The 57,671-nt window shown below is 46.4% G+C and carries 47 protein-coding genes (1 of these 47 running past the window's edge); 24 read left to right on the forward strand and 23 right to left on the reverse strand.

Going from position 1 to position 57,671, the window contains the following annotated elements:
* Positions 1–535 precede the first annotated feature (535 nt).
* The gene (locus QUA20_RS12720; RefSeq protein WP_333189184.1) at positions 536–1,315 is read left to right on the forward strand and encodes a fumarylacetoacetate hydrolase family protein; all 780 of its coding nucleotides are present in this window, start codon (positions 536–538) and stop codon (positions 1,313–1,315) included.
* 52 nt (positions 1,316–1,367) lie between these two features.
* Here QUA20_RS12720 and QUA20_RS12725 read toward each other — a convergent pair whose 3' ends face one another.
* Both QUA20_RS12725 and QUA20_RS12730 read right to left on the reverse strand, forming a co-directional pair.
* The gene (locus QUA20_RS12725; protein ID WP_333189185.1) at positions 1,368–1,841 is read right to left on the reverse strand and encodes a Tic20 family protein; all 474 of its coding nucleotides are present in this window, start codon (positions 1,839–1,841) and stop codon (positions 1,368–1,370) included.
* Positions 1,842–1,983: 142 nt separating this feature from the next.
* Positions 1,984–2,181, reverse strand: coding sequence for a hypothetical protein (locus QUA20_RS12730; protein WP_006631916.1), 198 nt, complete (start codon positions 2,179–2,181; stop codon positions 1,984–1,986).
* Between the two features lie 168 nt (positions 2,182–2,349).
* On the opposite strand from QUA20_RS12730, the gene glyA reads away from it, so the two are divergent.
* The 6 genes from glyA (at position 2,350) to QUA20_RS12760 (ending at position 8,862) form a co-directional block, all read left to right on the forward strand.
* The gene (glyA, locus tag QUA20_RS12735) at positions 2,350–3,633 is read left to right on the forward strand and encodes a serine hydroxymethyltransferase (RefSeq protein WP_333189186.1); all 1,284 of its coding nucleotides are present in this window, start codon (positions 2,350–2,352) and stop codon (positions 3,631–3,633) included.
* A 454-nt stretch (positions 3,634–4,087) separates the two neighbouring features.
* Positions 4,088–5,143 (forward strand): MraY family glycosyltransferase, encoded by a 1,056-nt coding sequence (locus QUA20_RS12740; protein ID WP_333189187.1) that lies wholly within the window; start codon positions 4,088–4,090, stop codon positions 5,141–5,143.
* Between the two features lie 126 nt (positions 5,144–5,269).
* Entirely contained in the window at positions 5,270–6,526 is a 1,257-nt protein-coding gene (locus QUA20_RS12745; RefSeq protein ID WP_333189188.1) for a competence/damage-inducible protein A, read from the forward strand.
* Positions 6,527–6,825: 299 nt separating this feature from the next.
* Complete coding sequence (locus tag QUA20_RS12750; protein WP_006631912.1) at positions 6,826–6,963, forward strand: hypothetical protein; 138 nt, start codon at positions 6,826–6,828, stop codon at positions 6,961–6,963.
* A gap of 119 nt (positions 6,964–7,082) precedes the next feature.
* Positions 7,083–7,523 (forward strand): type II 3-dehydroquinate dehydratase, encoded by a 441-nt coding sequence (gene aroQ / locus QUA20_RS12755; protein WP_333189251.1) that lies wholly within the window; start codon positions 7,083–7,085, stop codon positions 7,521–7,523.
* A gap of 190 nt (positions 7,524–7,713) precedes the next feature.
* A complete protein-coding gene (locus tag QUA20_RS12760; protein ID WP_333189189.1) occupies positions 7,714–8,862 on the forward strand; it encodes an ADP-ribosylglycohydrolase family protein in 1,149 nt (382 codons plus the stop codon).
* 102 nt (positions 8,863–8,964) lie between these two features.
* On the opposite strand, the gene QUA20_RS12765 is transcribed toward QUA20_RS12760, so the two are convergent.
* Positions 8,965–9,222, reverse strand: coding sequence for a hypothetical protein (locus QUA20_RS12765; RefSeq protein ID WP_333189190.1), 258 nt, complete (start codon positions 9,220–9,222; stop codon positions 8,965–8,967).
* 84 nt (positions 9,223–9,306) lie between these two features.
* Here QUA20_RS12765 and QUA20_RS12770 point away from each other — a divergent pair, with 84 nt between their 5' ends.
* On the forward strand, positions 9,307–11,862 hold the full coding sequence (locus tag QUA20_RS12770) for an HDIG domain-containing metalloprotein (protein ID WP_333189191.1): 2,556 nt from the start codon (positions 9,307–9,309) through the stop codon (positions 11,860–11,862).
* A 54-nt stretch (positions 11,863–11,916) separates the two neighbouring features.
* On the opposite strand, the gene QUA20_RS12775 is transcribed toward QUA20_RS12770, so the two are convergent.
* Positions 11,917–12,144 (reverse strand): hypothetical protein, encoded by a 228-nt coding sequence (locus QUA20_RS12775; RefSeq protein ID WP_333189192.1) that lies wholly within the window; start codon positions 12,142–12,144, stop codon positions 11,917–11,919.
* Positions 12,145–12,234: 90 nt separating this feature from the next.
* A complete protein-coding gene (locus QUA20_RS12780) occupies positions 12,235–13,101 on the reverse strand; it encodes a carbohydrate ABC transporter permease (RefSeq protein WP_333189193.1) in 867 nt (288 codons plus the stop codon).
* A 66-nt stretch (positions 13,102–13,167) separates the two neighbouring features.
* Here QUA20_RS12780 and rpsF point away from each other — a divergent pair, with 66 nt between their 5' ends.
* The 9 genes from rpsF (at position 13,168) to QUA20_RS12825 (ending at position 19,369) form a co-directional block, all read left to right on the forward strand.
* Entirely contained in the window at positions 13,168–13,503 is a 336-nt protein-coding gene (gene rpsF / locus QUA20_RS12785; protein ID WP_006631907.1) for a 30S ribosomal protein S6, read from the forward strand.
* A 433-nt stretch (positions 13,504–13,936) separates the two neighbouring features.
* Positions 13,937–15,469: a right-handed parallel beta-helix repeat-containing protein gene (locus QUA20_RS12790; protein ID WP_333189194.1), complete on the forward strand. Its 1,533-nt coding sequence runs from the start codon at positions 13,937–13,939 to the stop codon at positions 15,467–15,469.
* Between the two features lie 292 nt (positions 15,470–15,761).
* Positions 15,762–16,163: an IS630 transposase-related protein gene (locus tag QUA20_RS12795; protein WP_333189195.1), complete on the forward strand. Its 402-nt coding sequence runs from the start codon at positions 15,762–15,764 to the stop codon at positions 16,161–16,163.
* Positions 16,164–16,433: 270 nt separating this feature from the next.
* A complete protein-coding gene (locus QUA20_RS12800) occupies positions 16,434–16,661 on the forward strand; it encodes a transposase (protein WP_333189196.1) in 228 nt (75 codons plus the stop codon).
* Positions 16,662–16,861: 200 nt separating this feature from the next.
* Positions 16,862–16,990, forward strand: a complete 129-nt coding sequence (locus tag QUA20_RS12805; protein ID WP_333189197.1) for a hypothetical protein — start codon at positions 16,862–16,864, stop codon at positions 16,988–16,990.
* Positions 16,991–17,094: 104 nt separating this feature from the next.
* Positions 17,095–17,289 carry a hypothetical protein gene (locus QUA20_RS12810; RefSeq protein WP_172188081.1) on the forward strand — a complete coding sequence of 65 codons (195 nt, stop codon included), beginning with the start codon at positions 17,095–17,097 and terminating at the stop codon, positions 17,287–17,289.
* A gap of 61 nt (positions 17,290–17,350) precedes the next feature.
* Entirely contained in the window at positions 17,351–17,491 is a 141-nt protein-coding gene (locus QUA20_RS12815) for a hypothetical protein (protein ID WP_172188083.1), read from the forward strand.
* 326 nt (positions 17,492–17,817) lie between these two features.
* Positions 17,818–19,059 carry a bifunctional ornithine acetyltransferase/N-acetylglutamate synthase gene (argJ, locus tag QUA20_RS12820; RefSeq protein WP_333189198.1) on the forward strand — a complete coding sequence of 414 codons (1,242 nt, stop codon included), beginning with the start codon at positions 17,818–17,820 and terminating at the stop codon, positions 19,057–19,059.
* A 133-nt stretch (positions 19,060–19,192) separates the two neighbouring features.
* Positions 19,193–19,369: a hypothetical protein gene (locus QUA20_RS12825; protein ID WP_333189199.1), complete on the forward strand. Its 177-nt coding sequence runs from the start codon at positions 19,193–19,195 to the stop codon at positions 19,367–19,369.
* 120 nt (positions 19,370–19,489) lie between these two features.
* Here QUA20_RS12825 and QUA20_RS12830 read toward each other — a convergent pair whose 3' ends face one another.
* Positions 19,490–20,491: a zinc-dependent alcohol dehydrogenase family protein gene (locus QUA20_RS12830; protein ID WP_333189252.1), complete on the reverse strand. Its 1,002-nt coding sequence runs from the start codon at positions 20,489–20,491 to the stop codon at positions 19,490–19,492.
* Positions 20,492–20,583: 92 nt separating this feature from the next.
* On the opposite strand from QUA20_RS12830, the gene QUA20_RS12835 reads away from it, so the two are divergent.
* The gene (locus QUA20_RS12835; protein ID WP_333189200.1) at positions 20,584–21,840 is read left to right on the forward strand and encodes a transposase; all 1,257 of its coding nucleotides are present in this window, start codon (positions 20,584–20,586) and stop codon (positions 21,838–21,840) included.
* Positions 21,841–21,996: 156 nt separating this feature from the next.
* Complete coding sequence (locus tag QUA20_RS12840; protein ID WP_333189201.1) at positions 21,997–25,545, forward strand: EAL domain-containing protein; 3,549 nt, start codon at positions 21,997–21,999, stop codon at positions 25,543–25,545.
* Positions 25,546–25,669: 124 nt separating this feature from the next.
* Here the strand turns inward: QUA20_RS12840 and ilvN are convergent, their stop codons facing one another.
* The 4 genes from ilvN to QUA20_RS12860 all read right to left on the reverse strand — a co-directional run bounded on the left by ilvN (position 25,670) and on the right by QUA20_RS12860 (position 28,342).
* On the reverse strand, positions 25,670–26,188 hold the full coding sequence (gene ilvN / locus QUA20_RS12845; protein ID WP_333189202.1) for an acetolactate synthase small subunit: 519 nt from the start codon (positions 26,186–26,188) through the stop codon (positions 25,670–25,672).
* Positions 26,189–26,538: 350 nt separating this feature from the next.
* A complete protein-coding gene (locus QUA20_RS12850) occupies positions 26,539–27,351 on the reverse strand; it encodes a carbon-nitrogen hydrolase family protein (protein WP_333189204.1) in 813 nt (270 codons plus the stop codon).
* Positions 27,352–27,607: 256 nt separating this feature from the next.
* Positions 27,608–27,736: a photosystem I reaction center subunit IX gene (psaJ, locus tag QUA20_RS12855; protein ID WP_172188099.1), complete on the reverse strand. Its 129-nt coding sequence runs from the start codon at positions 27,734–27,736 to the stop codon at positions 27,608–27,610.
* A 117-nt stretch (positions 27,737–27,853) separates the two neighbouring features.
* Positions 27,854–28,342, reverse strand: a complete 489-nt coding sequence (locus QUA20_RS12860) for a Photosystem I reaction center subunit III (protein ID WP_333130856.1) — start codon at positions 28,340–28,342, stop codon at positions 27,854–27,856.
* A gap of 330 nt (positions 28,343–28,672) precedes the next feature.
* Between QUA20_RS12860 and tsaD the strand changes: the two genes are divergently transcribed.
* Positions 28,673–29,746: a tRNA (adenosine(37)-N6)-threonylcarbamoyltransferase complex transferase subunit TsaD gene (gene tsaD / locus QUA20_RS12865; protein ID WP_333189205.1), complete on the forward strand. Its 1,074-nt coding sequence runs from the start codon at positions 28,673–28,675 to the stop codon at positions 29,744–29,746.
* Between the two features lie 46 nt (positions 29,747–29,792).
* A complete protein-coding gene (locus tag QUA20_RS12870; protein ID WP_333189206.1) occupies positions 29,793–30,284 on the forward strand; it encodes an N-acetyltransferase family protein in 492 nt (163 codons plus the stop codon).
* Positions 30,285–30,385: 101 nt separating this feature from the next.
* Here the strand turns inward: QUA20_RS12870 and QUA20_RS12875 are convergent, their stop codons facing one another.
* From QUA20_RS12875 to QUA20_RS12920, 10 genes are all read right to left on the reverse strand, one after another.
* Positions 30,386–31,126, reverse strand: a complete 741-nt coding sequence (locus QUA20_RS12875) for an HAD family hydrolase (protein ID WP_333189207.1) — start codon at positions 31,124–31,126, stop codon at positions 30,386–30,388.
* Positions 31,127–31,548: 422 nt separating this feature from the next.
* Positions 31,549–35,757, reverse strand: a complete 4,209-nt coding sequence (locus tag QUA20_RS12880; protein WP_333189208.1) for a chemotaxis protein CheB — start codon at positions 35,755–35,757, stop codon at positions 31,549–31,551.
* A gap of 971 nt (positions 35,758–36,728) precedes the next feature.
* Positions 36,729–36,887 carry a hypothetical protein gene (locus QUA20_RS12885; protein ID WP_333189209.1) on the reverse strand — a complete coding sequence of 53 codons (159 nt, stop codon included), beginning with the start codon at positions 36,885–36,887 and terminating at the stop codon, positions 36,729–36,731.
* A 486-nt stretch (positions 36,888–37,373) separates the two neighbouring features.
* Positions 37,374–41,108, reverse strand: coding sequence for a chemotaxis protein CheB (locus tag QUA20_RS12890; RefSeq protein ID WP_333189210.1), 3,735 nt, complete (start codon positions 41,106–41,108; stop codon positions 37,374–37,376).
* A gap of 260 nt (positions 41,109–41,368) precedes the next feature.
* Complete coding sequence (locus QUA20_RS12895; RefSeq protein WP_333189211.1) at positions 41,369–42,778, reverse strand: adenylate/guanylate cyclase domain-containing protein; 1,410 nt, start codon at positions 42,776–42,778, stop codon at positions 41,369–41,371.
* 482 nt (positions 42,779–43,260) lie between these two features.
* Positions 43,261–44,412, reverse strand: coding sequence for a 30S ribosomal protein S1 (locus QUA20_RS12900; RefSeq protein ID WP_333189212.1), 1,152 nt, complete (start codon positions 44,410–44,412; stop codon positions 43,261–43,263).
* An 833-nt stretch (positions 44,413–45,245) separates the two neighbouring features.
* Positions 45,246–45,803, reverse strand: coding sequence for a transcriptional regulator NrdR (gene nrdR, locus QUA20_RS12905; protein ID WP_333189253.1), 558 nt, complete (start codon positions 45,801–45,803; stop codon positions 45,246–45,248).
* A 194-nt stretch (positions 45,804–45,997) separates the two neighbouring features.
* Positions 45,998–46,093: a photosystem II reaction center protein T gene (locus QUA20_RS12910; protein WP_083622085.1), complete on the reverse strand. Its 96-nt coding sequence runs from the start codon at positions 46,091–46,093 to the stop codon at positions 45,998–46,000.
* A 142-nt stretch (positions 46,094–46,235) separates the two neighbouring features.
* Positions 46,236–47,765 (reverse strand): photosystem II chlorophyll-binding protein CP47, encoded by a 1,530-nt coding sequence (psbB, locus tag QUA20_RS12915; protein ID WP_172188119.1) that lies wholly within the window; start codon positions 47,763–47,765, stop codon positions 46,236–46,238.
* A 198-nt stretch (positions 47,766–47,963) separates the two neighbouring features.
* Entirely contained in the window at positions 47,964–48,293 is a 330-nt protein-coding gene (locus QUA20_RS12920; protein ID WP_172188121.1) for a hypothetical protein, read from the reverse strand.
* Between the two features lie 580 nt (positions 48,294–48,873).
* Between QUA20_RS12920 and mnmG the strand changes: the two genes are divergently transcribed.
* Both mnmG and QUA20_RS12930 read left to right on the forward strand, forming a co-directional pair.
* Positions 48,874–50,790 carry a tRNA uridine-5-carboxymethylaminomethyl(34) synthesis enzyme MnmG gene (gene mnmG, locus QUA20_RS12925; protein ID WP_333189213.1) on the forward strand — a complete coding sequence of 639 codons (1,917 nt, stop codon included), beginning with the start codon at positions 48,874–48,876 and terminating at the stop codon, positions 50,788–50,790.
* Between the two features lie 105 nt (positions 50,791–50,895).
* Positions 50,896–51,069, forward strand: coding sequence for a hypothetical protein (locus tag QUA20_RS12930; RefSeq protein WP_333189214.1), 174 nt, complete (start codon positions 50,896–50,898; stop codon positions 51,067–51,069).
* Positions 51,070–51,393: 324 nt separating this feature from the next.
* Here QUA20_RS12930 and QUA20_RS12935 read toward each other — a convergent pair whose 3' ends face one another.
* Positions 51,394–51,942, reverse strand: coding sequence for a hypothetical protein (locus QUA20_RS12935; protein ID WP_333189215.1), 549 nt, complete (start codon positions 51,940–51,942; stop codon positions 51,394–51,396).
* Positions 51,943–52,208: 266 nt separating this feature from the next.
* On the opposite strand from QUA20_RS12935, the gene QUA20_RS12940 reads away from it, so the two are divergent.
* Positions 52,209–53,756 carry a hypothetical protein gene (locus QUA20_RS12940; RefSeq protein ID WP_333189216.1) on the forward strand — a complete coding sequence of 516 codons (1,548 nt, stop codon included), beginning with the start codon at positions 52,209–52,211 and terminating at the stop codon, positions 53,754–53,756.
* A 100-nt stretch (positions 53,757–53,856) separates the two neighbouring features.
* Here QUA20_RS12940 and QUA20_RS12945 read toward each other — a convergent pair whose 3' ends face one another.
* A complete protein-coding gene (locus QUA20_RS12945; RefSeq protein WP_333189217.1) occupies positions 53,857–55,821 on the reverse strand; it encodes a HAMP domain-containing sensor histidine kinase in 1,965 nt (654 codons plus the stop codon).
* Positions 55,822–56,395: 574 nt separating this feature from the next.
* Positions 56,396–57,671, reverse strand: the 3' portion of a protein-coding gene (locus QUA20_RS12950; RefSeq protein ID WP_333189218.1) for a HEAT repeat domain-containing protein. Its footprint extends 641 nt past the window's final position; only the last 1,276 of its 1,917 coding nucleotides appear in the window; its start codon lies beyond the right edge, outside the window; its stop codon occupies positions 56,396–56,398.

Genomic DNA, 57,671 nt, shown 5'->3' on the forward strand with positions numbered 1-57,671 from the left:
AAGCTTATATTATCAAGGGACTTGCGAGTTCATTCATCTTTCTAAATGCTGTTTTCTTACTTTTTCAGCAAGCCCTATTTAACTCAAAATAAGGCAGGAATAACTCATCTTTAACGCTGTTTGAATATATCGATCACTCCCGATCGCCAGAAAGCGATCGATTATTCAGCAAGCCCTACGTACTCGGAAAATTCTGTATAAATCTGTAAGAATAACTGCTAATTTACGTGCCAAAGAACAGGTAATTTACTATTATTTCACACAAACTTGATTTTGAGCGCGTAAATATTGCGTAGACCAATCGAGGGTAATTGCTCAACTCAGTCTTTGCACTGAATTCCCGGTAGAAACCTAATTGTTATGAAACGATGACATAATATCGTACAAGCCGCATCTTAGGGAAATAGGGCAAACGATCGCTCATTACCATGATTTGCCCGTCGAAACCCTGACGATTGTTGAGAGAACATCGTACTGCAAGTCCTATTCCGCTATCCTTTTAATCTAGAATCTAAAATCTAAAATCTAAAATACTATGGCCCAGCGCTACGTTCGAGTTAAAACAACACAAGGACACATCCATTACGGTTTACTGCAACTCAGCCACAGCGTTCAAGTATTTGATGCACCACCCTGGTTAAAAGGACAACCAACCGATTTGGAACTTTCACCAGATACTTACCAAATTCTCGCCCCGTGCTCTCCCTCAAAAATTGTAGCCGTAGGCAAAAATTATGTCGATCACGCCGCCGAGATGGGAACCCCAGTACCGGAAGAACCCCTGCTGTTTTTCAAGCCTCCGAGTGCTGTAATTCCTGCAGGTGCAGCGATTCGCTATCCGCAGCAGTCGGAAAGGGTAGACTACGAGGGAGAATTGGCCCTGGTAATTGGCGAACATTGTACTAACTGCACTCCCGAACAAGCACACAGCAAAATTTGGGGATATACTATCGCCAACGACGTAACAGCCAGAGATTTGCAAAAGCGGGACAACCAGTGGGCCAGGGCCAAAGGGTTCGATACTTTTTGTCCCTTGGGGCCTTGGATTGTCCGCGAACTGAGTCCTGCTGCACAATTGCAGACTTTTGTCAATGAGAGCGAGCGACCGGTACAGTCATCCCAGATCGATCGCATGGTATTTTCCCCAGACTTTCTCGTCTCCTACATCAGTCAAATAATGACTCTAATTCCCGGCGATGTGATACTGACTGGAACGCCGCAAGGAGTAGGGCCGCTACAAATAGGCGATCGAGTCCGCATCGAAATTGAAGGCATCGGCAGTCTTGAAAATACAGTAGTTATTAGTAATGGGTAATTGGTAATTATCACCAACAACTGTCAAGTGCCAACAGCCAACTGCCAATTGACTAACGTACCTGCATATAAACAGCATCCGAAAGCGGAGGAATCTCTGCATAGCGTCCCAAAAGCGACTGCACGACTGCATAGACAAATGCAGCAAAAGCGCCCAAAAACACCATGTTATACAGAGTTTCCGCAATAAATGCGACTTGGAGGCCTTTAGAAAAAATCGGTAAAACCAGACCGCACAGCATCAAAACAATGTCTAAAAGAATCGCCTGCATCGCATTAAAACGAATGAAGTGACTGATGTTTTCGTTTCTAACTACTCCTAAATACAGAGCAAAGAAGATAATCAAGCTAGCAAAGGGCAAACTATAAATTTGCATCAAAGGAGCTAGCGGTATCAACAACAGTTGCAGGACAGGAAACTGTGTAAACAGAAACCTGCCAAAGGCAAGCCCGTCAATCAACGGGAGCAAATAAGGCAAAGAAGCAAAAATCCGGTCTGGAACAGTTGTAGATCCGCGCCAAGTCATAATGAACTCTCCTGAGTTTATCGATTAACTATGAATTCCATTAAACTCAGGATAACGCAGCAGCAGGGTTTGTGTTCCGACTCTGCCGGAACTTGCTTTTCACTCAGCAGGGAGCAGCCTCAACTACCAACGGCAGGCTTTCTTATTTAATATTGGCAATGACGAAGCCCATTTGACACTCGTACCGATCGGGCAAATTTTCCGTAGGTTTAGCAACTGGATGGCCGCAGCGAAGCTCTCCACCGCTCCAGCGCGGTTGCCCAGTGCGATCGGCCAGCAAACAACTTTGGCAAACACACTGAGGGGCAAGCATCTGATTTTCCATTAAAATGACTAACATTTGATACCTCCGGCAGGTTTCACACCAGTAATTTCATTGTATGTCAGGAGTTGGGGACAAACGGCTTAACCTGAACACAACGTAATATTTATATCAATGGGGCGAAATCCGTAGTACGGTATAAGATCCCCAATTCCCAATCCCAAATTTGTCAAGAGGTTGATTATTGTGACGGACACTAACTTAGAATTCCTTTCCAAAACCGATCCGCTCATTGCCGATTTAATCGGGCAAGAGCTCCAGCGGCAGCGAGACCACCTAGAACTCATCGCCAGCGAAAACTTTACCTCCGCAGCGGTAATGGCAGCTCAAGGCTCAGTGCTGACCAATAAATACGCCGAAGGACTGCCAGCGAAACGCTACTACGGCGGCTGCGAATTTATTGACGGCATCGAGCAAATCGCGATCGACCGCGCCAAACAGCTATTTGGAGCCGCTCACGCCAACGTCCAACCCCACTCCGGCGCTCAAGCCAACTTTGCAGTGTTTTTGAGCCTACTGGAACCCGGAGACGGAATTATGGGCATGGATTTGTCCCACGGCGGACACTTGACCCACGGTTCGCCGGTCAACGTATCCGGCAAATGGTTCAAAGCTTTTCACTACGGCGTCAGCCAAGAAACAGAACAGCTCGACTACGACGAAATTTTGGCACTGGCAAAAGAAAACCGACCGAAATTGCTAATTTGCGGCTATTCAGCATATTCGCGAATTATCGACTTTGAGAAGTTTAGAGCGATCGCCGACGAAATCGGAGCCTACCTGCTCGCCGACATCGCCCACATCGCCGGATTAGTCGCCACAGGACACCACCCCAACCCCCTCCCCCACTGTCACGCAGTCACCACCACCACTCACAAAACCCTGCGAGGCCCCCGTGGTGGCTTGATTATGACTAATGACCCAGAACTCGGCAAAAAGTTCGACAAAGCAGTTTTCCCAGGCACTCAAGGTGGCCCCTTAGAACACGTGATTGCGGGCAAAGCAGTAGCTTTCGGCGAAGCATTAAAGCCTGAATTTAAAACTTATTCTGGTCAAGTAATTGAAAATGCACGCGCATTAGCTGCACAGTTGCAGCAGCGGGGTTTAAAACTCGTTTCCGGCGGCACGGACAATCACTTAATGCTAGTTGATTTGCAATCGGTAAATATGACAGGCAAGCGAGCGGACCAATTAGTCAGCAGTGTGAATATTACTGCTAATAAAAATACCGTGCCGTTCGATCCGGCATCGCCCTTTGTCACCAGCGGTTTGAGACTCGGTTCGCCGGCGATGACCACCAGGGGAATGGGAACAGCAGAATTTACCGAGATTGGCAATATTATCGCCGATCGACTGCTAAATCCAGATGATGAAAGCGTCGCCGCCGACTGCCTGCGACGAGTAGCAGCACTGTGCGATCGCTTCCCGTTATATCCGCACTTGTACTTGAAAGTGCCGGCATTAGCTTAATTTTCCTGATCGGCAATGGGGAATTGGTAGTTGGAAGTGTACGGGTAAAAGGGTAAAAGAGCAGGAAAAGATTGAGAGTTGCCGGTAGCGATATTGACAAGAGGTTTTCACCAAAAATATCGATCGCCAAGACGGTTTTTAGTAAAGATATTTGTCGGGCGGGGCTGTTTTGAATAACGGTATTTGTAGGTTGCGAAAGATACCGCTCAACTGGGCCCGCTCGCCAAATATCGACTTTTTTGCTAGCGAAAGAGTCGATATTTCAAATCGTTAATTCGAGAGTTATGAATGAAAAACCTGACAATTCGCCCCAGGGCAACTGCCATTGCGGCAAATCTCCGACTCCCAAACCCCCAGTCGCTCTTCAAGATGTTTCCTTGTTATAAGCCATCTGAAATGTAGTAGACTCTGCCTGACAGACTAATTGCCCCGCACTATTTAATATTGATTTCAGATGCCGTACCAGTATCTGTACCACGTAGTAGCTTTTCTGATTTCTGCCATCGTCGTCCTCTGGAGTACGCCAATAGTCAAAAAAATTGGTCTCAAAAGCGGGCGAGTCGATCGGCCAGGCGAGCGAAAAGTCCACAAGCGCCCGATGGTGCGCTTGGGAGGAGTTTCCATCTTTCTCGGCACTATCACTGCCCTCTTATTTGTCTGGCTCTCAGGAGGCTTCATCGATGCTAACGGACAAGTTCTCAATCCCAAAGACGAATACGAAATTTGGGGAGTCACCCTCGGCGGCATCGGATTCTTCCTCATCGGTTTAGCAGACGACCTATTTTCACTCTCGGCCTTAAAACGCTTGCTCATGCAAATTGGCGTATCCAGCATCGTTTGGATGGCAGGCGTACAGATTGAGTTTCTGACAGTTCCCTCCTTGGGACTGACTAATATTGGCTGGCTGAGCTTGCCAATTACCGTGATTTGGCTCGTCGGCATGGCCAACGCCATCAACTGGATTGACGGTTTGGACGGTTTAGCTGCCGGAGTTTCAGGGATTGCAGCAGTTGTGATGCTGATTGTCAGTCTGGCGATGCACCAACCGGCGGCGGCCCTGATTGCAGCGGCTTTAGCTGGCGGGGCCTTGGGATTTCTGCGCTACAACTTCAATCCGGCTCAAATCTTTATGGGAGATGGCGGGGCTTATTTTATCGGGTTTACTCTCGCTGGAGTGGGAGTAATTGGGTTAGTTAAAACTACGGCTGTTACTTCTGTGTTGCTGCCATATTTAATTTTAGCTGTACCGATTTTAGATATGTCGGCGGTGATTCTCGATCGACTTCGCAACGGCAAGTCACCGTTTATTGCTGACAAGCGCCACCTCCACCACCGACTTCTACAAGCCGGACTATCCCATCGATTTGCGGTTTTATTTATTTACTCGCTGACACTGTGGGTGGGAAGTTTAGCCCTAGCTTTTTCGCTTCCGAGCGGCGTAATTTACGCTATGGGTGCAACAAGTTTGCTGGGATACGCTAGCTGGAAAGTTTGGAGACACGCTAGGTGAAGGAAGAAGGAAGAAGGAAGAAGGAAGAAAAATAATTTCTAATGCTCCATGCCCAATCCCCAATTCCCCAATCCCCCAATTCCCCAATCCCAAATCTAAAATCTAAAATCTAAAATCTAAAATTGCATGGTTGCTGAAATTATTTGTGTTGGCACTGAATTGCTGTTAGGCGATATTCTTAATAGCAATGCCCAGTTTTTAGCCAAAGAATTAGCGAGTCTGGGAATCCCTCACTACTATCAAACAGTGGTGGGGGACAATCCAGAACGTATCAAACAAGTGTTAGAAATCGCCGTCAGCCGATCGCAGATTTTGCTCTTCACCGGAGGTCTCGGCCCCACACCAGACGACCTGACAGTCGAAACGATCGCCGATTTTTTTGGGGTTCCCTTAATAGAAAAGCCGGAAATTATCGCAGATATCGAATACAAATTTGCCCAGCGGGGACGCACCATGAGTCCCAGCAACCGCAAACAAGCTTTAATTCCAGAAACTGCCGACATTCTGCCAAACCGCAGCGGTTCTGCACCGGGCATTATTTGGCAACCGGTTTCTAACGTGACAGTAATGACATTTCCCGGCGTACCGGCGGAATTGCACTTGATGTGGCGAGAAACCGCCGTTCCTTACCTGAAAAATGGCGGCTGGTGCAGCGAAACTATTTACAGCCGCACATTGAAATTTTGGGGCATTGCTGAGTCGGCATTGGCGGAAAAAGTAGATAGTTTTCTGAATTTAACTAATCCTACTGTGGCTCCCTACGCCAATCACGGCGAAGTCAAACTGCGGATTTCAGCCCGCGCAGAGTCGGAAGTGGCGGCGAAAAACTTGATTGAGCCGATCGAACAAAAATTGCGGCAAATTGCCGGCTTAGACTGTTACGGTGCTGATAGCGATACTCTCGCTTCGACTGTCGGTCAATTGTTGCTAGATGCGGGGCAAACTCTCAGCGTGGCTGAATCCTGCACCGGAGGAGGATTGGGGGCGATGCTGACTGGTGTTGCCGGCAGTTCTTGCTACTTTTTAGGCGGGATTATTTCTTACGACAATCGGGTCAAGGAAGGATTATTAGGTGTGAATCCGCAAGATTTAGCCGAGTTTGGGGCAGTCAGCCACCAAGTGGCCAAACAAATGGCTGCGGGGGTGCGCGCCAGCCTCAATACAAATTGGGGATTGAGCATTACAGGCATCGCCGGGCCCGGAGGCGGCACAGACGTTAAACCTGTCGGATTGGTGTATGTCGGTTTAGCGGGCCCCCACGGCGACGCAGAAAGTTTTGAATACCGCTTTGGCGATGCCCGAGGGCGCGATTGGATTCGGAATTTGAGTAGCTGTACCGCGCTCGATCTGCTCCGGCGTAAATTATTGTTTGCAAAAGCGTAAAAAATATCCAGCGTTTTGTCAATTGTCAACAGTCAGCCGTAAGCTTAAGCTTTATTTAACACTCTGTACTCCGAGATAGTTCGCTAATCTTCCGCTGGCCTATTGATTATCTGTAAAGATTCGTTATGATAATAAGATAGGACTGATTGGCCAATATACTGACTCTCTCCATTGCTCAAAATAACCAGCAAGCGAGAAAGCAAGTTTGACCTTTGGTTTCAAAGTCGTGCTTGCTTATTTTCAGATATTTAGCCGTCGGTTTAGCAATCTAGACTATAAAAAAAGGAGCTATCCGTTCAATGGAAGACATTGAAAAGGTGCTGGAACAAATTAAAGAATGGGTTCGCAAGCTGATAGAAGGACTGCTGAGTCCCGAACCTGAACCGGAACTCGAACCGATTCGTATTCCTGTCAACCAACCGAGGAATCGCCGGTAGTCGGGAGTGGGTTTGAAGTTTGAGGTTTCAGGTTTGAGGTTTGAGCTTTGAAGTTACAGACTGGTTGTAAATCCAAAGTCAAAACTCTCATAATTTTTGTTGCGCTGGAAATTTTAAAATTGTTAAATATCCTGGTACTTCACGGCCCTAATCTGAATCTATTGGGTCAGCGAGAACCTGGAGTTTATGGTTCTGCGACTTTAAATGATATCAACAAGTTGCTAGAACGAGAAGCGCAAGCCCTCCAGGTGAAAGTCTCTATTCAGCAGTCGAATCATGAAGGGTTCTTGGTGGATGCAATTCACTCGATGTTAGGGCAGCACCAAGGCTTATTGATTAATGCTGGAGCTTATACTCATACGAGTGTGGCAATTAGAGACGCGATCGCGGCGGTGAATATCCCTGCGGTAGAAGTTCATCTGAGCAATATTTACCGGCGGGAAGCTTTTCGCCATCACTCGTTTATCGCAGCGGTGGCGATCGGGCAAATCAGCGGTTTTGGCTCAGAAAGTTACCGGCTGGGGCTGCAAGCTCTAGTTAGTTACCTGATGGAAAATTAAAAATTAACTGATTGTTCAGAGGAGGGCAGGTTTTATATGGAAAACCAGCCCTTATATGTTTGGTTGTAATTCAAATTAATCAGAAGAGTTAGGCAAAAAGGGAAACCAGGAAGAATTATAAATTGCCAATTATAAATTACAAATTACCAATTACCAATTACCAATTACTAGGAACTTGAGTTAAATTAAAATGCGGCATTCCCTGTTGAGCAAGTTTCAAGGAACAATCCTGGGGGCAGTTTTAGGAGACTCTATAGGTCTGCAATACCAAAGGCAACTCGTGGGTATTCCCCCCCAAACAGGAGACTTGCCGCCGATTTTACAACTGACGAAACACCAAAAATTGACACTGAGCGGGCCAACATTGGCGTTGAATTCTCCCAATAGCAAAATCCCAACTGGCAAACAATCATCCGAATGCGGGAGACTTGCGGTGGCGTGCGCTCAAAGTTTAATTCGGGGTAGGGGTTTAGATTTAAAAGATTGGCGCGATACTTGGCAAGCATTTGCCGATTCCGAGATCCATCATCAGCGAAGCAGTGAGTTTCAAAGCCTGCTCAACCCTTCTGAAGCGGCCGTTGCTGCGCTGCCTGCTGCGATGTTTTTTCACGAAAATAAAGCCAAGCTGCGAGAAAAAATCATGCTGGCGATAGAGGTTTGGCCCAACGCCAACAAGCCAGAATGGGATACAGCAATTTTAGCAGTAGGATATGCGATCGCCAGAACTCTCAAAGATAGACTTGACCCCGCGACAGCAATCGAGCAAACAATTGCCTACGTGAAAACAGATAATGCCTTAACAGAGCTGCTGCTGCAAGTGCAAATACTACTAAAACAGGGAGCCGATTTAGAAACAGCGGCAACTCATCTTTGCAAAAGCGCCACAGCTTTGAGAGAAACACAGGGCAAAGGCGAGAAAAAACTACAAACGGAGTCAATTGTCAACCCAGAAAATTTTATTCCCATTGCCTTAGCTTTCTACTGCTTCTTGAACACCCCAGAAGACTTGCGCTTGTCAGTGGTGCGGGCTGCCCGCTGTGGCATAGCCACACAACTCACCTGCGCTTTGACGGGAGCTTTGTCTGGAGCTTACAACGGTGCTGCTGCGATTCCTGTAGAATGGCGACAGGTATCTTCGGTTACGGTTGAACCGCAGGCTTTGGCCTGTGGCGAAGAACCCTCGCTCTGGGGAACGGGCAGCGATGCAAAAATTGTAGAGTTAGCAAATAACCTGTTTGCTGTTTGGGCAGGAGTTTACAGGCCCGATGCCGGCATGGATTCCGCAGCGCTAGCCCGAGCGGTGGCTGCACCTTATGTGATTAGACCTCGTAAAGTATAAATTTTTGAGCTTTTAACAGGGAGGGGAAAGTATTAATTAGCAATGAGAAATTAGCAATTAGCAATTAACAAGTCAAAAACGCAAGCCGAAGGAGAGCGACAATTAAAGATTAAAAAGTAAAAAATTAAATCGGACGCGCTTGCCCCAAAACACCGGGTTTCTACGAGAATATGGGGTTGGGAAACGAATAATCAACGGAGAAACAGGGTTTTTAGCCCTCGCGCGCGAGTTTTGTTCAAGATGGACAAGGGAAGCAAAGAAGCTGCTTGTGTTGTTGGCCAAAGTTAGGAAAACAGTCAGAAAACCCAACGGCAGCCGATAGTCAGGCAAAGTAGCCTGGGCGGTTGAATATTCAGCCACGGTAGTTCGGATAAACTCAATCAAGATGCACCGTCAGAATTTCTGACAAAGCTGCTGGATAACAGTGATATATCTTCGACACAAATGAATACGCTCTCCTCATTGATGCGGCAGATTGAGCAGCTAGGGGCTGCGCGCTCACTGCGCCAACATATTGCTAAAGTGCAAAATGGCGGCAGCAAAGCAGATACCTCACGCGCTAGCGGGCCTCTCCTGAGCCGCTTGTCGCGCCAGAAATTGGTTCTGCCCGAGACTTTTACGAGTTTATTTACAAGTAAAACCTCAAAATCAAGCCTCAAAAATCAAGCTCGTTCCCCTATGTTGGCGCTCGTAGCGGTAGTTTCCCTAAGCAGCACTCTGGGCCACCGCTTCTACAACCAGCCGAAACTGGATGTGGGGACGAAAGCTCCTCAGACGATTAAGGCTCCTGCTAGTGCTAGCATCCCCGATTACAAAACTACTGAAGAACAGCGGAAAGCAGCGCGGATCGGGGCTGTAGCGATATTAATGCTCGATCCTGCGGTCGATCGACAAATTTATCAAGAATTGCAACAACTTTTGCAGCAGGGGAGCGAGCTGCGGGGGGCGGTAGGCCCGTTTCCGTTTGTGAGTCCCTCGGCGCTCTCAAATGCGGCTCAGGTTTACTTGCGGGGCTGTCCCGAGTGGGAGTGGCGATCTATTTTGGCGCAAGCGGGGGACAACAGTGCAACTTCCGAGCGGTTGAGTTTGGATTCCCCCGCAATGGCTGGGCAGACGCAGAACAAGTCTCAGCAAGATGCTGTCGCTCAACTGCAAGCTTACAGCCGATCGGTGCGGGCAGCAGACTTTCAAAGCCTGACAGAGAGTATTTCCTCTGCTCGCCGACGCTATCTCAATGCTGTGGAGGCGCTTGGAAAGCCGTCGGTTTTAGGACTCCCACAGATTTACGATACTTCGCTGTTTGATTTGTCCGAAGCAGCTTGGCAGAAAACCCAAACGGGTATGAGTCGCGCGGCAAAAAGGATGTTGGCTCAAGGTATCTTGCAGGGGTTGCCAAAAGAAATTTTGAAAGAAGCTGTGAAGCTGCAAGTGGCAGATGAAGTGCCGTTAGAGTCCCAAGCTTTGGCGATTGAGGGTTTAACAGCGATTTTGCAGCCAAATCTGGTGAGAGATCCCGAGGAAACCAAACAGCTAGCTGAATTAGCGGCGCAAAAGGTCAAACCGGTGATGATCGCAGTAGAGCAGGGCGAGATAATTGTTGCAGAAGGAACAGAAATCGCGCAGCAAGATTTCGTGTTGCTGGACTATTTTGGTTTGAGCCGGCGGGGGGTGAATTGGCTGGGGCTGACGGGTTTTGTTTGTTTAGTCGGAGGGGCAATTGCGATCGTACTGCTCGTGGAAAGGCACTACCGCTTGCGCCGCAGAGATCATTTGCTATTGCTGCTGCTGACTTTGAGCGCGCCGGTGCTGGTGAGTTTGGGGCTACCTTGGACGAGTTTGCCGGCGATCGGGATTTTAGCGGGCGGCTTCTACGGTTCGGCGGTGGGAGTGACTGTGGTGGGGCTGCTGTCGGCGCTGCTGCCCGTGGGCTTAAATGTGGAGTTAATTCATTTGGTGGCTAGCGGGGCGGGGGGATTGCTGGGCGCTTTTATGGCGGGGCGACTGCGATCGCGCGAGGAATTGGCTCTTCTGGGAGTGGCTGTCGGTTTGACTCAGGGCACGGTTTATCTGGTGGGGACTTTGATTGCCAGCGCGGCTGCCGGTGCGATTTGGTACGTCGTGCTCGGTACGGTGGGCGCGCAAAGTTTGGCCGGTTTGGCTTGGAGCGTTGTGGCGATCGGCATCAGCCCTTATTTGGAACACGTTTTTGACTTGATTACGCCGATCCGGCTTGCGGAACTTGCCAATCCCAACCGCCCGCTGTTGAAGAAGTTGGCTGCCGAGGCTCCGGGGACTTTTCAGCACACGCTGTTTGTGGCGAGTTTGGCGGAGGCTGCGGCCCGGGAGCTCGGCTGCAATGTAGAGCTGGTCAGAACTGGCACATTATACCACGATATTGGAAAAATGCACGACCCGCTCGGGTTTTGTGAAAATCAAATGGGCGGGGCCAACAAACACGATCAAATTAATGACCCTTGGGCGAGCGCGGAGATTATTAAAAAGCACGTTACCGAGGGCTTGGTGATGGCGCGGAAGCATCGATTGCCGAAGGCGATTCAGGCGTTTATTCCCGAACACCAAGGTACAATGTTAATTGCTTATTTCTACCACCAAGCGCAGCAAATTGCTGCAAAAGAATCAGAAGATTTAAAGACGGCTTTGGCAGATCCGGATAATTCAAAGTTAACAATCGAAAGTCGGGAAGTGAGGGAGGAGGATTTTCGCTACGATGGGCCGATTCCGCAGTCGCGGGAAACGGGGATTCTGATGCTGGCGGATTCTTGCGAGGCTGCTTTGCGATCGCTCAAGGATGCTACTCATGAAGAGGCTTTGAATATGGTTAATCGGATTTTGAGGGCTCGCTGGCAGGATAATCAGTTGCTCGATTCGGGTTTGACTCGGGAGGATATGTCTCTAATTGCGGAGATTTTCGTGCGGGTTTGGGAACAGTTTAATCACAAGCGGATTGCTTATCCTAGTGCAGTTTTCACTCCCAGGTAGGAGGAAATTTTGAGTTATGAAAAATAGGAGGGCATTTCAGTTGTGGATTAGATTTTATTGCGATGTATCCCGCAAAGCGCCATGCACTTGAGTATGGTCGCTGAAAATTACCACAGTTTGTTTGATTCCTGGGAATTCTGAATAGTCGATATCTATTTGGTCTGCTAGATGCGATCGCAATTTTTGCCAGTCTTGGGCATCGATCGCATTTGCAAAAACGCTGATAGTATCTACAGCCCCAGCACGGTCAACAATCCAGCGGATTTCTGACCGTTCATACATAACCAATAAATTTGGTGAGTTGTGAGTTCAAAATATTTGAATTTTTAACCGCAGATGAACGCAGATAAATGCCGATTGTTTATCTTGATTCTATCCCTTGACTCCTGTGGCGGTTTCTGTCGGCACAATGTATTTTTGCAAAAGCAAAAATAGTCCTAAAACTGGAACAATAGAAATAATGGAACCCGCCGCAACTAAACGCCAATCCAAAGAAAATGTCCCGGCTAAATTGGCTACGCCTAAAGGTAACGTGTAATATTCTGGCCTGTCTAAAACTAGCAGCGGCCACAGAAAGTCGCTCCAAGAACCGATAAATACAAAAATTCCTAAAGTAACTAAAGCTGGCTTAATTGCCGGAATCATGACGTGCCACCAAATGCCTAATTCTGTACAGCCGTCGATGCGGGCGGCTTCTTCTAGTTCTTTGGGAACTGCTAGGAATGCTTGTCGTAATAAAAAGATGCCGAAGGCTGAGGCTAGTCCGGGAAAGATTACGCCTAAATAACTATTTTTTAGTCCGAGTTGTACTGTCAATATGTATAGGGGAATCATGACTATTTGGAAGGGAATCATGATTGTGGAAACGATCGTGATTAAGATGGCTTCGCGGCCTCGAAAGTTGAGTCTGGCTAAGGGGTAAGCGGCGAGGGCGCAAAAGAGGACGTTGATGCTAACTGTGAGGCCGGCAATCAGGGTGCTGTTGAACAGGTAGCGGCCGAAGGGGTTGGTTTGCCAAACTTTGATGAAGTTTTCGAGGGTTGGCTGCTGCGGCCACAGTTGCGGGGGAAATTGAAAAATGTTTTCGGTGGGGGATTTGAGAGAGGTACTCAGAAGCCACAGCAGGGGAAACAGCATTAAAAGTGCGATCGCGCTCATGATGCTGTACGTCCACAGGGTGCTCCACCGCGAGGGAGTGTTGTTTGGGGAATTTGGTTTTTTGGTTTTGAGATTGTTCATTGTTGGGATATGATTATAAGTCCTTGCTTCGTGAGAAGCCTTGTTGTCCATAAGGGGATTATTGCCATGAAACCGTTTATTTACGAAACTATGTACATTCTGCGCCCAGATTTGGGTGAGGAAATGACAGACCAGGCGATCGCTAAATATCAAACTATTTTGCGCGATCAAGGTGCTGAAAGCATCGAAACTCAGCACCGCGGCAAGCGCCGTTTGGCTTACGAAATCGGCAAGCACCGGGACGGAGTATACGTTCAAATGAACTATACAGCTCCGGGCGCTGCAATTTTTACCCTGGAGCGCGCGATGCGTCTGAGCGAAGAAGTGATTCGCTATTTGACAATCAAGCAAGATGTGCCAGATGCACCGGAAGCGGAAGCGGAAGCTGAAGTCGCCGAGTAGCATTCGTGTCAACTTAACGTCTGATGTAGCACCCGTCTACTGTTTGACGATTAGGGCCGCTTATTCCCCGGCACGCCTTTCTTAAGGGCTACCCTGTACACACAACTTGAAAAACTAACGTCAGAGCTTTTCGCTCCCCCTGGCATCCTTCTGAAAAAGAGGCTAGGGGGATCTTTGCAATTGTGGGTACAGCATAGTTTCTTTAGGGCGGGACTTGATGTTAATTGAAATTATAAGTAGGTAAGCGGGATTAAACCGATCTATGGAACAATATGTAAGCAGGGCTAACTTAGCCACGCTTAGGGCTAAGAATACTTTACAATCCTTAACATAATTGTGTTTTACAGCGCCTACCTACTTACTAGATTTACAAAATTACGAAAGTGCTTTAATGTTTAAACAGTGAGGATTAAATGCTACCTAAAAAAACTTCATGATGAGAAAAACCGTTCATAGGTTCATCACGTTAGTATTAGCAGGATTTCTATTGGCGATTAGTGGCGAGTGCTGGACATCGCCAAGTTTATCACAAATCCATCCTCATGGTTTTTATGTTGCACCAAATGGCAGTGATACAAATAACGGTTCACTTGAGCATCCTTGGTCAACAATTAATCACGCAGCGTTGGTATTAAAAGCGGGTGAAACAGTTTATATTCGGGCTGGAACTTATCGCCTCACCGAACAAATTCAAGCTAAAAATTCAGGGAGAGAAAAGGCTGGGATTACTTATCGAGCCTATCCTGAAGAACGAGTTATTATTGATGCGGATGCAGTTAAAGTAGAGCCTCCATCTGGTAAGAAATCCCATTATCCTCACGATCAAGGTGCATTTTTGTTACAAAATGTTAGTTATATTCAAGTAGAAGATTTAGAAGTTATTAATTCTCATAATTCTGGGATTACAGTTAGAAATAGCCATTTTATTAACCTTTATAATAATAAAACAGAAAATACGTTTTCCCCAGGTATTGGTGTTTGGGGGGGCGATCACTATAAAGTAATGGGAAATACGGTTATTAATGCAAACGACCTGAAGATGGCTGACTTTTTAAATGATTTTTCAGAAGCTCCCCATGAAGCAATTTCAATCGGTGGGGTTGAAATTTTTGAAGTTGCTTATAACTTAGTTAAGGATGGGAAAAAAGAAGGGATTGATGTTAAAGAAAAGAGTAAATATGGAACCGTCCATCATAACTATATTCACCACATGGCACGACAAGGATTATATGTGGATAGTTGGGTGGGAGTCTTAGAAGATGTTGAGGTCTTTAATAATGTTGTTCATGATTGTAATGGGGCAGGATTTGCTTTAGCAGTAGAAGGAGGTTCAGAAGCAAAAAATATTCGATTTCATCATAACTTAATTTATGATAACTGGGGAACCGGAATTCTCTTTGCCCGATGGGGAAATGATGGGTTACGGCATAATATTAAAATTTATAATAATACGGTTCATCATAATGGTTATGGTAAACCGAACCCAGGAGAAAGCTTTTTTTGGATTACTGGAGGGTTATATTTATTTTCTAATAATCTTCAAAATGTTGAAATCAAGAATAATATTTTTAGCAATAATAGAGGATTTCAAATCGGTTATAGCGATCGCTATTTGGCGGCTAACTCTGACATCGAAAAGATTTTGCGTCAAAAAGATATTGAGATTAGCCAGAACTTAATCTTTGGAGAAAATAACACCACCAGTCCGATTTATGCTGGATGGCTTCCTGATAACTATGCGAATATCTATGGAACGAATGGAACTGCTGCCGTCAGAGAAGAACCTCAATTTGTTAATCCTCAAGAAGGGAATTTTTACTTAAAATCTCCGGTCAGTAACCCAACCCCATTAACTGCTAATTCTAAAACATCTCAGATGAGAGTTGGAGCTTTTCCCAATGGAGAAAAACCCCATTTTTGGTGGCAGGGTAAGTTCCCACCTCAATTTCCTGATTTACCCCAATAAACCCTTCATTAAAATAAGTTGTGTCTGTAATAATTAATTGTTAATAGTTGTATTAAGTACCTAAACAAAATTAATTACACAACTCAATAATAATGATTTAAGTAGGTAAGCGCGATTAAACCGAGCTATGTAACAATATGTAAACAGGGCTAAGTTAGCCACGCTTAGGGAATGTGGATACTTTACAATCCTTAACATAATTGTGTTTGACAGCGCCTACCTACTTAGCTACTTATTACAGCAGAATCCATGTATATGTGGTACACTAGATTCAGTACACAAGCCCAAAAAAATGAAAGCTTATTCGATCGAGTTTCGTAAAAAAATAGTTAAAGCCTATGAGCAAGGTGATACATCAGTCAGGAAAGTAGCCCAACGTTTTGATGTGAGTAAAGCGTTTGTTCAAAAAATCTTAAAACAAAAACAAACGACTGGTCACGTTCAACCAAAAAAACAGGGTGGAAGCCTTAAAAGTGTGTTGCACTCGTCCACAGCTAAATTGACCCAGATGGTAGAAAAATATCCTGATAGTACCTTATTAGAATATTGTGAATATTGGCTAGATAGCTACCAACAATCTGTCAGTCCTAGTATGATGTGTCGCGAATTAATCAAACAAAATCTGACGCGAAAAAAAAGACAATACGGAGTAGTCAATCTGCCACCGACAAGCCGTGCAACTTTTGAGGTGTGAATATTGGGACAAAGTGAAAAATATCGACCCTGACAACCTCGTTTTTTTGGATGAAATGGGCGTTCTCTTGGGGTTGACACGAACCCATGCACGTTCAAAGTGTGGTAGTAGAGTCTATGATTTAAAACCATTTTATCGGGGTGCTCTCATTCACTGTTATTGGAGCAATCAGCTTAAAAAAAGTAGTAGGATTAATGACGCTCAACGGGTCGATGGATAGTCAGGCTTTTGCAGTTTTTGTAGAACACTGTTTAGTGCCAAACTTATGGGATGGTGCCGTCGAAGTTAATTGATAATCTACCAGCTCATAAGTTGGCGGTGATTGAACCATTGATTCAAGCGACTGGTGCCAGTGTTCTGAATTTATCACCTTATTCTCCTGACTTTAATCCTATAGAATTATGGTGGTCACAACTGAAAGCTTTTTTACGTAAATTTTCGCCTACTACTACCAAGATGGTTGATGTTTTACTAGCTACGGCACGCTTATTTGGTTAATCCACAGCACTTTAAAAACTGGTTTACAAGCTGCTGCTACTGTACTTCATAAACCTGGAATCCGCTGTAAATTTACTGTTAACTAAGGCAAATTCGACTCCCTTGAGAGACAACATTCTGCATCCATAACTCTGAACCAAACTATAAAGTTATTTTTGCCCTTGGCAATTACGTAGTCGCTAAAATGTGGCTCTTAGAAGATGAATATTGTCAAATTTTGCCAACGGCTGCTGGATGTTGGGCCTGAATCCACTAGCCCAAGCCCGATCGCACTCCCTGCACCCTCGATCGACCTTCTCGCCCAATTGCCCAATTGTAAAGTTTTATGACAATTTTGATTTGGTAGCTTTAGATACAGAATTGTCTGTTATAGTGATACAAGAGAAGAAAAAAACAGCCCAGCATTAATCTAAAGAATACGGAGGAACCGCATATGTCTACCGAAAATCAAGCTCGCTCTCTGATGATGCGCCACCACCAACTGGTGAAGAACCGGCAGCAATCCATGCTCAACCGCACCGCCACCGAAGTCGGGATGGAAGATTCGCACTACTGGGGTCACATTCAAGGCAAACCGCAGCCCAGCTTTCAAGCCAGTTACGATCGCAGCAACGCCACTATGAGCTAGGGCAAGCTCAATTTCGACAATTGTCTACGAAGTTATTACCTATAATTTGGAGAAATTAGTTATGTCAACTCAAGAACAAGCCCGCACCCTGATGATGCGCCATCAACACGTCGTCAAAAACCGTCAGGAATCCATGCTGAGCCGTGTGGCTGCTGAAGTTGGTTTAGATGCTGGCTCTCCAGCGAGTATCGATCGCAAATAACTCCTTTTTTCAACGGCGAGATAGTTGAATCGAGTTTGTTGTTTGCCAGCTAAAAATTAATAATGTCAATTACAAAACCATCGCGACTTCTTCTTGAGTTCTAACTCTAGATTGGAAGCCGCGATTAGTTTTATGGGGAATTGGGAATTGGGAATTGGAATGAGAAATTGGGTTCAAAAGAATCTAAAATCTAAAATCTAAAATCTAAAATCTAAAATCGTTCGACTGAGCGCTCACGCCGAAGTCTAAAATCTAAAATCTAAAATCTAAAATCTAAAATGGTATAATCCCCTTTCAGCAGATTGAAGGCTACTAGGGAGGTCATGATGTCGGACTGGAAAGAAATTGGCGGCGGAGTTACAGCACCCAGAGGGTATCGAGCATCTGGAATTACAGCGGGTTTGAAGCCTTCAGGCTTGCCGGATTTAAGTTTAATTTTGTCAGAGGTGGACGCGATCGCCGCAGGAGTCTTTACTACATCCACTGTCCGGGCCGCTTGCGTAGACTACTGCCGCCAGCGTTTGCAAGCGAAACCAAGCGCGAAAGCAATTTTGTGCAATGCGGGACAAGCTAATGCTGCTACTGGCGAACAAGGTTTGGCTGATGCCCTCGAAAGTGCCAAATTATTGGGAGAAGCGCTGAATATTCCTCCAGAATCAATTCTTTTGGCCTCCACAGGCGTCATCGGACAGCGGATAAAAATGGACCCGCTGAGGGCGGGAATTCCGCGATTAGTTGCTGAGGCATCGGAAACTGGTTCCGATGCGGCTGCTAAGGCTATTTGTACGACTGATTTAGTGCCGAAAACGATCGCCCTGGAAACTATGTTTGGCGATCGACCCGTCCGCATCGGCGGCATTTGCAAAGGTTCGGGAATGATTCACCCGAATATGGCAACAATGCTAGCATTTGTAACTTGCGATGCAGCAGTGTCGTCGCATTTGTGGCAAGAAATGCTGAGTCGAGCGGCTAACAGAAGTTTCAATCAAATTACTGTTGACGGAGATACCAGTACCAATGATTCGCTAATTGCTTTGGCCAACGGTCAATCCCGCACACCAGCGATTACAGAAATGGGGGCGGATGCTGAAAAATTAGAGGCGATGCTGACAGAAGTTTGCGTGCATTTAGCAAAGGCGATCGCCCGCGACGGCGAAGGTGCAACTTGTTTGGTGGAAGTGCAAGTTAGCGGCGCGCTGGATGAAGTTTCTGCGAGTAAAATTGCCAAAACAATTGTCGGTTCTTCTTTGGTGAAAGCTGCTATTTTCGGACGCGATCCGAATTGGGGGAGAATTGCGGCGGCGGCTGGGCGCGCTGGTGTACCTTTCGATCAAGAAAATTTGCGGATTGAATTAGGGGATTTTTTGATGCTGGAAAACGGGCAACCGAAAGAGTTCGATCGCGCTGCTGCGAGTAATTACATGAAAGCGGCTGCGGAGGGAGAATATTTGAAAGCTGATACGGTTTTAATTCAGGTTAGTGTCGGGAATGGCAGCGGTTTTGCGAAAGCTTGGGGATGCGATTTGAGTTACGACTATGTGAAGATTAATGCGGAGTATACAACTTAAATAAGTTCGGGCGGTTAGAAACCGCGCTTACACAAACAAAACCCGACGATAGCGGGTTGAGTAAATTTAGAACGCGGGTTGAAGTCCGGGAGGCTAGAAACCGCGAATTTTACGGACACAAAAACAAAACCCGATGATAGCGGGTTTTGTTTTTGTAGGCGCAATCCAAATCGCCCAACCAACGTTTTTTAAACACGAGACAAAAAAACCAACGCCAATTTATTCAAGTTTTCATCCTCCTTCTTATTCGTCAAAAAAGACTTCTCAATTTCTGGCGGCGTTTTCAAAAGCAATTGCAGGTTGGCGTTAAAAGAAACTTACGCGCAAAAACTAAATAAACCGGGTTTTTAAACCAGAAAAAATGGCCTTAACCCGGTTTCTACGTCCATGACTGGACACTATAACGAAGCTACCAGATTGGGTAGGAAATTTAGGAAATTAGCAAAACTATTTTACCGATTACTGAGCCTGTTTCTAACAGTTCGTGAGCGGCTTGAGCTTGTTCGAGAGGGAAAGTTTGGCTGACGTGAATTTTGAGCAAGTTGCGATCGCACAAACGAGCACACTTCTGCAAAATATGAGCCTGCTGTTCCTGTTCCTCCACCAAACTTTGCAGCATCGGTGTTAACATTAATTCCAGACTAATTCGCAGATTTCGCATTCTCGCTGTGGTCAAATTGCCCAAAGCCGGGTCGGGTTCCAAAATTGTTACCAAATCTCCATAAATCTTCACAGCCGGAATAGTTTGATAAAAAGTTTCTCCCCCGACTGTATCGAAAGCCAAGTCAACTCCTTGTCCTTGAGTCCAAGTCAAAACTTCATCGACAACATCAGTATTTTTGTATAAAATTACTAAATCTGCACCTAACTGCTTGACAAAATTGGCTTTTTCCTCAGAACTAACAGTAGTGCAAACCTCAGCACCCTGCAACTTCGCCAACTGTACCGCGACGTGACCGACACCGCCGGCACCAGCTTGAATCAGCACTTTTTGCCCGGCTTGCAAGCGCCCTCGATCGTACAGCGATTCCCATGCTGTAATTAAAACTAACGGTGCCGCCGCCGCCTCAGCAAAACTTAAAGCAGCAGGCTTGAGGGCGAGAAAGCGTTGGTCTACAACGGCAAACTCAGCATAAGTACCCCTCGACCCGCCCAAACCGCCGTTGCAGAAAAAAACCTCGTCTCCCACTTGGAAACTTTGCACACCAGCACCTACAGCCTCTACGACTCCAGCACCGTCGCACCCCAAAACGTGAGGAGTTTTCTCGGGGTAAAAAGTGCCGCGCGCCCGTAACTTAGTATCTATCGGATTGATACCCGCCGCTCGCAACCGCACCAAAACATCAGTTTCTGTTTGTATAGTAGGGGCGGGGATATCTTGCAGTTGCAATACTGACGGGCTTCCGGGGGTTTCAAAAACGATTGCTTTCATCATGGGTGTTACACTATATCAGATAATCATTGAACTTTATTGTACATTGCTTAGCAAAGCAATAAAAAACTTTTCGTTTTCCAAAAAAAAACATGATTGTCGTTGAAAGGCATTACATAGATCGGCAGCATCAGTTTTTTAAACAGTTTGATAACTTATCGTTTCTGTCCATAAATCTCTACAATCATGGTAACTACTACATGAGAAAACACTTTTTTAAGTCGGGGTATCAAGTTCGAGCTGCCAGGAGTCTCAAACATTTATATGCCATCCTAAAACCAACAGCCGACTATAAATCTTTACCCGATCAAATTAGCTATCAAGTTCTCAAACAATTTTTTTACGATGGGGATGCTTGGCAAAAGTCAATAATGGCTTATTGCCGAGATATCCATCAATTTTTATCCCCCCCTAACATCCAAAAATACCAACCTCAAACCTGTGGACGTAACTTGTTAATTTATTATGATAACCAATTGATAGGAGAAAGGGGTGAAAATAAAAATAATGGGCTACTTGATTTATCTCAAGGTGACATAATAATTGTTACAAAAGCCCAAGACCTCATAGAGGTAAGGATAGTTTCTGCAACAGCGAGCTACGTTGTTGAGGTTGTTTATGAAAAGCCTGTAACGTTGGTGGATTTAAATCCCCAACTCATAGCAGGTATAGATTTAGAGATTGATAACCTCGTCGCTTTGATATCGAATCAGCTAACATTTACTCCAACTCTCTCTGATGGAAAATATCTCCAATTAATCAATCAATGTTTCAATAAGCGCCGAGCATTTTTACAATCAAAACTTGAGCAAGGGAAATATACCGCGCGCCAAATCCAGCAAATCACCTTTAAGCGAAACAAGCGAGTAAAAAACTACCTTCATAAAACCAGCAGTTTGATTGTCAAGGGGTTGGTGGATGAGAAAATCGGGCAGTTAGTTATTGGCAAAAATGTGGGGTGGAAACAAAATTTAGCCTTAGCCCAAAAAACTCATCAGACTTTTGTAGTAATTTCTTATGCCAAGCTCAGAGAAATGATTGCTTACAAAGCTGATTTAGTGGGTATCGAGGTAACAGTTACAGAAGAATCTTATACAAGTAAGTGGAGCTTTTGGGATTTAGAGCCTGTCGGTAAGCAAGAGTCTTACCAGCGTAAGAGCGTTAAACGTGGGTTGTTTCGGTCTTTGAATCAAACCATGATTAATTCTAATGTGAATGCAGGATTAAATATGATTAAAAAAATAAACGGAAACTCACCCTTTGAGGAGTGTAGAAACCGTATAGAGGTGTTTGCAGTTTCACCTGTACGGGTTGATCCTGTACGAAAAGAACCACAAAAAGTTCGGTAATGTCAAGTATTGCCCGGTTTGTTGTGAACTGTTAACTCTGTTGTCGCTTTCACTGCGATCCTACCTTGTATTCGTTACCCATCCGTGACGATACTTAGTGATTTTTTAATAGATTGGCTTTAGATAACTACAACAATTGTTGAGCGGTGCTAATCGATGTTCGATCTAAATTTATTTTTTTACTTTGAGATTCTGGCATACTTTCTGGGATTATCGGTGACTTTAGCCTTGGCGTCCGCGATTTATCTCAAGCGGCAGCGAAGACCCCCCAGTCTCCCTCTGGCAGAAGAGAAACGGCCGTTGGCAGAATTAAACCCCGCAGATAAATCTGCGGGATTGAAAATTTGGAAAAACTGTGGGATTTTCTCCAACTCAAATCTGTTGCCGCCAACTGAGAGATTATTGGGTAAAGTTTTAAGTACAGGCGGCGCTCTATTCTTGCGCCAGAAACAGCGCCCAACTCTGAATTCTTCGCCTATTGTCGGGTCTGGAAGCATCCAAACCCTAAGTGTGAGCATTTCGGGTTCGATGGGGGAAAATCCCGATCGCCCGAAGGCAGATAATCCTCCCAAACTAACAGCTTCCGCGCAACTAGAGGAAGATTTGCTGGGCGAGATCCTAGCAGGTACTGATTCGCCGGCGGGAGCAGAATTCTTTGATGCCTTAGTTCGCCACTTAGCCTCAGCACTCGGAGTTTGCACCGCCGTCGCAGCCAAATTGATTAAGTCGAAGGAACGCGCCGATGCTGCTCCCGATAGATTGCAAGTTATCAGTTTTTGGAGCGACGGACTGTGGCCGCCAAACTTTGAGTGCGACACCGCCAATACTCCCGAAGCGCTGGTGATCGAGCGGGGAATGTACTCCTGTCCTGACTGCCTCCTGGAAACCTTTCCAGAAGACCGCAGATTGGTAGTTACAGGTGCGCGCAGTTTCCTGGGAGTCTTGCTGAAAAACTCTTACGGCGAACCTTTAGGCATTATTTGTATTTTCCACGATCGACCCCTCCCGGAAGCACATCTTGCCAACTTCCGACTAATTCTCAGCATTTTTGCCGGACGGGCCGCCGCCGAATTAGAGCGCCAGCGCCTAGAAGCAGCACTGTCCACTGTAGAAGCAAAATACTGCGCTCTTGTAGAACAAATGCCGGCTGTCACCTACATTTCTCCGCTCAACCGCACCGCTGCCAAACTTTATATCAGCCCGCAAATCGAGACTTTTCTGGGTTATTCTGTAGCTGAATGGAGGGCCGACCCCGACCTGTGGCTGAAACTCGTTCACCCAGAAGACCGCGATCGCGTGTTAGTTGAAAACGCCACACAGAAATTTACCAGTGGAGAAGAGATATTTTGGGACGGGCCGCTCGTTTCAGAATACCGCGCGATCGCCCGCAACGGCCGAGTCGTCTGGTTCCGCGATCGAGCGACCGCAGTTCGCGATGAAGCAAGCAAGTCCGTCATTCTTCAAGGTGCCATGTTTGACATCACAGAGACGAAAGTAGCTGCCAGCGCGCTGCTAGAAAGCGAATACCGCTATTACACCTTGGCAAAAATCCTGCCGGTCGGGATTTTCCGCGCCGACGCTGGTGGAGATTGCTTGTACGTCAACCAGCGATTTTTGGAGATGGCGGGGCTGACAGCACCACAGGCAATAGGCGAAGGTTGGACGCAAAGTTTGCATCCCGAAGACCGCGATCGCGTTTTGAGCGTGTGGTATGGCGCTGTCAAAGAGAAGTTGCCTTGTAAGTTAGAGTACCGCTTTTGCAACGGCGACTTTACAACCTGGGTATTTTGGCAAGCAGTGCCAGAAATTGCCAAAAGCGGGGAAGTTCTGGGCTATCTCGGCACCTTGACCGATATCAGCGATCGCAAGCAGGCAGAATTCGCGCTGCAACAGGCCGAAGAGAAATACCGCAGCATCTTTGAAAATGCGATCGAAGGGATTTTCCAGGCAACGCCCGACGGGCGCTACCTCAGTGCTAACCCTGCTTTGGCGAGAATTTATGGCTACGAGTCGCCCGCCGAATTGATGGCGAACATACGCAACATCGATCGCCAACTCTACCTCGATCCCGAGCGCCGCGTCGAGTTTTTGCACGAGATCGAAAAACACGGTTTTGTGTCAGAATTCGAGTCCCAAGTTTACCGCGCTGACGGCACCACTATCTGGGTTTCCGAGAACGGCAGGGCTGTTCGGGGCGCTGGCGACAAATTGCTTTACTACGAAGGGACTGTCGAAGATATCACCGTCCGCAAAATAGCAGAAGAGAAGTTAGTACACGATGCTTTGCACGATATGCTAACGGGTTTGCCCAACCGAGCTTTATTTATGGATCGCTTGGGACACGCGATCGAGCTTTCAAAACGCCGCCCCGAGGTTGTGTTTGCGGTGCTGTTTATCGATCTCGATCGCTTTAAGGTTGTTAACGACAGTTTGGGGCATTTAGTGGGCGATCGGTTGCTGATCGCGATCGCGCAGCGTCTGGGAATCTGTTTGCGCACTGGAGATACCGTTGCCCGTCTCGGCGGCGACGAATTCGCTATTTTGCTGGAAAATATCAATAGCGCCGAAGATCCGATCCTGATTGCCCAACGAGTCCAAGCGGAACTGGCAGAGCCTTTTTACCTTAATGAGTATCAAGTTTTTACCAGTGCTAGCATTGGGATTGTTTGTTCTGGTTTTCCTCCTCCGTATCCAAGAGAAACCAGCCAACTGTCGATCGCCGGAAATCTGGGAAATATCGATCGGGAAACTTCTTTGTCTTGCTTAGCTTCCGACTCTCCTGTTCCCAATGTCCAGTTCCGAACATTGTACGATCGACCTGAAGAACTGCTCCGAGATGCAGATGCTGCCATGTATCATGCTAAGGAATCAGGCAAAGCTCGCCACGAAGTTTTTGACTTAAGTATGCACACTCGCGCTGTCGCCCTTTTGCAACTGGAAAACGACCTGCGGCGCGCTTTAGAATCCCAGGAATTTCAGCTTTACTACCAGCCGATCGTCTCTCTAACTAGCGGTACAATCAGGGGTTTTGAAGCGCTGCTGCGGTGGTATCACCCGCAGCGAGGTTTAGTCTGTCCCGGCGAGTTTATTTTAGTAGCAGAAGAAACTAGATTGATTGTACCTATTGGTTGGTGGATGATGCGATCGGCTTGCAGCCAGACCCACCAGTGGCACCAAAAATTCCCAGAAAATCCGCCGCTGACTGTCAGCGTCAACCTTTCTAATCAACAATTTAAACAACCGGATTTAATCGATCGCATTCGCGAAATTTTACAAGAAACTCAGCTTGACCCCCGCACTTTAAAGCTAGAAATTACTGAAGGCGTCATCATGGAGAATTCCGAATCAGCAGTCGCTATCCTCGCAGAATTGAAACAATTAGAAATTCAATTATATATTGACGATTTCGGCACTGGCTATTCTTCTTTGAGCCGCCTGCACACTTTTCCAACTGACGCTTTAAAAATCGATCGAGCTTTTGTCAGCCGCATGACTGAAGATGAAGGAAACGAAGCCATTGTACAGACAATTTTAATTTTAGCCAGTCATTTAGGCATGGATGTAATTGCTGAAGGAATCGAAACCATCGAACAGCTTAATTTACTCAGAGCACTGCAATGCGAATACGGACAAGGATACTTTTTCTCAAAGCCTGTAGACAGCATCGCAGCCACACTTTTGATAGAAAGTCAACCTGAATGGTAATTAGTCAGGAGTCATTAGTCATTGGTCATTAGTTATTGGTAATTGGTAATAAGAAGTCAAAAGTTAAAATTTCAAAGATACTTTCTGACTACTGACTAATGGGTAATGACTGATGACTCCTGACTCAAACTTTCGCTTCCAAAGACTTGAGAAACTCAGTATTTACCCCCGACTCTCGCGTCAGGGCAATTTTCCCAGTCCGAGCAATTTCCTTAATCCCAAATCTATTCAGAACCTGGACGATCGCCACCATTTTACCGGGATCTCCGACAACTTCTAATGTCAGCGTATCATCACCAATATCCACCACTCGCGCTCTAAAAATCTGAGCTAACTCAATTATCTCCGATCGCGTCCCGCTAGCAGCATTAACTTTCAGCAACATCAACTCCCGTTCCACACAGGGAATTTCCGTTATATCCTGAACTTTTAGTACGTTAATCAACTTGTACAGTTGCTTGGTCAACTGCTCGATAACCTGGTCATCTCCGGGTACAACCATCGTAATCCGAGATATTCCCACTTGCTCCGCCGGGCCAACGGCGAGACTTTCAATATTAAAACCCCGACGGGCAAACAAACCAGCAATTCGAGTGAGGACACCCGCTTCATCTTCAACTAAAACCGAAAGAGTGTGTTTCATTTCTCCAAAAAAGACGCATTTCGTGCAATTCTACTTTCGCCAATTCGCCTTTTAGCAGAAGTGCACGCCCATTGAACCTGCCTTAGACATTTTATCGCGAGTTATTGGCCGTTCATCTCCGGGAAAAAACAATATATTAAGCTGTCGGGGCCCCGAGTCACGCCCGATCGACAATATCACTCATAGATCGGCGTAAATCCGCCCCCACTGGCTTCTTTTGGTCGATCGCACGCACGCGATCTAAGTTTTTTTGTGTACCAACGTACAAAATTACTTTAGCGAATAAAAACTTTTCAGGTCTTGTGGCTGACGGGACTGAAATTTTGAGACCAATTGGTCTCAAAATTCCTTCACATAAAAACCCGGTGTTGCAGCGACGGCATCTGGCGGCGGACTTGTTCTAGTCGATCGGGATTAATTTCTGCAATAGCCACACCCGGTTCCTCTCCAGCATCAGCCAAAACCACACCCCAAGGGTCGATAATCATCGCGTGACCGTGAGTTTGACGGCGACCGTAGTGGCGGCCAGTTTGTGCAGGGGCGATCGTATAACAAGTATTCTCGATCGCCCTAGCTTGCAGCAAAACCTTCCAGTGATCCTTGCCAGTGTAAGCGGTAAACGCCGCCGGCACGAACAAAACATCAGCCCCCTTGTACGACAAATGCCTGTACACTTCCGGGAACCGCACGTCATAGCACACCGAAAGTCCCAGCGTCCCCAACTCCGGCGACACATAAACCGGTGGCAAATCTTCACCAGCTTTCACAGTGTTCGATTCCCTGTAAGTAATGCCGTCTGGCACATTCACATCGAACAAATGTACTTTTCTGTACCTTGCCACTTCAGTACCGTTTTGGTCTACCAGCAAAGAGGTATTGTATACCTTCCCCCCCTCCGTCGGCACTGGAAATCCGCCGCCCAGAATCATTACCTGGAACCGCTGGGCCATCGTTTTGAGGAATTTTTCGCTTTGGAGCCCGATCGCCTCTGCTGAAGCAATCTTTTCCTCCTCTTCTCCGATAAACGAGAAATTTTCTGGTAAGGAAACTAACTCCGCACCTTGACGCACTGCCAGGTCGATTAATTCCTCTGCCTGAACCAAATTTTTTTGCAGGTCAGGCAAGCTAGTCATTTGAATTGCTGCGGCGAGATAAGACTTCATCGATTCACAATATTAGTCATTAGTCATCAGTCATTAGTCATTAGTCATTAGTCATTAGTCATTAGCAACTAATTTGATAACTAAATAGTTTAGATGCTTGGCTTTTCGCCATTTATGTGCTCGTCTTGCACCAACCAACTGGTACGGTTTGAGAGTTTTGATCTTTTAGCGCTAAATTAACCTGTAACTCATCACTCAAAAGTCAAAACTCTCAACTTTTACCTCTTAGGTTTTGCAACCTAATTTCCCTCAAATCTTAAGGCATCGGATGGAAAAGCAGGTCTGGGAAAAAGCGGTTAAATTCAATTAAACCCGCAGCTTGAATAGATATCCAAAGGATAGCCAAGACTGGTGCGGTCGAAAGAAACTTGACAAAGTATTGCATGAATTCTGCTCCTAAAAATTTGAGACAGTTGGTAATTGCCGATCGATCTAGGGCTAATTGCTAATTCTCAGTTAATTGATTAACTGTTAGCTATTAGCTCTTCTCCATTTCCCAATTTTAGCGGGGGGAAACAGTAATTTCGTCGTCCTTTGCAAACATTTCACCGCTGGTGATTGATGTCAGAGCTGCCAGAGGCCATAAAACGCCGCTCAGCATACATTTGATTGCCAAAGGAACGTCGATAATAATCTCTTTTTCCTCTGGGGTTGCTGATTTTTTGGTAACTTGCAGATAAGAACGGCCCACCCAACCAATCCAACCTGCGATATACAAGAACAGTATGCTAGGAATCAAAAAGTCCCCTGCTTTGCTCAAGTTGCCGTCTACGATTAAGTGCGGGTATCCTTCGGGGCCGCACATAGCTTGAGAATAGCGCTCGAACCGCGCTTTCGCAGATGCCGGGTCGCCATTAGTAGAACGTGCATTTTTAGCCAGTTCCTTGAATTCGGGAGAGTCCTTGCACGGCACTAAATTGTAAGCCGAAGCAACTGGAGCAAAACTGATCCAGACACTCAACACTAAAATTGCAGCAAACAATCGTCGCATGGAATTGTTTCCTTTTGTTACAAAACAATAAGTTTTTGTACAAGCATTTCAACTTGCCGATCTGGAATCCAGATTACCGTGTTTCTTGACAGTCTCAAGTATCCATCATTGATGCGACAAAGCCCAATAAAAAGAGGGATTCGCGTTTTCATAGGTCAGTGCTGAGCTAGCAATACCGCGAGGATATTCCTTCATTGCATCAGATGATGGCCTTACCTGTCGATCGGGCAAAGATCCCTCAACAATAACCTGAGTACAGGTATAGCGGGGGACTGGCGCCGAATTAGTTAAGCTAGCAATAGCTAACCTATCAAATAAAATTACCAGTTAATGGCAACCATTTTCGCAATCGAAACAAGTTGTGACGAAACAGCAGCAGCAATTGTTAAGAATCGTCAAGTTTGCAGCAATGTTGTAGCATCGCAAATTAAAATCCACGAGCAGTACGGCGGAGTAGTGCCGGAAGTGGCTTCGCGGAGTCACCTAGAAATGCTAAATCAGGTAATTGCCCAGTGTCTCTCGGAGGCAAATCTGAGTTGGTCAGAAATTGACGGCATTGCAGCGACTTGTGCCCCGGGTTTAGTAGGTGCATTGTTAGTCGGGCTGACAGCGGCGAAAAGCTTGGCAATAGTCCGTCAAAAACCTTTTTTAGGTGTCCACCACCTCGAAGGGCACATCTACGCTTCTTACCTTACCGAACCAGACTTGCAGCCACCGTTTTTGTGTTTGTTAGTTTCCGGGGGACACACCAGCTTAATTTACGTCAAAGATTGCGGCGTTTACGAAACTGTAGGACACACGCGCGACGACGCCGCCGGCGAAGCTTTTGATAAAGTCGCGAGACTGTTGCAGCTAGGATATCCGGGCGGGCCGCTGATTGACAAATTAGCCGCCCTTGGCAATCCCCAAGCATACCCCCTGCCAGAAGGCAGAATTTCGCTGCCTGGTGGCGGCTACCACCCCTACGACAGCAGTTTTAGCGGGTTGAAAACAGCAGTTTTGCAATTAGTGCAGAAACTCAAAAAACAAAATAACAATGTGGATGGGGAAGGCTTCTTGCCTGCCTCTACAATTAATGATATTGCGGCCAGCTTTCAGGAAACAGTAGCTAAGAGTTTAACGAAAAGATCGATCGACTGCGCGCTAAATTTCGGGCTTACCACCATTGCCGTCGGGGGCGGAGTTGCAGCAAACAGCGGACTGCGAAAACACTTACAAGCAGCAGCAGCCAAACACAATTTGCGAGTATTGTTTCCGCCATTAAAATATTGTACAGACAACGCAGCAATGATCGGCTGCGCGGCGGCCGATCACTTGCAGCGAGGACACACATCGCCGCTGACTTTGGGAGCAAATTCGCGCATGGCTGTCAGCGATATTATGGAACTGTACAATAGTCATTAGTTATTAGTCATTAGTCATTAGTTAACAGTCAACAGTCAAGCAAACGATGAAAATCCGCGACGCAGAAGAAAGCGATTTGCCAGCAATTGTTCAAATATACAACGCAGCAATACCGGGCAGAATAGCCACAGCAGATTTAAAACCAATCTCAGTCGAAAGCCGCCTTCAGTGGTACAGAATACACTCCCCCAATTCCTTGCCGATTTGGGTAATAGAATCAGAACAAAATATTGTTGGCTGGCTGAGTTTTCAGCTTTTCTACGGACGCGCCGCCTATCAGCATACAGCAGAAGTTAGCATCTACGTCGCACCCGATCGCCAGCGCTGCGGAATCGGACAAAAATTATTGCAATCGGCAATTGTGCGGAGTCCAGAATTGAAGCTTAAAACTCTCATGGCCATAATTTTTGCTCACAATCAGCCGAGTTTAAGATTGTTTGAGAAATTTGGCTTTCAGCGGTGGGGATATCTGCCGCAAGTTGCCGAACTTGATGGCGTTGAAAGAGATGTCGTAATTCTCGGTTTGCGTTGTCTGTAGGGAAACGGCATTGCCGTGTCCTGATTTGGAGGAAACGGCAATGCCGTTTCCCTACCGTCGGCTTTGACTTTTAATAATGGGTATAAAGATGTGATGTTTGCTCAATCTGCTAAAATTGTAATTTCATCCAAAGATGCGATCGCCACATCAGCTTTTTCCAAATGACTAACCTGCGCATTTCCCCAACAAATCCCGATACAGCCCGCCGCGCCCGCATTTTTACCCATCTGAATATCGCCCGCTGAATCTCCCACCATCAAAGTTGCTGCCGGTTCCACTCCGAGTTTCTCACAAGCTTGCAAAAACAATTTCGGGTCTGGTTTATGAAGGGTTGAATCAACTCCCATTTCTAACTGAATGTAGTCGGCTAATTCGTGGTGTTTCACAAACTTCTGCACAACTTCCGTCGTAGCAGCCGAAAGAATTCCCAGCTTCAAACCCGCTTCCGAAAGATATTTCAGCACTTCCAAACTGCCGACAAATAAAGGAGAAACAGCACTATTTTTAAACATTTCGTCAGCTTCGTCAAAAGCGCGGCGCGCAATAGTTAAAGATTCCAGCCATGCCCTGCCGGTTTCGGCAATGTATCCCGCTGCAACAATCTCATTTTCCCTGCGGCTGCCCACTGCTAGCAAGCCCGTAGGGTCAATGCTGCCGCTTTCGATGCCGAAAGCCATTTGTAAAGGCTCTCCAACGCCCGGAATTTGAGCGTCTGCGAGGCGCGCTCGCTTCATCCCCAACAGTCTCAAAAACTCCTGAGAATCCTCTAGAGTGCCGTCTTTGTCAAAGATTGCGGCTTCGATATTTGAGAAGGTAATGCCCCGACATTTAATAGTTACCAAGAATCATAACTCCTAAATTTCTATATGTTTTTCTATTTTCTCACGTTGTGTTTTTTTTAGCAATTGTTTTTAGGAATTGTTAATTATAAAAACAATTTGGTGTTTCTATAAGATAAGGATACAACCATGTTGTGTCCCTCTAAAATTAGGATACAACCATGTTGTGTCCCAACCAAATCAGGACACAATATTTGTAGGGAAACGGCAATGCCTTGTCCGGTGCGGGACTCTGCGACTTTTAATGATTAATATTAACATTGAAGAATGTTGTTTTCCTACAAAATCAGGACCCAACAGTGTTGTGTCCCTACAAGATCGGATTGTATGCGAGTAGAGAAACGGCCCAGGCTAAGTCTGGCGCGGGATTCTGAATGCGTGTGACAAGAAGCGGTTAAAACTGCCGAGTCGAATCTCAAAATAAATTAAAAGATCCCTGCTAGATTGGCAATAATTAATCCTAGTTGAACAGGCTTGATCGGCTTAGCAATATGAGTTTGAAAACCAGCTTCGATCGCCCTTTCTTGTTCTCGATCGCTCGCATACGCAGTCAGCGCGGCGGCTGGGATTTTTCCTCCAGCTTCGGCAGCAAGAGATCGCACTTGCCGAATTAAGAAATACCCGTTTTCATCAGGCATTCCGATATCCGAGATTAGCACGTCATATCTGCCGGGTTTTGCCGTCAAAGCCGCCATCGCTGCTTTTGCAGATTCTACTGTCAAAACATCAGCGCCGTAATTTTCCAGCACAAACTTTAAGAGATCCCGGGTATCAGCCTCATCATCTACAACTAAAACTTGCAAACCATCCAAACAGGGAAGGCGCTCATCGACGATCGCCTCTGTGGCCTGCTCTGGCAATGGAGCCGGCTCTGATGGGCTTGGCGGTGTCAAATCTTCAGGGGAGGCTCTCAACGGCAATCTCAAAGTTATTGTAGTTCCTTGTCCCTCACCCGGACTATCGGCTTGCACCGTTCCCCCGTGCAGTTGAACAAGATGGTACACGATCGACAATCCCAATCCCAGCCCTTGATTCGCCTTAGTCGTGCTGGAATCTCCTTGGCGGAAGCGATCGAAAATATGCGGCAACAACTCAGGCGCAATCCCTTTTCCGGTGTCGGTGACTCGAACTTCAGCATAATTCTCGATCGCCTCCATCACGATTTCCACTCGTCCCCCCACCGGAGTAAACTTAATCGCATTAGACAGGATATTCCATAAAACTTGCTGCAAGCGATCGATATCGCCTAACACATTTACAGAAGTCAAACCCGAAACAATTGCAATGTTTTTTGCGGAAGCTGAGAATTGAACACCCTCCAGCGCAGCTTGCACCACTAACCGCAGATCGATCGAACGGGTAGACAGTTTAAGCTTGCCGTTGGTAATCCGGGAAATATCGAGAAGATCTTCGATTAACTGAGCTTGCGCCCTCGCGCTGCGCTCGATCACCTCTAGAGCGCGATTAGTTTCTGCTTCTTTCAGTTTCCCCGATCGGAGCATTTGCGACCACGCCAGAATCGGAGTCAGGGGATTGCGCAATTCGTGGGAGAGATTCGCTAGAAATTCATCTTTAGCTCGGTTAGCCCTTTCAGCTTGTTGGCGGGCTGACTGTTCCTGCTCCAATAACTGCGATCGCTCTGTCTCAAACTGCTTGCGATCGGTGATATCCTCGATCGACAGCAGAATCATTGAAACCCTGTCTTCTGGTTCAACCTTAGAAGCATTTAGCAGCAAAGTTTTCTGCCCTAGCCGCCCAAAAGTCTGCTCGAACTCAAAGTTGTTAACCTCAACATTATTAACCAGAATATCTTCCAAAAGCTCTCGCAGTTCCGGGCTATTCCACGGCCCGGTAGCAAATTCAAACCAGGACTCTTGAGCGGTTTCTGAAGATGAAACTTGAAACGTTTCGTATAACGCTCGATTGGCGGTGTTCACTTGCAAATCAGCATCCAGCACCATTAAAGGCGTTGGCACGCTTTCCACAATTGTTTCCGCATAGTTGCGGGCTGTTTCTATTGTGGCAGCACTGCGTTTGAGAGCGTCAATATCGATCAAAACCATTACCACACCCTCAATCTGGTTTTCCGCTGTGCGGTAAGGGCGAATGCGGAGGGCGTACCAATATCCCGATTGAGTTTGCACTTCTTGTTCTTTGGTGTTGAGAGTCTCAATCACCTCCGAAATCATCTCTTCCAAGTTGGGAATCTCCAGATTGAGTCGGATGTCGCTAAAGGGACGCCCGACATCCGTAGAAATCAGATTGAACAGCCGCTGTGCCATTGGCGTAAAGCTGCGAATCCGCAAATCGTTTTCCAACATTAAAATTGGAATATTGATACTGGCCAGCAAATTAGTCACGTCGTTATTAACGTGCTGCAAATCGAGATTTCGAGCGCGAAGTTCCTCCACAGTGGTAATCAGTTCTTCGTTAGTAGCTTGAATTTCTTCTTTAGCTGTTTCTAGTTCCTCGTTGATGCTTTGTAGCTCCTCGTTGCTCGATATAATTTCTTCGTTGGCAACTCTGAGGTCTTGCGTGAGATTTTCTTGCTGCTCTACCACCGATTGCAGGTGTGCTTGAGCTATGTTTTTCTCTTGTCTGGCGATGGCAAGTTCTTGCCTCAGCCGCATTACTTCCCGCTCTAAATCGCTTGGTTCTAAGCTATCCAAATTGTCGATTATCAGGTCGATCGCTGGGGGTAAACTTTCTTCAAACAACACCAAAAAGTAGCGTGTTTCCGAGCTAGCCGGCTGGAACGGAATCACCTCAAAATTGACGAGATGCCTCTCCTCCCCCTCTTGCACCCTCAGCCGTTCTTTTCTCACCGTCACATTCTGAGTTTGCGCTTGATAAATTGCAGTGCGAAGGTCAACAGACAATCCTGGTACCGCCATTGCGAACAAGTTTAAAGTCGGCGTTCCGGGTGTGAGTCTTAAGTACCGATTAGTGTCTCCCCGGAGTTGCACAATCTCCATCTGCTCGTTGACAACCGCACCCACAGCATTGTACCGCTTTAAAATCAATTGGTCTGTTTCGCGCTGCAAGTCAAAGCTATGAGAAAAATTTGCATTCATGGGCTGCGGATTATCGGGTCGGGTTAGGGGAAAGAAACTTGGCGCAAAGGGCAGCCGGGGAGGAGTTGAAGTTAACTTCTTGGCATAAATTTTAGATGGCCCATCCACTAAAGTAAATAATTCCGAAGATTTGCCCGTACTTTCGGAAGTGCCGAGCATCAGGAAGCCTGTTCTGTTGAGACTGTAATGAAAAACTGACACAACTCGTTGTTGTAAACGTTCTGTCAAGTAAATCATCACATTGCGGCAGCTAATCAGATCGAGATTAGAGAAAGGCGGGTCGATGCCTAAGTTTTGTCGGGCGAAAACGCACAGTTCGCGGACTACTTTGCAGATGCGATATCCGCCTTCAACGGAGACAAAAAAGCGGCTGCGTCTTTCTTCGGAAACCCCTAACATCTGGTTTTCTAAGTAGAAACCAGACCTCGCTTTCTTGATAGCCGTCTCGCTGATATCCGTAGCAAAAATCTGAATCGGCGGTGGGATAACTCGATCGCTCAAAAACTCTAACAAGCAAATGGCGATCGAATAAACTTCTTCCCCTGTCGAACATCCTGCAACCCAAATCCGAATCGGAGTTTCTACCGATTTATTGTGGGTAATCGTAGGCAAAACGTACTCTTTTAAGCGTTCAAAAGCTTCTAAGTCGCGGAAAAAACTGGTGACGTGGATCAGGATTTCTTCATATAAAGCTGTGACTTCCGCCGGATGGTCGAGGAGATATTGAGCGTAATCTTCCAATCGTTCCATCTTGTACAGCACCATGCGCCGCTGCATTCGCCGGTTCAGGGTGGCTACTTTGTACTGGGTGAAGTCAACGCCTGCGTTCGATTTCAGCAGCCCAAAAATAGTCGCTAAGGCCGATCCCGGTTCTGGCAATGCTTCAGCGATTGTGACGGGGAGCGGCCCAGCCAAAAAGGAATGGTGGCTGAGATTTACCAGTTCCCGCGCAATTGCCTCAGGCGGCAGAACGAAGTCTACATTACCTGTAGCTACGGCGGTATTCGGCATACTCTCGAATTTTGCTGTTTCTTCGCATTGAGCAAAAGTCACGCCTCCGGCTGCTTTGATTGTCATCAGCCCCAAGGCGCCGTCTCCATCGGCTCCCGATAAAACTACGCCGATGGCTTTGCTGCCCCGATCGGCTGCTAAGGACTCGAAAAACGCATCTGCGGGCATACATTTGCCATCAATCTTCTCGCGGGGCACCACTCTCAGCAACCCTTCTAACAGCAGCAGCTTGGTATTCGGCGCAATGACGTAGACATGGTTCTGCTCTACAGCTATGCCGTCTTGCGCCTCATTCACCGGCATTTGCGTGCTTCTGCGGAGAATCTCGCTCAGCAGGCTTTGACGATCGGGCGCTAAGTGCTGGATCAGCACAAATGCCATGCCGGTATCTGCGGGTAAGTTGCTCAGCAACTCGATGAATGCTTCCAAGCCTCCGGCAGAAGCTGCAATCCCGACGACGGGAAACGGGGCATCGGTTTTGGGTTCCAGATTTAGGTCGATCGCGCTGGGGTCGATCGGAGTCAATTTATTGTTTTCAGATAAGTTCATAACAACCCACTTAAGTAATGCAGATTAACAGCTAACTAATCTTGCCAACCTGGGAGTAACTAATAAGGACGATCTTTCCTATATACCACCTTAATTTGCCCGCTTGAGGCAACCGCCTTAAGGATTAAGTACAGTATTACAATGATTAAAGAAATTAAGCAAAAATACTAAAAAAATTCGGTTTGTTATATTTTCAACGGCGGATATAGTTTTTTTTTGCTTGAAACGCACGGTTCCTAAGTAAATGCCAAATAGTATGTCCTTGTTCGCGAGCGGCAAGCAATCGCCGAGAAGACCCTCGCTTTACCTTTTGTTACTTAAGGCGATCGGCTTAAGTTGATAACAATTAACTATGTTGTTTTCCTGCAAAATCAGATTGTACGCGATATTTGTAAGGACAGGGAATTGTTGTGTCCGGCGCGGGACTCTGCGGCTTTTAATGGCTGGTATAAATCGTTTTTTTTTTTGAAAAGTAAAACTTTGTCAGGTATGTTTCCGGCAAAATTAAGACACAATACTTGTAGAGAAAGGGGATTGCCGTTTTCGGCGCAGGACTCGGCGAGTTTTAATAGTTGGTATAAGATTAGACCTCTTGCAAAAGTCCTTTTCATCAATTATCGCACGGGTTCTCCCGCTCGTGCCACAAGAAAAAAATAATTCTTGTGGCACGGGCATCTTGCCCGTCCTAATTATCTTTGCAAGAGGTCTATTGAGGAATGTTCCCTAAAAAATCAGGAGACAACATTGTTCGTTGGTGTCAACTTAAACCTAAAGGCCGCCAGGGAATGAGTTCCACGGGGCTGATAGCTAAAGTCCTCTCAAAGAGGACTCAAGAATTCATTAGTCCTATGGGAGAGGAATTTAGCTTTGAGGCAGGGGTTTCACCCCGTGCCGGACAATTGGTTCTACGTTAAGTTGACACGCTTTGGGCCCAGGCTAAGTCCGGTGCGGAGATCTAATTCGTTTGACTCTTAAGCGGTTTCAACCGCCGAGTTAAATCTCAAAAAAGTTAAAAAGCTCCCTGCTAGATTGGCAATAATTAATCCTTGTTCAATCGGCTCAATCGGCTGAGCAATATGAGTTTGAAAACCAGCTTCGATCGCCCTTTCCCCGTATGCTAGCGATCGCATACGCAGTCATATCAAATCCGGTAGCATCGGAATTAATATAACCCGCAATCAGGACACGGCAGTGCCGTTTCCCTACAATAAATCTGGCGCGCCAGAAACGGCACTGCCGTTTCCTCGGTTATTATTCCGGCGCAGCCGGAATTGATATCAGGCGGCTGGGATTCGTCCTCCGGCTTTGGCAGCAAGAGTTCGCACTTATGGAATTAAGAAATAAATACCCGTTTTCATCAGGCATTCCGATATCCGAGATTAGCACGTCGTATCGATCGGGATTCTCAGTCACAGCAGCGATTTTCTGCGGGATAGCCTCGCTCGCGCGTACTTTTGGCAGATGCAAGTCAAAACCTCCGCCCCGTAGCCTTGCAGCACAAATTGTCAGAGATGGCGCGTATCGATGCGATCGTCCGCAGCTAAAACGTGCCAGCCTTCGAGAGAGGGGACAATATCGCTAGAGGCATTCAAAGGCGCAGCCAAAACAGTTGGCGTTCAATCCACCGTCGGTGTCAACTCTTCAGGCGAGTTTAGCAGCGGCAATCTCAAAATTATTGTAGCTCCTTGTCCCTCACCCGGACTTTCGGCTTGCACCGTTCCCCCGTGCAGTTCGACAAGATGATACACGATCGACAATCCCAATCCCAGCCCTTGATCCGTCTTAGTGGGGCTGGAATCTCCTTGACGGAAGCGATCGAAAATATACGGCAACAACTCAGGCTTAATCCCTTTTCCCGTGTCGGTGACTCGAACTTCAGCATGATTGTCGATCGTCGAAACCGCGATTTCCACTCGTCCCCCCGCCGGAGTAAACTTAATCGCATTAGATAGAAGATTCCACAAAACTTGCTGCAAGCGATCGCTATCGCCTAAGACAGTTGCAGCACCCAAATACGAAACAATTTGAATGTTTTTTGCTTCGGCTGACAATTGAACCGTCTCCAGCGCAGCTTGCACTACTACCGCCAGATCGATCGCACAATTGCACATTTGAAGCTTGCCGTTGGTAATCCTGGAAATATCGAGAAGATCTTCGATTAACTGAGATTGCGCCTTCGCGGAGCGCTCGATCACCTCTAGAGCGCGATCCGTATGTTCTTCCTTAAGCTTCCCGGAGCGGATCATTTGTGACCACGCCAGAATCGGAGTCAGGGGATTGCGCAATTCGTGGGAGAGATTCGCTAGAAATTCATCTTTAACTCGGTTAGCTTTTTCTGCTTGTTGGCGGGCGAACTGTTCTTGTTCCAATAAGTGCGATCGCTCTGTCTCAAACTGCTTGCGATCGGTGATATCCTCGATCGACAGCAGAATCATTGAAACCGTGTCTTCTCGTTCAACTTTACAAGCATTCAGCAGCAAAGTTTTCTGCCCGAGTTCCTCAAACAGGTGAGCCAACTCAACGTTTTGAAGCTGAACGTCACTAACCAGAATATCTTCCAAGAACCCTCGCAATTTGGGGATATTCCACTGCCCCTTCCCTAGCTCAAACAGCGAAGATTTCGCTGTGTTTGAGGATGAAACCTGAAACGTTTCACAGAACGCTCGATTTGCTTTGTTCACTCGCAAATCAGCATTTAGCGCGACTAAAGGCGTTGGCACAGCTTCTACGATCGCCTCAGCATAATTTCGGGCTTCTTCCAAGGTTCTAGCAGTGCGTTTAAGAGCATTAATATCGATCAAAAGCATTACCACACCGTCAATCTGGTTTTCCGTGGTGCGGTAAGGATGAATGCGGAGGTTGTACCAATATCCCGATTTAGTTTGAACTTCTTGTTCTTTCGAGTAGAGATTTTCGATCACCTCCAAAATCATCTGTTCCAAGTCAGGAACGTCAAGAGTCGATCGGATATCGCTAAAAGGTCGTCCAATATCTGTGGGAATTAGATTAAAAATTTTCTTCGCCGTTGGCGTAAAGCGTCGAATCTGTAAATCGTTTGCCAGCATTATGACTGGGAGCTTGATACTAGCCAGCAAATTTGTCAGATCGTTATTGAGCTGGCTTTGTTCGAGATATCGGCTGCGAAGTTCCTCGTTCGTGGTGATTAGTTCCTCGTTCGTGGCTTGAATCTCTTCTTTGGCAGTTTCTAGCTCTTCGTTTGTGCTTTGCAACTCCTCGTTGCTGGATAGAATTTCTTCGTTGGCAATTTTGAGATCTTCGTTGAGATTTTCCTGCTCGTGAATCAAGGATTGCAGGTGCGCTTGAGCCACATTTTTTTCTTGATTAGCGGATGCAAGTGCCTGCCTCAGCCGCTCATTTTCCTGCTCTAAATCATATTGCTGGCGGTTTTCAGGAGTGACGGCAAAGAAGTTGCTCGCGGTCGGTAAAACCTGTTCAAATACCACCAAAAAATAGCGTGGTGTGAAGGTGTGCGGCTGAAACGGCGACACCTCAATATTGACGATACTCGATCGCCGGTCGGCGTCAATAAATACCCCTTCTTTCCTAACGGTCGCGTTCTGCATTTGTGCTTGCTGAATCGCGGTGCGAAGCTCAACAAGCAATCCTCCCCTTGCCATTGTCAGCAAGTTTAAGTCCGGCGTTCCCGCTGCCATTCTCAAGTAAGGATCGATGTCTCCCCGCACTTGCAGGATTTTCATCTGCTCGTCCACAACCACACCGGCTGGGGCATAGCGCTTCAACATCAGTTGGTCAGTTTCTCGATCTAAGTCAAAGTTCTTCATCAACATTTGACCCTCTTTTTGCCGTTCGCCTACTTTTTTAACTGCGGAATAGAAAGTCGGAGTAAACGAAATAGCGGGAGTTTTTTCACCTAACTTTTTTTCATAAATTTTAGACTTTTTATGCACTGAATTAAACAAGTATGAAACTTTTCCGGTACTCTCAGAAGTACCTAACATGAGAAAGCCTGTTGGGTTAAGGCTGTAATGAAAAATCGACATCACTTTCTGTTGCAATGACTCTCCCAAGTAAATCAGTACATTGCGACAGGTAACTAAATCGAGATTGGCAAAAGGCGGGTCACTACTTAAGTCTTGTCGGGCAAATACACACAGTTCGCGGACTGCCTTGGAGATTCTATAAGTACCTCCTTCTTGGAAAATAAAGAAGCGAGCACGCCTCTCTGGTGAAACGTCTATCATCTGGTTTTCTGAGTAGACGCCTGACCGAGCTTTGCTGATTGTCGCCTCGCCAATGTCCGTGGCAAAAATCTGGATCGGCGGCGCCATAACTCGATCGCCTAAAAACTCTAACAAGCAAATGGCGATCGAATAAACTTCTTCACCAGTCGAACATCCCGCCACCCAAATCCGGATCGGAGAATTTGGTGATTTATTTTGAGTAATTTTAGGAAAAACGTCGTCTTTTAACTTTTGAAAGGCTTCGGTATCGCGGAAAAAACTGGTGACGTGGATCAGGATTTCTTCATACAAAGCTTTGACTTCAGCCACATTGCCTCCAAGGTGTTCGGCGTAATGCTCCAACATCTCTAGCTTGTACAATACCATCCGCCGCTCGATGCGTCGGTTCACGGTAGCCGGTTTGTACTGGGTGAAGTCAACGCTTGTGGTCGATTTCAGCAGCGCCAAAATAGTTGCCAGGGCATCTCCCTTTTCGGGTGATTCCTCAATTTGTGTCTGTAGAAGCGGGCGAGTTAAAAACGAACTGCGACTATACTTTGCCAGTTCCTCAGCAATTTTTTGCGGTGGCATAACAAAATCGACATTGCCTGTCGCCACAGCGGTATTCGGCATACTATCGAATTTTGCCGTGCCTTCACATTGAGCAAAAGCCATGCCTCCGGCTGCTTTGATTGCCTTCAGTCCCTGTGAACCGTCTCCGTCTCCCCCGGATAATACTACGGCGATCGCTTTGTATCCGCGATCGATCGCCAATGATGTAAAAAACGCATCTGCGGGCATATATTTGCCATAAACCTTCTCGCGGGGTGATAGTTCCAGCACGCCTTTACAGAGCACCATCTTGGTGTTGGGCGGAATGACGTAGACTTGATTCGGCTTTACAGCTACGCCGTCTTGTACCTCATTAACAGGCATTGGCGTCGTTTTGTCCAGAATCTCGGCGAGGAAACTTTTTTGATTCGGGTCTAAATGCTGAATCAGCACAAACGCCATACCCGTATCGGTTGGCAAATGAGTCAGTAACTCGGCGAATGCTTCCAACCCTCCTGCTGAAGCCGCAATTCCGACGATCGGAAACGGGGCATCGATTTCAGCTAATTGTTCGCTGTCAAAGGCGACTGGTACCATGGCTATAGATTCCGGTGTATTTTGTGGAGACAATTTATTAGAGTCATGGTGCGCAGTCTTAGCTTCAATTATCTGACAAGCGTACGGCTGAGTAATTCCGACTATTTTTATCCGACTTTACTTAAGGTATCAGCCTTCTGCAACTCCCTTAAGAATTAGGTAGAGTTTTGGGGCAGCGATTCGATCGCTATAGAAGAACTCTATCTACTGTTGTGGCGAGCGCAACAATAGGCTGGTAATAATTTGGTATATCTGCTTACTTATCTTTTTCCAGGGATCGGTGTAGCAGACAGCGCGATTACAGATTCTGTATTAATTCTAGCAGTATAAGCAACTTGTGCGCCTTGTATTCCCTTTAAATCTTCAACACGTTTTTGAATTTCGGACACTCCAGCAGCTTTTAATGCTGTTAAAAATGCTTGGTCGTTGTAAACATCTTCGGAAAACGAAACTTCGTCACTTTTAGAAAGATTTTGAAGGCGGGCGGTTTTGTTGACTGTGGAACCAAAATAGTCGATCGAATTATTGAGATTTACGAGCAAAGCCGTACCTCGGTGAATGCCAATTCTGACTTGAATCCACTCTGCTTGTTCGCGAGTGGAGTTGTACTCTCTGAAACGAGCCACAGCAGCAGCCGCTGCCATAATTGCTTGTTCGTTGCTGATAAAGGAAGCCATGACGGCATCGCCGATGGTTTTAATGACTTTACCGCCAAATTTCTCGATCGACTCAAAGAAAATTTCAAAATGGTCGCGCACAATATTGTAAGCTTTAGTATCTCCCAGTGTTTCGTACATTCTGGTAGAACCGGTAATATCAGTAAACATAATAGTAATCGCCCGAATCTTGACTCGCTCTCTTTCCGATATGACGCGATCGCCGAACAAACGCTTGTAATCCGGGTGATGAACCAGTTGGATTCCTGACAGCCGCAGGGGCAGTTGTTCTAATGTCAGTTCATCGGGCAATTCATCTGAATGCAAAATCAGTCCGGACAAATTGTGATCGGTATTAGTTAATTCTATCTTCACTTTTCCCGGACGCACGGTCAGTTCTGTTTTGTCAAAATCTCTGCCGGCTAACTGCTTGAGTTTAATTTCTTGTATCTCTTCTGTTTTTTCGCCTTCAACCTTTAAAATCCCTTTAGCTAAAGTCAGGGGACAGCAGTAGCGGTATCGACCTTTTTCTAAGGTGACAGTCTCGGATTCGGTGCAGTATAAAGGTGTTACCAGTTGCAGTTTGTTTTGGAGTACGGGAGGGGGTGCGCAGACGGGCCGCAGTTGCGGGTCTTCGATTTCTTTGTTTAGGGAAAAAGTAACTTCAACGCGATCGAGCAAATCAATGTTAAACTCGCGCTCGCACATCTGACAAAAAGACATTTCTGATGTGTCTGCCAAATCCTTGAATTCGTCTGTAATCATGTTGCAGTGCGGGCAGTGAATATCCCAGTGCAAATCGAAAGCGCCGGCTGTTACTCCGTGCAGAAATTCCGAAGTAATTCTTTTAACATTCTTGACTGTATCGCCTGCTACGTAGTAAGGGTTAATTCTCAATCTCTGCAAAATGTGGGAACCAATTAACCATTTTTCAATTTGGTCGATCGTTCCTTTGCTAGAATTGGGACGTTTTTTGAGCTGTTCTAGCTTTTCTTTTAATAGTTCTATGTTCATTATCCGCTTGCCTCTGAGCGTCAGGGCAAAAAATTTATAAGTATTTTGTTGTATACTTTGCTTGTCTGCTGTGTTCTTGCCTAAGAATTAGGATGAGTTTGCACCTGTGCGGATGTCCCTGATGTCTATAAATCTTAACAAATTAGCAGCATGAAGACCATGTTTATTTAGGCCGAGCTATCGGCTGCTGGTATTAATTCAAAGAGCGATCGCTGCATCTGTCTGTAGCAAGATGTTATAGCAATTTATAATTGAGCTTCCGGCGCGATCGCTGAGTCGAAGGATTTTAGATTAAATAATTGGCAATGACTGATTCTGTAAGCATTTAGAGCTTGCTTACAGTGGCATTTTTTTGGACGGTGGTATTAAATGGTTGCTAATTGGTACTTGCTAATTGCTAATTGCTAATTGAGGCGTTGAAGGCAAAAAAAAGAGGGAAAATACCCTCTTTTAATGACAGTGACTTGTGATGACTTGCGATGTTATTCTACCGTCGCAGGAGGGATTGCTTCCTCTACATCTGATACTGCTTCCGGTGCTGCTTCCGGTGCTGCTTCCGGTTCTGCTTCCGGTGCTGCTTCCGGTGCTGCTGCTTCCGGTGCTGCTGCTTCCGGTGCTAAGTCTTCGGGCAGATCTTCTTCCATTGCTGAGGGCACGTCTTCGAGTATTTCGTCGGAGATGTCATCATCAGCATCGATCGAGTCTACAGGAACGTCTATGCCTGCTTTAGCTTGCTTTTGAGCGAGCATTTTCTCGCGGAACTTAGCTGCCATTTCCTCAGCTTTTTCGTACACCAATTCGCGATTTTTGACCATCGCGCCCGGTTCCGGTTCCAACTGCTTGGTGGAGAGAGAAATCCGGCCCCTCTCAGCATCCAAGTCAATGATCATCACTTTCACTTCGTCGTTGACATTGAAGACGCTGTGAGGCGTATCGATGTGATCGTGCGAAATTTCCGAGATGTGCAGCAAGCCGCTGACGCCGCCGATGTCGATAAAGGCACCGTAAGGCTTGATACCGCGTACTGTACCGATGACCACTTCCCCGACTTCGAGGCGGTTCATCTTGCGCTCGACTAAGGCGCGACGGTGGCTCAATACTAGGCGGTTGCGGTCTTCGTCTACCTCTAAGAATTTTAATGGTAATTCTTCGGCGACTAATTCTTCCTTCGGTTTGCGGGTGCTGATGTGAGAACCGGGAATAAAGCCTCGCAAGCCTTCTATTCTCACGAGTGCGCCGCCGCGGTTGGTGGCAAATACTTGCGATCGTACTGTGGCATCTTCTGCTTGCAGTTGTCGCACTCTTTCCCAGGCCCGCATATACTCGATGCGCCGGATGGACAGAGTTAATTGTCCGTCTTCATTTTCATCGGTTAGAATGAAAAATTCTCTGGTTTCGTTTGATTGCAATACCTCTTCAGGGCTTTCGACTCGATTGATCGACATTTCCTGAATGGGAATGTACGCTGCTGTTTTAGCACCGATATCAATCAGAGCGCCCCTCGGCTCTATACTAAAAACTGTACCCGCTACTACATCGCCCGGGCTAAAGTGATAGTCATATTTATCAAGTAGGGCTGCAAAATCTTCGTGAGTAAAGCCGATGTCTTTGACTGTGGTTTTGAGATTGACCATGCGAATAGTTTCCTAGGATTTCTCTCCTTCATGTTTTTCGTTTGTGCCGGCAGATATTAGAGATTTTGGTGAAAAAGCGGTTAACTTCTTTCAAAACCTTTTACTAAAGTCAGTTTTTGCTAACTTTTTCCCTGTGCAACTGCACGTCCGGGCTTGCCACTGCTATTACTCGAAACTCTGCGTTAAAAGGTTTAATCTTAACATTCAGAGTCCATTGACACTCTCAGGTATAAAGAAACTGAGATTCTTCATTGAACGAGCCGACGCCGCTTGCGACAGGATTGCTCCAGTTTAAGTAGAGGTCGGTTTCTCCAGAAGCCTAAATTCCGGTATGCCTTACCGTATTTAATTAGTTCTTCACCTGTAGTTAGGTTTAGTTCAAATTTAGCTTTCCTAAACTGCAACACCGTGAGGTGTGACCGATCACTCAACCAATCCAGTTAAGTTTTTACGTTGTTTAGTTATACTCAATTTTAGACCGATGACGATCATAACACACCTAGCACAAAGACCCAGAAAAAAGAACACGGGGACTCTTCGTCTCTTGAGAGCTTCGGCGAAGCGCTCAGACTTCGGCAAGCCGCTCCCGCCGTCGCTTGGAATCCGGGGCCTAAACCGACAGGGTTTTCAATCTCAAGAGAATATTTCTATAACTTACCCCGCCCAAAAACGGATACCGTGCCACGTACTCCTGTCGCGGACAGATCAAAATTTTCGACTCTTGTTCAAGCTCCCAGATTGCATCTGTCGAGTAAATCTAAAATGTAAAATCTAAAATTGACAATCTAAAATCGACTGACTAGCCTACTGCTTTTAAACTAATTTAAGCGATTTTAGCTGGGAGTAGCGCAGGATGCTGGGCTTTCTCGATCGACTGCATCAGGCTGTGGCGAATCTGCGTCAAAATCTGGCTTTGTTTCTGAATCTTCAGCTTCGTTGAGCGGATTCTGAAGGTGATTTAGGGTATCTACAAAGTCTCGGATGCCTCGAAATTGGCGGTATACAGAGGCGAAACGGACGTAAGCGACTTCGCTGAGCGGGCGCAGGTGCAACAGCACCAGTTCCCCAATTTCTGAGCTGGCGAGTTCTCGGAGCGATCGACCTTGGAGTTGCGCCTCGATTTCTTCTGCTAGGGTTTCGAGATGCCCGGAAGACAAACCGGTTTTTTCGCAGGCCCGAATCAGTCCCCTGACTAATTTTGACCTGTCAAAAGATTCGCGCTTGCCGTCCCGTTTGATCACCGTAATCGGCACGAATTCTATGCGTTCGTAAGTTGTGAAGCGGTGCTGGCAGCTCAAACACTCGCGCCGCCGGCGGATGCTTTGACCGGATTCGGCTGAACGCGACTCTAGAACGCGGCTATTTGTGTGTTGGCAGGAGGAACAGCGCATGATTGCTGATTTTAACAGGCATTGCCAGCAAATTGCCATTCATCTAACCGCTTGGGGTCTGATGAATGGCTGGACTAGAAAAATGACTTAACACACAGCCGGTGGAATAGTCCCGCACCAGATTCGATGCAATGGTGCGGGCTGACCGCAGTCCGGTTCAGGAGATTTTGGACTTGCTGCAGGCGTCTAGCTAATTATTTGCCAATCCGGGGAGGTTCCCGAAAGGCGATCGCAAAAAATAGTACACCTAAGGCTAAAGCCAGAATCAAAATGTAAGCAACACTTTCCATGTTAAATTTTCCCTATCTTCCCTTGCCGTATTATTTTATCTTAATTACTGGTTTTATTATTAACTAAAAAAACCCGGTTTCTTGAAGAAACCGGGTTTTTGTGTACCGGGGAAGTTCCCCGCTACCCAGAGGCTGGAGAAATCTAGAGAGATTCTTCTCTTCTTGTGGTCAAGTCGCCCACTTTTTGGAACAGGCCCCACTCGACTTGTTCTTCCATGTCGGACTCAACTCCAGCAAACACGTCGCGGAAAATAGTCCGAGAACCGTGCCAGAGATGGCCGAAGAAGAATAGCAAAGCAAAGCAAACGTGTCCGAAAGTGAACCAACCGCGAGTCGAAGTGCGGAAAACCCCGTCAGAATTCAAGGTTTCGCGATCGAATTCAAATACTTCACCTTTTTGGGCGGCGCGAGCAAACTTCTTAACATCTAGAGGATTATTAAAGGTTTGACCGTTAAGTTCGCCGCCGTAGAAGCTGACGGTAACTCCGCTTTGTTCAAAGCTGTATTTTGATTCAGCGCGGCGGAAGGGGATGTCAGCGCGAACGACCCCATCTTTGTCAGTCAAAATTACTGGGAAAGTTTCAAAGAAGTTGGGGAGACGGCGCACCGACAAAACCCGACCTTCGCTGTCAGTAAATACTGGATGGCCTAGCCAGCTTTTAGCAATGCCGTCGCCGTTGACCATTGCGCCGGCGCGGAACAAACCGCCTTTAGCAGGAGAGTTGCCCACGTAGTCGTAGAAAGCCAATTTTTCGGGAATTTGTTCGTAAGCTTCTTGGAAGCTTTGGCCCGCGGACAAGCTAGCTTGAGCTCTGCGATCGATTTCTTGTTGGAAGTAGTTTCCGTCCCACTGATAGCGAGTCGGGCCAAAAAGTTCGATCGGAGTAGCAGCAGAACCGTACCACATCGTACCCGCAACCACAAAGGCTGCAAAGAACACGGCAGCAATACTGCTAGAAAGTACAGTTTCGATATTTCCCATCCGCAGGGCTTTGTAAAGACGTTCCGGCGGCCGCACTGTCAAGTGGAACAAACCGGCAATTACGCCGACTACGCCCGCTGCAATGTGGTGAGCCACGATGCCGCCCGGATTATACGGGTCAAAGCCTTCAGGGCCCCAAGAAGGTGCCACTGCCTGGACGTGACCGGTCAGGCCGTAGGGGTCGGACACCCACATTCCCGGGCCGAAAAGTCCAGAAAGGTGAAATGCGCCGAAGCCGAAGCAGAGCAAGCCGGAGAGGAACAGGTGAATGCCAAACATTTTTGGCAAGTCGAGGGCTGGTTCGCCGGTGCGAGAGTCTCTGAAAAGTTCTAAGTCCCAAAATACCCAGTGCCAGACTGCTGCCAAGAACAGCAGGCCCGAGAGGATGATGTGAGCGACAGCGACGCCTTCAAAAGACCAGAAGCCCGGATCGACGTTACCTTCGCCGGTGATGCTCCAACCGGCCCAAGAACCCGTGACTCCCAAGCGAGCCATGAAGGGGAGCACGAACATCCCTTGACGCCACATCGGGTTCAGAACTGGATCTGTGGGGTCAAAAACTGCTAATTCATAAAGGGCCATTGAGCCGGCCCAACCTGCCACGAGGGCGGTGTGCATTAAGTGTACAGAAATCAATCGGCCTGGGTCATTTAAGACGACTGTGTGTACGCGATACCAGGGTAGTCCCATTGACTGCGGTTCTCCAAGGTGTAAGTGATGATGTCTATTTTGACGGCAAAATCAGATTCTGAATCCCTAGCAGTTACCTGCGGGCTTTAAACTCTGCCTTTTGCCGAATGCCCTCTACCTTCAAAGGTGGAAGCATAAAAATGAAAGTTATTTAAAGAAGTGTATCGAGTGTTAGAACCGATTGCAATATGTTGGGCGTTATATTAGTTGCGGGTTGCCCATTTCGCAGCGGGCGGCGATCGTCCCGAGGCGTTCGAGGACTTGCTCCGCATCGATGAGTCTGGTCAGCACCACGTTGCCGATGTTTTTGGCAGGATCGTTCGGGTCGATCGGGGCTGTCGGTTTGACTTCTACCATGAGTACAGCGTCTTCTACGCGGTAGAGCCACATTTTTTCTTTTTGATCCCAGAGACAGAGGTCGAGTTGTACAATATCGGGGTGGCGTCTCCAAGCGGCGTAACTCCACTCGCCGCCGACTCCCCAGACGCGCCCCACTTTCCAGCCGTCGGATAAGAAGAAGTATTTCACTTGTTGTGTACGCTTGTTGAGATTTTTTTGTCTAACATAACGCAAAACGGCAAGATTACCGAATTATTGAACCGCGAAGAGGCGTTACGCGAAGCGGCGCGTCAGCCTTCTTGTCGCGAACGGATATCTCGAAAGTAGTAGGCAATCATCTAGCTTTTGGGATAAATCTACAGAATTGTTAAATAAGTTTCTGTCGGACTAATCGGCAAAAAATACAAACTTGGATTTTTAAAGTAGAGTTCAATTCCTAGCATTTCGAGAAAAAATACTCTTAACAGTGGCTCGTTTCCGCCAGGATGTTCTAAACATTCAAAAGTGCCTTCCGGCCCTAACAAGGTTGTCGTAATTTTGCCCTTTTGGTCGGGCAGTCGATCGCATAATCTTCATCTCAATTAATCTGCCCTAATTTTATCCCGATCTACCAGCCAACTTCAGATTAAACCAGACATCCATCCGCGTTCATCTGCGTTCATCGGCAGTGAAAAATCACCCATCAATATTTTTGCCAAAAACTCAATCCCAAAACCCTCGACATTACTGCTAAAATAAAGTACGAGTCCTTGCCGCTCAAACGCAGACCATGACCGCACAAACATCAGTAGAATTCCAAGACAGTTTCGACATCATCGTAGTTGGTGGCGGACACTCCGGCTGCGAAGCCGCCCTCGCCACTTCTCGCCTCGGCTGTCGCACCCTTCTCCTCACCCTCAACCTCGACAAAATTGCGTGGCAACCTTGCAATCCGGCTGTCGGCGGCCCGGCTAAAACCCAACTTACTAACGAAGTTGATGCGTTAGGCGGGGAAATTGGCAAAATGGCCGATCGCACTTATTTGCAAAAGCGCGTCCTCAACGCTTCGAGAGGCCCCGCAGTTTGGGCGCTGCGAGCACAAACGGACAAGCGGGAATACGCCGCTGTGATGAATAATATTGTTGAAAACCAAGAGAATTTGACCATCCGCGAAGCGATGGTTACAGACTTAGTTTTGGGCAAAAACGAAGAAGTAATCGGAGTCGAAACATACTTCGGCGTCGCTTTTGAATGCAAAGCAGTAATCCTGACTACAGGAACTTTTTTGGGCGGCACAATTTGGGTGGGCAATAAGTCGATGCCCGCCGGACGTGCCGGAGAATTTGCTGCCGTTGGTTTGACGGAAACTCTCAATCGTTTGGGCTTTGAAACTGGCAGGTTGAAGACTGGAACTCCGGCAAGAGTAGACAAACGTACTCTGGATTATACCAACCTGGAACCGCAGCCGGGAGATGCAGAGGTTCGGTGGTTTAGCTTCGATCCTGAAGTTTGGATAGAACGCGAACAAATGCCTTGTTATTTGACTCGAACTACGCCTGAAACTCACAAGTTAATTAGAGACAATTTGCACCTTTCTCCAGTCTACGGCGGCTGGGTTGATGCGAAGGGGCCGCGCTATTGTCCGAGTATTGAAGATAAGATTGTGCGGTTTGCGGATAAGGAAAGTCACCAGATTTTTATTGAACCTGAAGGTAGAGATATTCCTGAACTTTATATCCAAGGATTTTCGACTGGTTTACCGGAAAATTTGCAGTTGCAAATGCTGCGGACTCTTCCTGGTTTGGAAAAGTGCGAGATGATGCGTCCAGCTTATGCTGTGGAGTACGATTATTTGCCGGCAACTCAGTGCTTTCCAACGCTGATGACTAAGAAGATCGAAGGGCTGTTTTGCGCGGGACAGGTGAACGGTACGACCGGATATGAGGAGGCGGCTGCACAGGGGATTGTGGCAGGGATTAATGCGGCTCGGTTTGCGAAAAATCAGGAGATGATTGTGTTTCCTCGCGAGCAAAGTTATATCGGGACTTTGATTGATGATTTGTGTACGAAGGATTTGCGGGAACCTTACCGGATGTTGACTTCGCGATCGGAATACCGGCTATTATTGCGATCGGACAATGCAGATCAACGCTTGACGACCCTGGGACGGGAAATTGGCTTGATTGACGATCGGCGCTGGGAGTTATTTGAGCGGAAACAAGCTAATATTGTGGCAGAGAAAGAACGCTTGTACTCGACGCGGGTGAAAGAACACGAGGAAGTTGGCAAGGCAATTTTTGCTGACACCCAACAAGCGATTAAAGGTTCAATTACTCTCGCTGATTTGTTGCGCCGTCCTGGTTTTCATTATGTCGATTTGGAACGGTACAATTTAGGCAATTCTAATCTGAAGTTGGCCGAGAAAGATGGTGCAGAAATTGACATCAAATATTCCGGCTATTTGCAAAGACAGCAAAATCAAATTGATGACATTGCCAAACACGAACGCCGGCAATTGCCTGCGGATTTGGATTACATGGCAATTACAACTCTCTCGAAAGAGTCTCGGGAAAAGTTGGCTAAGGTGAAACCGCTGACTATTGGCCAAGCGGCGAGAATTGGCGGGGTGAATCCGGCTGATGTTAATGCTTTGTTGATTTTTCTGGAAGTGCGAAACCGTCAGCAACCAGCGGGTGTGGGAAAATAATTTGATGTTGCTGGTTTCGAGTACGCTCAACCAGCGGCAGATGATTAATTAACCACCAACCACCGGAGAATTTAATTTATATTGCTCCAGAAAATTATCCAATAAGTGCAAAACATTTCCGAAGATAACCTCGCACAACTTTATGACTTGATTGACTACTTTCGCCTGGGTTTAAGGAGAGAGCGTGCACAGCCCCGCACTCCCGGTTTACTCACCGGACAACTCGGGGACGCTTTCTTTGAACCCCAAGCAGAAGAGGAATTAAAGCAATGCGAATGAGCTACCTCCTCGACACCCACATTTTGCTGTGCTGGAGCTTTGATGACGCCAAACTCAACAACGACTGCCGAGACATCGCATTCTCGTCAGCAGCGCCTCTGCCTGGGAAATTGCCACCAAATCACGCATCCGCAAGCATTTTTAGTATTGGGGCTAGGAAGTTGACATATATCAAAATAATAGACTATATTAAATATGGATGCAGCAGACATGCTCTAAGCATGACATCCCGTTACCCACTAGGGTCGAGGAAATTCCGGTAAAGACGTTCTGAATACCAAAACTGATTTTTTGGCGAAGGCTCCTTAAGGAGCCTTTGTTATTTTATGGCTTCGGTAATTTCTTATTATCCAATAACTTTTTGGCTATAACGAAGAAGCCGACTTTTTTTACTTTACCTATACCTTCGTATTTAGGGTAAGCACTTTGTACGTGTAATCTCAGCTTTTTAACTTCTGTGAATACTGCAAAAACAACGTAATAATCAACCTCTTTACCATTTGAGTCCAAAATTTTAACGGTTGCAAATTTTCCATATCCAGCGTGACAAACTAACGTTTCTTTATCGCCCAATGACTTAATAATACTCGGTAACTGCTTTGAGAGTTGGTATCTCTCAAAATTAAATTGTCTAGACTCTCTCGGCGCACTGTACATCAATAACTGTGATTCTTCGCTATAAAAGTTATCTGAATCTTTAGTGAAGCAATGTAAACCATAAGTTACTATAAACTTGTACGTTATCTGATTTTTCTCGTCTCTTTGGTCTAGATACTCAACCCAGTGAGCATTAAGATGTGATAAGTCGTAGATATCACCATTGAGGATGAAATTTTTCCAGGCTATAACTTCGTTTACGGTATTGAAATTCATACTTACCAGAACATCTTAACTAAGCTTCGGCTCATGTGTTTAAGACGAAGTGTTTGTCGGACTTGATTAAGGAGAGGCGACCCGGACAGTTTATAAGATGTAGTACGTTTAGTCATGGAATGGAAACAAATGAGATAATCTAGAACGATAAAGGACACTATACCGCAAATCATAGATACTAGAAACTCCTAAATTTTTTTTGATTTGTTTGACAAAAAACCAAATATGCGGTATTATTAATGCTCTGCAAAAGTTAAAATACCTCTATGACTCATCCAGGATGGATAGGTGGTTTTCCGGGAAACTGGACCTATCAAGGTGATGCCACACTGTTAGTTAAAGATACTGTTCAATTGATAACGATTAGCTTGCGTCTCATATTCATAGAAGTTGAGATAGATGTCAAGCTAATTTGGAAAAGTATTGCTGAGGATGATCGTTTGCAAATAGCTAGGCAAATGCACGATGAGCTACAGCAAATTCTTGTTATCAAAGGTAGCATATTACTAATGGGTTATTCTATGCCACTTTTTAATATTAATGATAATGATGGGGTAACAAAGTTTAATGTAGTCAAGTTTATAACTTATTTGGGATTACCTAATAATTTTCATTTTGAAGAAAACTCAGACGATTTTTTTCAATTGAGGGCTTACTTAAATGATGAATTTTCATCAGTAGACCATTATTTTATTACAGAGTTTCAAAATACGCCCAGACCACTAAACATAGATGCCGATACCATAGCAGAGAAGCAAAGTTTGTATTGTGCCTTAAACTCAGGTTATGAAGTCAAGTGCGGGAAGAAGTATATTACTCATAAAGACCACGATATCTTATTATATAGAAAAAATATAGAAACTCTATACAAGCTTAGTTTTATAGATATTAGAATCCCCTTAAATAATCAGGGTATAAATAATTTGATGATCCAGGAAGCTCAAGAAATTGAAGTTTCTTTGGCTAGACACTTAGAAAATGTTCTTAATGATGTTTGTGCTTTTCTCAGTATTGTCTGCGATCGTGAAATATTGCCAATCTATTATGATTATTCAATGTGCTCTCAAAATAAATACATTTACGGTCAGATAATTCCTATTTGGGAGAGACGAAGAATACCAAGAATTAGCCAATCTTGGCCTACTCAAGGTATTCATTTTCTAGATAATGTCACTTCATTCCTAGAATGTTGTCCTTTAAGTAAGCAACTTAGCAGGGGAATAGGACATTTAAAAATAACAGTTTACGAATCTACTGTCGAATTAAAACTTATGGCAGCATGTTCTGCAATCGAATACTTTTATTCCTACTGGTTGTGGGAAATAGACGGACTTTCAAAGCTAAGAGATGGATGTTCACAAAATAATCCACTTCTATCTGAACATAAAAAGCTTGGCAAGAAGCTTAAAAATATTCAATCTTCCAGTGATAGCACGACACCAGCCCTTTCAAAAGTCATCCGATTCTTTGTGAACGACTTAAATATTGAAGGTAAAAAATACATGGATATGGATAGCGAAGATATTCCTCTGTTTATTAAAGTTAGAAATGAGCTTTTGCACGGGAGTTTTATATCAGATGATAAAGAAATTTTTCAAGCTGAAGAGATAGCTCAAAAGTTGGGTACAGAAATTTTATTGGCAATTATGAAGATTATTTCTAAAGCAGATGATGCTCAATCCTATGAAAGTTGGCCTGTCCGTCCACTAGAAAAAGATTTTTATAAATTTTCAGATGGCTGGCCTGAAATTAAAGATATATTAGATGAGTTACATAGTGAGGAAAAGTCTAAACGATTTTGGAATCGAGACTAAATATCCCAGCTATATCATTATACCCAGATACCCGACTGATTAAAGAAGTCGGGTATCTAACAGCGATCGCGTCTTACGTTTAATGAGGTTGACCTACTTATTACCCGTTTCCTGCTGGTATCCGCACAGTGAAAATAGACCCTTTTCCCTCTTCACTTTCTACCAAAATCTCGCCACCCATCATGTGACAGTAGTAGCGGCTGAGTGTCAGCCCCAATCCCGCGCCGTCGTAAGGTCGCGTTGTTGAACAGTCAGCTTGCACAAAAGCTTCAAACAATTTGTGCTGTTGTTCCTCCGACATTCCAATTCCGGTATCCTTAACAGATAAACAAATCCAATCCGATTCTTGAACATTCAGCAAGGGACAAGCGATCGCCGCAGAAGGAGTTTCATCGGCAGGCATTGAATTGTCAATCGCCGATCGCCCTGCTGCATTCAATTTGCCGATTCCTTCAATCCGCCTGACAGTCAGTTTCACCCTGCCGTTTTTGGTGAACTTAGCAGCATTACTCAGCAGGTGCATCAAAACCTGCTGCACTTTTTTGAAATCTGCGTGCATGATACCCGCAGTTCGATCGCACTCTATGTCTAAAACATTGCCATTTTTCTCTACCAACGGTTTCGCAGCACCCGCAACATTGTCAACCAGGGATTCGATGTCAAATTCATCGATTTCGAGTTTCATCCTCCCGGCTTCAATTTTTGACAAATCGAGGATATCGTTAATCAAAGATAGCAGGTGCGTACCCGCCTTCTGAATCCTGTTCAAGTCGGGTACAAACTCATCACATCCCGCATCCTGAGCATCTTCTGAAAGTAGTTGACTGTAGCCGATAATCGCATTTAAAGGCGTCCGCAATTCGTGGCTCATATTTGCTAAAAACTGGCTTTTAGCAGTGTTAGCGGTAACGGCTGCTTCCTTAGCTTTTTTCAATTCTTTTGTATGTTCCGAAACTCGCTCAATTAAGTGATTGAGAGAGACAGCCAGACAGCCTATTTCGCCTTGTGCCGTGACGGGGACTCGCAAGTCAAAATTAGACTCGGCGGCTACTTGTTGGGCCACCTGAGTAACGCTGATAACAGGTTGGGCGATCGCCCGACTGGTGCGACAAGCCACAATTCCCGCCACCACTACCGACAGCAGCATACTAACAATAATTATGGCTTTTTCCATTCCTTGGGCGTCTTCCATCACTTCACCCCCTTGCCCCTCTTGCTGCTGGGCAATTTCGAGGATTTTGCTCAATTCCTCAAGGCTTTTGTTGAGCTGTTTGACACCTTCTCCGCTTTCTGTTGCCAACAATTTTCGGGCCGACTCTATCTCCAGAGGCGACAGTTGCGATTGCTGGATTTGCTGCAAAGTTGACTGAAGATTATCGGCGTAGGATTCTAAATTATCCGTGCACTCTTGCAGTACAGTTTTGAGAACTTCCGGCTTTGCTGCCAGCCAAGCGGGTTGGCTGTCGGCAAACTTTTCTATGCGCAAGCGCAGGTTTTTTGCTTTAGTAACACTCGCGACCAACTGCTCTTTTTGCAGTTGTAGTTGGGCGGAATTGTCTACAAAAGAATCTAGCTGTGCTCCCTGCAATTGCGCCGCCAGCGCTGCATCTTTAAAATTGCCCACCAATTGGGCTTGCAGGTGAGCATCATTGAGTTGGTTTACTCCTTGTCCTTGGTAGTAGTCGGCGATTACCAGTCCACTCAGGGAGCCAATAAAGCCGATTCCTATTGCCAGCAAATACCCGCCACCAATTTTTTGATGGATCGGCAAACTGCCAATTTTAGATGGCCAACTTTTGCTGATTTTTAAGGATGATTTTTGTACAAAATCCTGGCTGGATGTTTTTTCGATCGCGGTTTCTACAGAAGCCGCTTGTCCGGAAATAAAGAGCGGCATCTGTTTACATACATTGCTATTTTTTGGCTTAACCTTTGGCGTTCCTACAGGTTTTTCCTGCTGATTAAATGGTTCTAAGTCGGAATCTACTTCGCCTTTGCCTTCGCAAACGGCAACCGATAGACTTGCTTCGTTCCCTGTTTTTTTGAGCAAGTTAATTTTTGACATATGCAACCGCTGTATTCTGTTAAAATTTACCACGCTCTTAAATTCTCCAAACGGAAAAGCTTGTCTATTTTCTAGTAGACCTCGGCGAAAAAGTATCTAAAACTCTTGTCGAGTCAGAGGAGAAACTTAAATTCGGTTGATGTCTAATAGATAATTAGGCTGTTGATGGCTGTTGCCAAATTACTTTTTCAACTCGTAAAAGTCTGCAGCAGGCAAAATAAATAAAAATTTATCCCGGCAGTGAATTATCTGCGCGTGGAACGTTACAGCCAGAAACTTCTGTCTGATGCGTTTTGCCTGTGAGCTCCCCCAACCTGATATTGTCTGTTGACAATGCACCCGATTCCTCAGCTTTGGAGTTTTGCTGCCAGCAATGCGACGATTGCTTGACGGTTTTTGTTGAGCATCCGACGACTTTGTAGCACAGAATGTCACAAATGCAGCAGCCGATCGAACTTTTGCACCCTGGCGATCGGCTTTTGGCACCGTTGCCCCGCAAAGACAAGTCTGAGGTGAAGTCTCGTTAGTAGAGTATAACTGTAGGGCTTACGAAAAGAAACCCGGTTTCTGCGAGTCAACTGTTGGCAATTGCGAGTTCTGGAGTGGCAGCGGTCAATTCGATCGCCAGTGCTAGCTTACCGTCTCTACCCAAAGCTTCATCCGCCAAGTGCACCATCCAGCGGTTCGGCTTGGCTTGGGGTCTGGCGGCGAGCACAACGGCCCAAGCTTCCCGTTCTTTGCCGCGACCCAACAGCGCAGCACAAACAATCAAAGCTGTGGCAGTTGAACGGCTGATTCCACTTTGGCAGCAGATGAGCAAACTGCCTCCCTGCGACGACATTTTGACGGCGAAGTCAATAATTTTCAGTACATCCTCAAGGGTAGGCAAGATTTGATCGGGGTCGTCAACGGGGGTGTCGAGGTCGTTAAATTCCAGCCGCAGTCGGTTCGGGACTTTGTGAAAATTTCTGGGATCTGCTACGCCCGGACTGCCGATCGAGATCAGGTATTCGATCTCGCGCCCCACAGCGCGATCGACACTGTATTCGCTGGCTTCTGCTTGCGAAGCAATCAGGATTTTCGGCAATTTTCGATCCGATAAATCTGCGGCAACTGATGGTTCAAAATCAACTGTTTCTGCCTCATTGCTGACATCGGCCAAGTATTGGGCAGCCAGCGCGCGAACGTCAGCAAATTCGCGATTTAAAGCTGTTTCCAGAGCCAAAATAGCCGCCGTTGAGCCAATTTGACCGAGGGATTTAACAGCATTGTGACGCACTCCAGAGGTTTCGTCCCCCAGCAGCCGCACCAAACCTGCCACAGCTTCCTCTGTCCCAATTTCCCCCAAAGCAGCAGCAACCCTCCACCGGACATAAGATTCGCTGTCGCCAATTGCGATCGCCAGTCCCGCTGTCACCATTTTTTGCAAGTTAGCATCTCCGGCTGTACTGAGGTTCCCCAGGGCAACCGCCGCCCTGCCGCGCACGAAAATGTCTCGATCCGAGAGCGATCGCATTACCGCCACCACAGCCACCTCGCTGCTGATTTCCCCCAAAGCAGAAACTGCACTGCCGCGCACGTCTGAGTCGTCATGGTTGAGGGCTTCCAGCAGGCCGGCCACAGCCGTTTCCGTGCCGATTTGTCCCAAGGCCTCGGCGGCCCTCAAAGAAACTGCATAGGAGTCGGGATCGTCGTGGAGCAATTCTACTAAGCTGGGTACTGCCTCACAATTGCCGATTTTCCCCAAAGCCGTCGCGGCCCTAGCGCGGACGATGTGATTCGAGTCTCTGAGGGCGTTTATTAGCCCGGGAACTACCTCAGAGACGCCGATTTTCCCGCAGTTGACCGCC

Origin of the sequence: Microcoleus sp. Pol7_A1 (assembly GCF_036701085.1) — a bacterium.
Classification (GTDB): domain Bacteria; phylum Cyanobacteriota; class Cyanobacteriia; order Cyanobacteriales; family Microcoleaceae; genus Microcoleus; species Microcoleus asticus.

Coding starts and splice junctions, on each gene's coding strand:
- QUA20_RS12935 (WP_333189215.1), bottom strand. CDS start 51,942: ATGAATTTCAATACCGTAAACGAAGTTATAGCCTGGAAAAATTTCATC.
- QUA20_RS12895 (WP_333189211.1), bottom strand. CDS start 42,778: ATGAACATAGAACTATTAAAAGAAAAGCTAGAACAGCTCAAAAAACGT.
- QUA20_RS12750 (WP_006631912.1), top strand. CDS start 6,826: ATGGAAGACATTGAAAAGGTGCTGGAACAAATTAAAGAATGGGTTCGC.
- QUA20_RS12825 (WP_333189199.1), top strand. CDS start 19,193: ATGATAGCGGGTTTTGTTTTTGTAGGCGCAATCCAAATCGCCCAACCA.
- QUA20_RS12730 (WP_006631916.1), bottom strand. CDS start 2,181: ATGTTAGTCATTTTAATGGAAAATCAGATGCTTGCCCCTCAGTGTGTT.
- nrdR (WP_333189253.1), bottom strand. CDS start 45,803: ATGCGCTGTTCCTCCTGCCAACACACAAATAGCCGCGTTCTAGAGTCG.
- QUA20_RS12780 (WP_333189193.1), bottom strand. CDS start 13,101: ATGAACAATCTCAAAACCAAAAAACCAAATTCCCCAAACAACACTCCC.
- QUA20_RS12880 (WP_333189208.1), bottom strand. CDS start 35,757: ATGAACTTATCTGAAAACAATAAATTGACTCCGATCGACCCCAGCGCG.
- QUA20_RS12870 (WP_333189206.1), top strand. CDS start 29,793: ATGAAAATCCGCGACGCAGAAGAAAGCGATTTGCCAGCAATTGTTCAA.
- QUA20_RS12860 (WP_333130856.1), bottom strand. CDS start 28,342: ATGCGACGATTGTTTGCTGCAATTTTAGTGTTGAGTGTCTGGATCAGT.
- QUA20_RS12850 (WP_333189204.1), bottom strand. CDS start 27,351: ATGAAGTCTTATCTCGCCGCAGCAATTCAAATGACTAGCTTGCCTGAC.
- QUA20_RS12805 (WP_333189197.1), top strand. CDS start 16,862: ATGAATATTGTCAAATTTTGCCAACGGCTGCTGGATGTTGGGCCTGAA.
- QUA20_RS12885 (WP_333189209.1), bottom strand. CDS start 36,887: ATGCGATCGCTAGCATACGGGGAAAGGGCGATCGAAGCTGGTTTTCAA.
- QUA20_RS12900 (WP_333189212.1), bottom strand. CDS start 44,412: ATGGTCAATCTCAAAACCACAGTCAAAGACATCGGCTTTACTCACGAA.
- QUA20_RS12810 (WP_172188081.1), top strand. CDS start 17,095: ATGTCTACCGAAAATCAAGCTCGCTCTCTGATGATGCGCCACCACCAA.
- QUA20_RS12835 (WP_333189200.1), top strand. CDS start 20,584: ATGATTGTCGTTGAAAGGCATTACATAGATCGGCAGCATCAGTTTTTT.
- QUA20_RS12725 (WP_333189185.1), bottom strand. CDS start 1,841: ATGACTTGGCGCGGATCTACAACTGTTCCAGACCGGATTTTTGCTTCT.
- psbB (WP_172188119.1), bottom strand. CDS start 47,765: ATGGGACTACCCTGGTATCGCGTACACACAGTCGTCTTAAATGACCCA.
- QUA20_RS12945 (WP_333189217.1), bottom strand. CDS start 55,821: ATGTCAAAAATTAACTTGCTCAAAAAAACAGGGAACGAAGCAAGTCTA.
- QUA20_RS12910 (WP_083622085.1), bottom strand. CDS start 46,093: ATGGAAAGTGTTGCTTACATTTTGATTCTGGCTTTAGCCTTAGGTGTA.
- mnmG (WP_333189213.1), top strand. CDS start 48,874: ATGACCGCACAAACATCAGTAGAATTCCAAGACAGTTTCGACATCATC.
- rpsF (WP_006631907.1), top strand. CDS start 13,168: ATGAAACCGTTTATTTACGAAACTATGTACATTCTGCGCCCAGATTTG.
- QUA20_RS12740 (WP_333189187.1), top strand. CDS start 4,088: ATGCCGTACCAGTATCTGTACCACGTAGTAGCTTTTCTGATTTCTGCC.
- QUA20_RS12890 (WP_333189210.1), bottom strand. CDS start 41,108: ATGGTACCAGTCGCCTTTGACAGCGAACAATTAGCTGAAATCGATGCC.
- QUA20_RS12940 (WP_333189216.1), top strand. CDS start 52,209: ATGACTCATCCAGGATGGATAGGTGGTTTTCCGGGAAACTGGACCTAT.
- QUA20_RS12775 (WP_333189192.1), bottom strand. CDS start 12,144: ATGTATGAACGGTCAGAAATCCGCTGGATTGTTGACCGTGCTGGGGCT.
- QUA20_RS12720 (WP_333189184.1), top strand. CDS start 536: ATGGCCCAGCGCTACGTTCGAGTTAAAACAACACAAGGACACATCCAT.
- QUA20_RS12790 (WP_333189194.1), top strand. CDS start 13,937: ATGATGAGAAAAACCGTTCATAGGTTCATCACGTTAGTATTAGCAGGA.
- QUA20_RS12815 (WP_172188083.1), top strand. CDS start 17,351: ATGTCAACTCAAGAACAAGCCCGCACCCTGATGATGCGCCATCAACAC.
- ilvN (WP_333189202.1), bottom strand. CDS start 26,188: ATGAAACACACTCTTTCGGTTTTAGTTGAAGATGAAGCGGGTGTCCTC.
- QUA20_RS12770 (WP_333189191.1), top strand. CDS start 9,307: ATGAATACGCTCTCCTCATTGATGCGGCAGATTGAGCAGCTAGGGGCT.
- psaJ (WP_172188099.1), bottom strand. CDS start 27,736: ATGCAATACTTTGTCAAGTTTCTTTCGACCGCACCAGTCTTGGCTATC.
- QUA20_RS12830 (WP_333189252.1), bottom strand. CDS start 20,491: ATGAAAGCAATCGTTTTTGAAACCCCCGGAAGCCCGTCAGTATTGCAA.
- QUA20_RS12800 (WP_333189196.1), top strand. CDS start 16,434: ATGGTGCCGTCGAAGTTAATTGATAATCTACCAGCTCATAAGTTGGCG.
- QUA20_RS12745 (WP_333189188.1), top strand. CDS start 5,270: ATGGTTGCTGAAATTATTTGTGTTGGCACTGAATTGCTGTTAGGCGAT.
- QUA20_RS12760 (WP_333189189.1), top strand. CDS start 7,714: ATGCGGCATTCCCTGTTGAGCAAGTTTCAAGGAACAATCCTGGGGGCA.
- tsaD (WP_333189205.1), top strand. CDS start 28,673: ATGGCAACCATTTTCGCAATCGAAACAAGTTGTGACGAAACAGCAGCA.
- argJ (WP_333189198.1), top strand. CDS start 17,818: ATGTCGGACTGGAAAGAAATTGGCGGCGGAGTTACAGCACCCAGAGGG.
- QUA20_RS12840 (WP_333189201.1), top strand. CDS start 21,997: ATGTTCGATCTAAATTTATTTTTTTACTTTGAGATTCTGGCATACTTT.
- QUA20_RS12795 (WP_333189195.1), top strand. CDS start 15,762: ATGAAAGCTTATTCGATCGAGTTTCGTAAAAAAATAGTTAAAGCCTAT.